This is a genomic window from Edaphosphingomonas fennica (genome assembly GCF_003034225.1).
Lineage (GTDB): Bacteria > Pseudomonadota > Alphaproteobacteria > Sphingomonadales > Sphingomonadaceae > Sphingomonas_E > Sphingomonas_E fennica.
Genome location: NZ_PHHF01000040.1, coordinates 1 through 51,304 on the forward strand (window position 1 = coordinate 1; position 51,304 = coordinate 51,304).

Annotated in this window: 49 protein-coding genes and 2 tRNA genes; 25 read left to right on the plus strand and 26 right to left on the minus strand. The window is 68.6% G+C overall.

Going from position 1 to position 51,304, the window contains the following annotated elements; translation table 11 throughout:
• Positions 1-74: 74 nt before the first annotated feature.
• Together pgl and zwf are read right to left on the minus strand one after the other, a co-directional pair.
• A complete protein-coding gene (gene pgl / locus CV103_RS08810; RefSeq protein WP_070935189.1) occupies positions 75-782 on the minus strand; it encodes a 6-phosphogluconolactonase in 708 nt (235 codons plus the stop codon).
• A complete protein-coding gene (zwf, locus tag CV103_RS08815; RefSeq protein ID WP_015458610.1) occupies positions 775-2,232 on the minus strand; it encodes a glucose-6-phosphate dehydrogenase in 1,458 nt (485 codons plus the stop codon). The genes pgl and zwf overlap by 8 nt, the downstream gene beginning before the upstream one ends.
• Positions 2,233-2,361: 129 nt before the next feature.
• Between zwf and CV103_RS08820 the strand changes: the two genes are divergently transcribed.
• Positions 2,362-3,768: an MATE family efflux transporter gene (locus tag CV103_RS08820; RefSeq protein ID WP_107394681.1), complete on the plus strand. Its 1,407-nt coding sequence runs from the start codon at positions 2,362-2,364 to the stop codon at positions 3,766-3,768.
• Here the strand turns inward: CV103_RS08820 and CV103_RS08825 are convergent.
• Positions 3,743-4,396 (minus strand): glutathione S-transferase family protein, encoded by a 654-nt coding sequence (locus CV103_RS08825; protein ID WP_107394682.1) that lies wholly within the window; start codon positions 4,394-4,396, stop codon positions 3,743-3,745. The two genes, CV103_RS08820 and CV103_RS08825, sit on opposite strands and share 26 nt — an antisense overlap.
• Positions 4,397-4,481: 85 nt before the next feature.
• Positions 4,482-5,759 (minus strand): MFS transporter, encoded by a 1,278-nt coding sequence (locus tag CV103_RS08830; protein WP_107394683.1) that lies wholly within the window; start codon positions 5,757-5,759, stop codon positions 4,482-4,484.
• Between the two features lie 116 nt (positions 5,760-5,875).
• On the opposite strand from CV103_RS08830, the gene CV103_RS08835 reads away from it, so the two are divergent.
• The gene (locus tag CV103_RS08835; protein ID WP_107394684.1) at positions 5,876-6,388 is read left to right on the plus strand and encodes a hypothetical protein; all 513 of its coding nucleotides are present in this window, start codon (positions 5,876-5,878) and stop codon (positions 6,386-6,388) included.
• Between the two features lie 12 nt (positions 6,389-6,400).
• On the opposite strand, the gene CV103_RS08840 is transcribed toward CV103_RS08835, so the two are convergent.
• Both CV103_RS08840 and CV103_RS08845 read right to left on the minus strand, forming a co-directional pair.
• The gene (locus CV103_RS08840; protein ID WP_107394707.1) at positions 6,401-6,886 is read right to left on the minus strand and encodes a DUF2721 domain-containing protein; all 486 of its coding nucleotides are present in this window, start codon (positions 6,884-6,886) and stop codon (positions 6,401-6,403) included.
• Positions 6,887-6,965: 79 nt separating this feature from the next.
• Positions 6,966-8,042: an alkene reductase gene (locus CV103_RS08845; protein ID WP_107394685.1), complete on the minus strand. Its 1,077-nt coding sequence runs from the start codon at positions 8,040-8,042 to the stop codon at positions 6,966-6,968.
• Between the two features lie 56 nt (positions 8,043-8,098).
• On the opposite strand from CV103_RS08845, the gene CV103_RS08850 reads away from it, so the two are divergent.
• The 4 genes from CV103_RS08850 (at position 8,099) to feoB (ending at position 11,914) form a co-directional block, all read left to right on the plus strand.
• A complete protein-coding gene (locus CV103_RS08850; RefSeq protein ID WP_015458617.1) occupies positions 8,099-9,034 on the plus strand; it encodes a DMT family transporter in 936 nt (311 codons plus the stop codon).
• Between the two features lie 43 nt (positions 9,035-9,077).
• Positions 9,078-9,740 carry a COQ9 family protein gene (locus CV103_RS08855; RefSeq protein ID WP_107394686.1) on the plus strand — a complete coding sequence of 221 codons (663 nt, stop codon included), beginning with the start codon at positions 9,078-9,080 and terminating at the stop codon, positions 9,738-9,740.
• 63 nt (positions 9,741-9,803) lie between these two features.
• Complete coding sequence (locus CV103_RS08860; protein ID WP_084653402.1) at positions 9,804-10,052, plus strand: FeoA family protein; 249 nt, start codon at positions 9,804-9,806, stop codon at positions 10,050-10,052.
• On the plus strand, positions 10,049-11,914 hold the full coding sequence (gene feoB / locus CV103_RS08865; protein WP_107394687.1) for a ferrous iron transporter B: 1,866 nt from the start codon (positions 10,049-10,051) through the stop codon (positions 11,912-11,914). Before CV103_RS08860 ends, feoB begins: the two co-directional genes overlap by 4 nt.
• 31 nt (positions 11,915-11,945) lie before the next feature.
• Here feoB and gltX read toward each other — a convergent pair whose 3' ends face one another.
• Positions 11,946-13,280, minus strand: coding sequence for a glutamate--tRNA ligase (gene gltX, locus CV103_RS08870; protein ID WP_107394688.1), 1,335 nt, complete (start codon positions 13,278-13,280; stop codon positions 11,946-11,948).
• A gap of 58 nt (positions 13,281-13,338) precedes the next feature.
• Positions 13,339-14,991: an NAD+ synthase gene (locus CV103_RS08875; RefSeq protein WP_107394689.1), complete on the minus strand. Its 1,653-nt coding sequence runs from the start codon at positions 14,989-14,991 to the stop codon at positions 13,339-13,341.
• A 128-nt stretch (positions 14,992-15,119) separates the two neighbouring features.
• On the opposite strand from CV103_RS08875, the gene CV103_RS08880 reads away from it, so the two are divergent.
• Positions 15,120-16,055 (plus strand): ribose-phosphate pyrophosphokinase, encoded by a 936-nt coding sequence (locus tag CV103_RS08880; protein WP_015458623.1) that lies wholly within the window; start codon positions 15,120-15,122, stop codon positions 16,053-16,055.
• Between the two features lie 117 nt (positions 16,056-16,172).
• Here CV103_RS08880 and CV103_RS08885 read toward each other — a convergent pair whose 3' ends face one another.
• Genes CV103_RS08885 through CV103_RS08895 form a run of 3 tightly spaced genes read right to left on the minus strand, consistent with a single transcriptional unit; the run spans position 16,173 to position 18,522 of the window.
• On the minus strand, positions 16,173-16,673 hold the full coding sequence (locus tag CV103_RS08885; RefSeq protein ID WP_107394690.1) for a L,D-transpeptidase family protein: 501 nt from the start codon (positions 16,671-16,673) through the stop codon (positions 16,173-16,175).
• On the minus strand, positions 16,670-17,731 hold the full coding sequence (gene ribA / locus CV103_RS08890; protein ID WP_107394691.1) for a GTP cyclohydrolase II: 1,062 nt from the start codon (positions 17,729-17,731) through the stop codon (positions 16,670-16,672). The genes CV103_RS08885 and ribA overlap by 4 nt, the downstream gene beginning before the upstream one ends.
• On the minus strand, positions 17,728-18,522 hold the full coding sequence (locus CV103_RS08895) for an exodeoxyribonuclease III (protein ID WP_015458626.1): 795 nt from the start codon (positions 18,520-18,522) through the stop codon (positions 17,728-17,730). Before CV103_RS08895 ends, ribA begins: the two co-directional genes overlap by 4 nt.
• A 331-nt stretch (positions 18,523-18,853) precedes the next feature.
• On the opposite strand from CV103_RS08895, the gene CV103_RS08900 reads away from it, so the two are divergent.
• Complete coding sequence (locus CV103_RS08900; protein WP_146163404.1) at positions 18,854-19,456, plus strand: hypothetical protein; 603 nt, start codon at positions 18,854-18,856, stop codon at positions 19,454-19,456.
• 214 nt (positions 19,457-19,670) lie between these two features.
• Here the strand turns inward: CV103_RS08900 and CV103_RS08905 are convergent, their stop codons facing one another.
• Positions 19,671-20,336 carry a LolA family protein gene (locus CV103_RS08905; protein WP_107394693.1) on the minus strand — a complete coding sequence of 222 codons (666 nt, stop codon included), beginning with the start codon at positions 20,334-20,336 and terminating at the stop codon, positions 19,671-19,673.
• 54 nt (positions 20,337-20,390) lie between these two features.
• On the minus strand, positions 20,391-22,739 hold the full coding sequence (locus CV103_RS08910; RefSeq protein ID WP_107394694.1) for an FtsK/SpoIIIE family DNA translocase: 2,349 nt from the start codon (positions 22,737-22,739) through the stop codon (positions 20,391-20,393).
• 186 nt (positions 22,740-22,925) lie between these two features.
• Here CV103_RS08910 and CV103_RS08915 point away from each other — a divergent pair, with 186 nt between their 5' ends.
• From CV103_RS08915 to CV103_RS08925, 3 genes are all read left to right on the plus strand, one after another.
• The gene (locus CV103_RS08915) at positions 22,926-24,158 is read left to right on the plus strand and encodes an FAD-dependent monooxygenase (RefSeq protein WP_015458630.1); all 1,233 of its coding nucleotides are present in this window, start codon (positions 22,926-22,928) and stop codon (positions 24,156-24,158) included.
• A gap of 126 nt (positions 24,159-24,284) precedes the next feature.
• Entirely contained in the window at positions 24,285-25,241 is a 957-nt protein-coding gene (locus CV103_RS08920; RefSeq protein WP_015458631.1) for a glycosyltransferase family 2 protein, read from the plus strand.
• 18 nt (positions 25,242-25,259) lie between these two features.
• Positions 25,260-25,988, plus strand: coding sequence for a class I SAM-dependent methyltransferase (locus CV103_RS08925; protein ID WP_107394695.1), 729 nt, complete (start codon positions 25,260-25,262; stop codon positions 25,986-25,988).
• Positions 25,989-25,990: 2 nt separating this feature from the next.
• Here the strand turns inward: CV103_RS08925 and CV103_RS08930 are convergent, their stop codons facing one another.
• A complete protein-coding gene (locus CV103_RS08930; protein WP_170112597.1) occupies positions 25,991-26,974 on the minus strand; it encodes an acyltransferase family protein in 984 nt (327 codons plus the stop codon).
• A gap of 244 nt (positions 26,975-27,218) precedes the next feature.
• Here CV103_RS08930 and CV103_RS08935 point away from each other — a divergent pair, with 244 nt between their 5' ends.
• Entirely contained in the window at positions 27,219-28,001 is a 783-nt protein-coding gene (locus tag CV103_RS08935; protein WP_070936223.1) for a glucose 1-dehydrogenase, read from the plus strand.
• 65 nt (positions 28,002-28,066) lie between these two features.
• On the opposite strand, the gene CV103_RS08940 is transcribed toward CV103_RS08935, so the two are convergent.
• Together CV103_RS08940 and CV103_RS23060 are read right to left on the minus strand one after the other, a co-directional pair.
• Positions 28,067-28,140, minus strand: a tRNA-Gly gene (locus tag CV103_RS08940).
• Positions 28,141-28,144: 4 nt separating this feature from the next.
• Positions 28,145-28,270: a hypothetical protein gene (locus tag CV103_RS23060; protein ID WP_269078705.1), complete on the minus strand. Its 126-nt coding sequence runs from the start codon at positions 28,268-28,270 to the stop codon at positions 28,145-28,147.
• On the opposite strand from CV103_RS23060, the gene CV103_RS08945 reads away from it, so the two are divergent.
• Both CV103_RS08945 and CV103_RS08950 read left to right on the plus strand, forming a co-directional pair.
• A complete protein-coding gene (locus tag CV103_RS08945) occupies positions 28,269-28,640 on the plus strand; it encodes a SpoIIAA family protein (protein ID WP_107394697.1) in 372 nt (123 codons plus the stop codon). The two genes, CV103_RS23060 and CV103_RS08945, sit on opposite strands and share 2 nt — an antisense overlap.
• Positions 28,641-28,690: 50 nt before the next feature.
• Complete coding sequence (locus CV103_RS08950; protein WP_107394708.1) at positions 28,691-29,524, plus strand: arylamine N-acetyltransferase family protein; 834 nt, start codon at positions 28,691-28,693, stop codon at positions 29,522-29,524.
• Here CV103_RS08950 and CV103_RS08955 read toward each other — a convergent pair.
• From CV103_RS08955 to CV103_RS08975, 5 genes are all read right to left on the minus strand, one after another.
• Positions 29,514-30,749, minus strand: coding sequence for a hypothetical protein (locus tag CV103_RS08955; protein ID WP_107394698.1), 1,236 nt, complete (start codon positions 30,747-30,749; stop codon positions 29,514-29,516). The genes CV103_RS08950 and CV103_RS08955 overlap by 11 nt on opposite strands.
• On the minus strand, positions 30,746-32,014 hold the full coding sequence (locus CV103_RS08960) for a sulfotransferase family protein (protein ID WP_107394709.1): 1,269 nt from the start codon (positions 32,012-32,014) through the stop codon (positions 30,746-30,748). The genes CV103_RS08955 and CV103_RS08960 overlap by 4 nt, the downstream gene beginning before the upstream one ends.
• A gap of 55 nt (positions 32,015-32,069) precedes the next feature.
• On the minus strand, positions 32,070-33,080 hold the full coding sequence (locus CV103_RS08965; RefSeq protein WP_107394699.1) for a zinc-dependent alcohol dehydrogenase: 1,011 nt from the start codon (positions 33,078-33,080) through the stop codon (positions 32,070-32,072).
• A 97-nt stretch (positions 33,081-33,177) separates the two neighbouring features.
• The gene (locus CV103_RS08970) at positions 33,178-34,035 is read right to left on the minus strand and encodes a helix-turn-helix transcriptional regulator (RefSeq protein WP_107394710.1); all 858 of its coding nucleotides are present in this window, start codon (positions 34,033-34,035) and stop codon (positions 33,178-33,180) included.
• A 218-nt stretch (positions 34,036-34,253) separates the two neighbouring features.
• Positions 34,254-34,871 carry a CREC-EF hand family protein gene (locus CV103_RS08975; protein ID WP_107394711.1) on the minus strand — a complete coding sequence of 206 codons (618 nt, stop codon included), beginning with the start codon at positions 34,869-34,871 and terminating at the stop codon, positions 34,254-34,256.
• 215 nt (positions 34,872-35,086) lie between these two features.
• On the opposite strand from CV103_RS08975, the gene CV103_RS08980 reads away from it, so the two are divergent.
• Entirely contained in the window at positions 35,087-36,307 is a 1,221-nt protein-coding gene (locus CV103_RS08980) for an argininosuccinate synthase (protein WP_015458642.1), read from the plus strand.
• On the opposite strand, the gene CV103_RS08985 is transcribed toward CV103_RS08980, so the two are convergent.
• Positions 36,261-38,006 (minus strand): hypothetical protein, encoded by a 1,746-nt coding sequence (locus CV103_RS08985; protein ID WP_107394700.1) that lies wholly within the window; start codon positions 38,004-38,006, stop codon positions 36,261-36,263. The two genes, CV103_RS08980 and CV103_RS08985, sit on opposite strands and share 47 nt — an antisense overlap.
• A 108-nt stretch (positions 38,007-38,114) precedes the next feature.
• Here CV103_RS08985 and CV103_RS08990 point away from each other — a divergent pair, with 108 nt between their 5' ends.
• Positions 38,115-39,680, plus strand: a complete 1,566-nt coding sequence (locus CV103_RS08990; RefSeq protein WP_107394701.1) for a hypothetical protein — start codon at positions 38,115-38,117, stop codon at positions 39,678-39,680.
• 16 nt (positions 39,681-39,696) lie between these two features.
• Here the strand turns inward: CV103_RS08990 and CV103_RS08995 are convergent, their stop codons facing one another.
• Positions 39,697-41,208, minus strand: coding sequence for an ATP-binding protein (locus CV103_RS08995; RefSeq protein ID WP_107394702.1), 1,512 nt, complete (start codon positions 41,206-41,208; stop codon positions 39,697-39,699).
• Between the two features lie 388 nt (positions 41,209-41,596).
• Between CV103_RS08995 and CV103_RS09000 the strand changes: the two genes are divergently transcribed.
• The gene (locus tag CV103_RS09000; RefSeq protein WP_107394703.1) at positions 41,597-41,812 is read left to right on the plus strand and encodes a hypothetical protein; all 216 of its coding nucleotides are present in this window, start codon (positions 41,597-41,599) and stop codon (positions 41,810-41,812) included.
• 139 nt (positions 41,813-41,951) lie between these two features.
• On the opposite strand, the gene CV103_RS09005 is transcribed toward CV103_RS09000, so the two are convergent.
• The gene (locus CV103_RS09005) at positions 41,952-42,242 is read right to left on the minus strand and encodes a hypothetical protein (RefSeq protein WP_015458647.1); all 291 of its coding nucleotides are present in this window, start codon (positions 42,240-42,242) and stop codon (positions 41,952-41,954) included.
• Between the two features lie 215 nt (positions 42,243-42,457).
• Between CV103_RS09005 and CV103_RS09010 the strand changes: the two genes are divergently transcribed.
• Positions 42,458-43,750 carry a homoserine dehydrogenase gene (locus CV103_RS09010; protein WP_015458648.1) on the plus strand — a complete coding sequence of 431 codons (1,293 nt, stop codon included), beginning with the start codon at positions 42,458-42,460 and terminating at the stop codon, positions 43,748-43,750.
• A gap of 55 nt (positions 43,751-43,805) precedes the next feature.
• Here CV103_RS09010 and CV103_RS09015 read toward each other — a convergent pair whose 3' ends face one another.
• Positions 43,806-44,351, minus strand: a complete 546-nt coding sequence (locus CV103_RS09015; RefSeq protein WP_107394712.1) for a pilus assembly protein PilZ — start codon at positions 44,349-44,351, stop codon at positions 43,806-43,808.
• A gap of 187 nt (positions 44,352-44,538) precedes the next feature.
• On the opposite strand from CV103_RS09015, the gene glpX reads away from it, so the two are divergent.
• The 3 genes from glpX to CV103_RS09030 all read left to right on the plus strand — a co-directional run bounded on the left by glpX (position 44,539) and on the right by CV103_RS09030 (position 47,522).
• The gene (gene glpX / locus CV103_RS09020; RefSeq protein WP_015458650.1) at positions 44,539-45,513 is read left to right on the plus strand and encodes a class II fructose-bisphosphatase; all 975 of its coding nucleotides are present in this window, start codon (positions 44,539-44,541) and stop codon (positions 45,511-45,513) included.
• Between the two features lie 77 nt (positions 45,514-45,590).
• Positions 45,591-47,366 (plus strand): single-stranded-DNA-specific exonuclease RecJ, encoded by a 1,776-nt coding sequence (gene recJ / locus CV103_RS09025; RefSeq protein WP_107394713.1) that lies wholly within the window; start codon positions 45,591-45,593, stop codon positions 47,364-47,366.
• 81 nt (positions 47,367-47,447) lie between these two features.
• A tRNA-Glu gene (locus CV103_RS09030) sits at positions 47,448-47,522 on the plus strand.
• A 593-nt stretch (positions 47,523-48,115) separates the two neighbouring features.
• Here the strand turns inward: CV103_RS09030 and CV103_RS09035 are convergent.
• Positions 48,116-48,853: an outer membrane protein gene (locus tag CV103_RS09035; protein ID WP_245896746.1), complete on the minus strand. Its 738-nt coding sequence runs from the start codon at positions 48,851-48,853 to the stop codon at positions 48,116-48,118.
• A 198-nt stretch (positions 48,854-49,051) separates the two neighbouring features.
• On the opposite strand from CV103_RS09035, the gene CV103_RS09040 reads away from it, so the two are divergent.
• The 4 genes from CV103_RS09040 to CV103_RS09050 all read left to right on the plus strand — a co-directional run bounded on the left by CV103_RS09040 (position 49,052) and on the right by CV103_RS09050 (position 51,232).
• Complete coding sequence (locus tag CV103_RS09040; protein WP_107394705.1) at positions 49,052-49,264, plus strand: hypothetical protein; 213 nt, start codon at positions 49,052-49,054, stop codon at positions 49,262-49,264.
• A complete protein-coding gene (locus CV103_RS22390; protein WP_170112598.1) occupies positions 49,261-49,425 on the plus strand; it encodes a hypothetical protein in 165 nt (54 codons plus the stop codon). Before CV103_RS09040 ends, CV103_RS22390 begins: the two co-directional genes overlap by 4 nt.
• A gap of 239 nt (positions 49,426-49,664) precedes the next feature.
• A complete protein-coding gene (locus tag CV103_RS09045; protein ID WP_107394706.1) occupies positions 49,665-50,879 on the plus strand; it encodes an NAD(P)/FAD-dependent oxidoreductase in 1,215 nt (404 codons plus the stop codon).
• Between the two features lie 68 nt (positions 50,880-50,947).
• The gene (locus CV103_RS09050; RefSeq protein ID WP_107394714.1) at positions 50,948-51,232 is read left to right on the plus strand and encodes an LOG family protein; all 285 of its coding nucleotides are present in this window, start codon (positions 50,948-50,950) and stop codon (positions 51,230-51,232) included.
• Positions 51,233-51,304 lie beyond the last annotated feature (72 nt).

Sequence of the window (51,304 nt, forward strand, 5' to 3'; positions counted from 1 at the left end):
ATACGCCCGGCGCCCCGCCGCCGACCGCTCCACCACCCGAGACGTAACTGACGATATAATCGGGTGAAGATCAGTCATGCCGCGGACCAGTGGATATCGATCGGCTGTTCGGCATCGGCCAGCACCCGGCCGATCGGCACGGTCGAAAGCGGGCCGTCCGCGATCGCCTTTTCCAGCACCTTGCGCTTGGCGTCGCCGGAAAGGGTGATGAGGATGGTGCGCGCCGAAAGGATCGCCGCGCGGGTCAGCGTGACGCGGGCGACGGGGGCCTCGGGCGGCAGCGGATCGGGCAGCACGCCCACCGCGCGGCGCGCCTTGGGGCCGTTCAGCGCCTCGTCCAGATCCGGCCCGGCGAAGATCGAGGCGGTATGCCCGTCCGCGCCCATGCCCAGCCAGACGAGATCGGGCGGCCAGTGCAGATCCTGCAGCCGCGCGTCGGCGGCCTTGCCGGCCGCGTGATGATCGGTCGCGGCCTCGCTGACGATCGGCATCACCCGCGCGCCCAGCGGCAGGAAGGTGCGCGCGATCATCGCGACATTGCTCAGCGGATCATTGACCGCCACCAGCCGATCGTCGGTGGGGATGATGGTGACGTTCTTCCACTTGATCTTCGCGTTCGCCAGCTTCGCGAAGACCGGCGCGGGCGTCTTGCCGCCCGGCAGCGCGATCAGGGCCTGGCCGCGCGCGTCCAGTGCGCTTTCGATGATGAAGCCGACGTCGCCGGCGACGGCATCGGCCATCTCATCGGCATCGTCATAATCCCACCATTCCGCTTCAATCATGCCAACTCACTCCGTCACGTTCGGTCAGCGCTATCGCCGCCGACGGGCCCCAGGTGCCCGCCGGATAGCTCTTGGGCGTCATCCCGTTCGCCGTCCAGCCATCGCGGATCGCATCGACCCATTCCCACTGCGCCTCCACCTCGTCGCGGCGGACGAACAGGGTGGGATCGCCCTCGATCAGGTCGAGCAGCAGCCGTTCATAGGCGATGCGCCGCCGGCTGCCGGCGAAGGCGGTGGTGAGCGAAAGATCGAGCGGCACCTCGCGCAGGCGGATGCCCTCGCGATCGAGGCCGGGCTCCTTCGCCATCACCAGCAGGCGGATCTCCTCCTCGGGCTGGAGGCGGATGACGAGCTTGTTGGCATGCACCCGGCCGCCGCGCTCGGCGAACATCGAATGCGGCACGGGGCGGAACTGGATGATGATCTCCGACTGGCGGTTGGGCATGCGCTTGCCGGTGCGCAGGTAGAAGGGCACCCCCTTCCAGCGCCAGTTATCGACATGCGCCTTCAGGGCGACGAAGGTCTCCGTATCCGAAGGCCGGCCCAGCTCCTCGACATAGCCGGGCACCGGCACGCCGCCGACCGCACCCTTGGCATATTGGCCGATCACCGTGTGGGTGAGCGCGGTCTCGCGATCGATCGGGCGGAGCGAGCGCAGCACCTTCACCTTCTCGTCGCGCACGGCGCGGGCATCGAAATGGGCGGGCGGCTCCATGGCGACCAGGGCGAGCAGCTGGAGCATATGGTTCTGCACCATGTCGCGCAGGCTGCCCGATCCGTCGAAATAGGCAGTCCGCCCTTCGAGGCCGACGGTTTCCGATACGGTGATCTGGACATGCTCGATCCCGGCGGCGTTCCACAGCGGCTCGAACATCAGGTTGGCGAAGCGCAGCGCCAGCAGGTTCTGGACGGTTTCCTTGCCGAGATAATGGTCGATGCGGAAGGTCCTGGCCTCGGGGAAGACCGCCGCCACCGCATCGTTGATCGCCCGGCTGGAGGCGAGATCGGTGCCGAGCGGCTTTTCCAGCCCGATGCGAACGTTGTCACCGGCCAGACCGGCAGAGGCAAGACCGGCGATCGTGGGCTCGAACAATTGCGGCGCGGTCGACAGGAAGATGGCGAGATTCTCCCGCGCGGCGCCCACCTTCTTGCCCAGCGCGGCATAGCCTTCCGGGTTGGACGCATCGAGCGGAACATAATGCAGCCGCTTCAGGAAGCCCGGAATCGCATCGCGCGCCATCCGTTCTTCCGGGACATGCTTTTCCAGCGCCTCGCCCGCGAAGGCGCGGTAGCCGGCATCGTCCAGGCCGCTGCGCGCCGTGCCGGTGATGGCGAGATCGGGCGCGATCAGCCCTTCGGCGTGGAGCGCGAACAGCGAGGGCAGCAGCATCCGCTGCGCCAGATCGCCGGTGGCGCCGAACAACAGAAGACCACGCGCTCCACTCGTCATGGGATTCCTTTTCGATCGGGTAGGCCCGGTCGAACCGGACGCCGGCATATCTGCGCGTTTCGGGCGCATCCGTCAAAGCCCGGACGGCCCGCGCGTGACAAATTTTCCCGCGCCGATAGAAGGCCCGGCATGAACCGGTCCCCCACCCCCTGGCGCGACGAGATGCGCGCGACGCTGGCGCTGGCGTGGCCGCTGGTCCTGACCAACCTCGCCCAGGCGGCGATCCATGCGACCGACGTGATCCTGCTCGGCCGGCTGGGCGCGCGGCAGCTGGCGGCCGGCGCGCTCGGCACCAACCTGATGATGGCCTGCGTCGTCATCGGCAGCGGGCTGGTGATGGCGGCATCGCCGATGATCGCCAAGGCCGTGGGCGCGCGCTTCAACGCGGTGCGCGACGTCCGGCGCACGGTGCGGCAGACGATGTGGGCGGCCGTCGCGGTGGTCGTCCCCTTATGGCTGCTGCTGTGGCAGGGCGAGCGGGTGCTCCTCCTGCTCGGCCAGGAACCGGCGCTAGCGGCGGACGGCGGACATTTCCTGCGCGCGATGATGTGGGGGCTGCTGCCCTACATGTTCTATCTGGTGCTGCGCGTGTTCGTCGCCGCGCTGGAACGGCCGGCCTGGTCGCTGGTGATCGCGGTGGGCGGCGTGATCGCCAACGCCGTCATCAATTACGGGCTGGTGCTGGGCGGGTTCGGCATGCCGCAGCTAGGCCTTGTCGGCGCCGGGCTGGGATCGACCATCGCCAACAGCCTGATGTTCGTGGGGCTGGCGACGGTGGTGAGCGTGCATCCGCGCTTCCGCCGTTTCCACCTGTTCGGCCATTTCTGGCGGGCGGACTGGCCGCGCTTCCGCGCCGTCTGGCGGCTGGGGCTGCCGATCGCGATCACGCTGGGGCTGGAGGTGACGGTGTTCAACGCCGCCATGTTCCTGATGGGGCTGCTGGGGCAGGACCCGCTGGCCGCGCACGCCATCGCCATCCAGATCGCCAGCGTCACCTTCATGGTGCCGCTGGGGCTGGCGCAGGCAGCGACGGTGCGGGTGGGGCTGGCGGTGGGGCGGCGCGACCGGATCGCGATGGGCCGCGCCGGCTGGACGGCCTGGGCGATGGGCGTGGGCTTCATGGGCCTGACCGCGATCCTGATGATCACCGCACCCCGGCTGCTGATCGGCATCTTCCTGGATGCCCACAACCCCGCCAATGCCGAGGTGGTGAGGCTCGCCATATCCTATCTGGCGCTGGCGGCGCTCTTCCAGATCGTCGACGGCGCGCAGGCGGTGGGCGCGGGCATGCTGCGCGGCCTGCACGACACGACGGTGCCGATGCTGTTCGCGCTGGTCGGCTACTGGCTGATCGGGCTGGCCTTCGGCGCGTGGCTGGCCTTCCACGCCGGCTGGGCGGGGGTCGGCATATGGACGGGCCTCGCGCTCGGCCTCGCCATTGTCGCCGTGCTGATGACGGCGCGCTGGGCCTTGCGCGAGCGGATCGGGCTGGTCGATGCCGGCCCCGCCGTCAGCCGATCGACGGGCGGACGGTGAATATCGCGAGCTGATCGGCGAAGGCGCGCTTATAGGCCGGCCGCGCTTCGCCGCGGGCGACATAAGCGGAAAGGTTGGGATGTTCCTCCAGCAGGCCCGATCCGTTCAGCCTGCGCAGCACCGTCATCATCAGCAGGTCGCCGGCGCTGAACGCATCGTCGAGCCAGTCGGCATCGCCGAGCCGGCTGGAAAGTTCGGCCAGCCGGCCACGAACGCGATCCTCGAGGAGAGGCAGGCGTTCCTCGTGCCAGCTCTTGCCGGCCTCCAGGAGCACGGCCATCGCCCGGTCGACGATCGGCGGCTCCACCGTGTTGAGCGCGGCAAACATCCAGGCGATCGCGCGCGCCCGGCCGTTCGCGTCGTCCGGCAGCAGGCCGGCATGATGCTCCGCGATGTGCAGCACGATGGCCCCGGACTCGAACAGGGCGAGGTCGCCTTCCTCATAGGTCGGAATCTGCCCGAAGGGGTGAAGCGCGCGATGCGCCGGCTCCTTCATCGCATCGAACGAAAGCAGGCGGACGTCGTAAGGCTGGCCCGTTTCTTCGAGCGCCCAGCGAACGCGCATGTCGCGCGCCAGCCCCCGGCCGCGATCGGGGGAGCGTTCGAAGGCGGTGATGGTGATGCTCATCGCGAAGGCCTCCGTATGGCCGCACGATGCGCGGCAAGGCCGCCTTCTGGCAACCGGAAGCCGATCGGCCGCCTTCCTCCCCGGATCAGTCGTCCGAAATCTGGCTGATCCGGCGGGTATCGGGCAGCGCCACGAAGGCGATCAGCGCGATCGCGATCCCGGCGGAGACATACCAGTAGAAGGCTTCCTCGACGCCCGCATTCTTGAGCCACAGGGCGACATATTCGGCGGTGCCGCCGAAGGCGGTGTTGGCGAGCGCATAAGGCAGCGCCACGCCGAGCGTGCGGATATGGGCGGGATAAAGCTCCGCCTTGGTGATCGGGCCGACGGACGTGTAGGCCGACATCAAGGTGAGCGGGATCAGCGCCAGCCAGAAGGCGGTCACGGGATCGCCCGCATCCGCCAACGCGTGGAAGATCGGCACCGTCGTGACCGCGCCAGTGACGCCGAAGAAAATCATCTGCGGCTTGCGGCCGATCCTGTCCGACAGCCAGCCCCAGAGCGGCTGCTGGAGCATGAAGACGGCGAGCGCGGCGGCCGTGATCGCGGTCGCCTGCGGCCGGGAGAAGCCGGCGCTGTTGACCAGGAATTTCTGGAGGTAGGTGGTATAGGCATAGAAAGCGAGCGTGCCGCCAATCGTCATCGCCACGATCATCAGCGTCGCGCGGCGATGCCCGGCCCAGAGGTTGCGCGCGGAGGATGCGGGCGTCGCGTCGCGATCGATCGCGGCGAACTGCCGGGTTTCGGCCAGGCCCCGGCGGAACAGGAACACGCCCAGCGCCAGCACCGCCCCCAAGGCGAAGGGGATGCGCCAGCCCCAGGCTTCCAGCGCCGCCTCGTCCAGCAGCGCCTGCAGGACGATGAGGACGCCAAGCGCCGCGAGCTGGCCGCCGATCAGCGTGACATATTGGAAGCTGGACCAGAAACCCCGCCGTTCGGCCGTCGCCATTTCGCTGAGATAGGTGGAGCTGGCGCCGAACTCGCCGCCCACGCTCAGCCCCTGCAGCATGCGCGCGAACACCAGCAGCACCGGCGCCGCCCAGCCGGCGGCGGCATAAGTGGGCGCGAGCGCGATCAGCAGCGATCCCGCGCACATCAGCCCCACCGACAGGGCCAGCCCCGCCTTGCGGCCATGGCGATCGCCATAGATGCCCATCGCCCACGCCCCCACCGGCCGCATGATGAAGCCGACCGCGAAGATCGCGGCGGTGTTCATCAGCTGGATGGTGGGATTGTCCTCCGGGAAGAAGGCCGGCGCGAAATAGATGCTGAGCGAGGCATAGGCGAACCAGTCATACCATTCGACGAAATTGCCCGCCGATCCGCCGATGATCGATCTCAGCCGCCGTGCGCCGTGCGCCATTCACCATCCCCTGCCCTTTTCAGCACGGATATGACGGGGATAGGCCGGCCGGGCAATCCGATCGGGTGCGACAGACAGGGCTTTTCAGATGCGCCGAGATCGATCATTCCGCTGACATGGCTGGGTTCCCGCTTTCCTTCCGCGCCGCGCTGACGGCAATCGCCCTTCTGGCCGTCGCCGGATGCGTCGCCCCCGAGGCCCCGCCGCCGCCGCCACCGCCGCCGGCCCCCGCGCCTCCCCCGCCCCCGTCGCCCCTGGCCTGGGAGGATGCGCCGCTGACGCCGGGCGACTGGCGCTATGATCGCGGCACGGCGCGCTTCGGCGTGGCCGGGCAGCCGGCGGAGCTGGTGCTGGCCTGCCAGGCCGATCGCACGATCCTGCTTTCGCGCGCCGCGCCGGCGGGAAGCACGGCGAACGGGATCGACGTGACGACCAGCTACGGCAAGCGCCGCTTGCCCGCGACGCCGGCCGCGCAGGGGCTGACCGCCCGGCTGGCGGCATCGGATGGCCTGCTGGACTGGATGGCCTTCAGCCGCGGGCGCTTCCGCATCGACACGGAAGGCCTGCCCGCGCTCACCATCCCCGCCTGGGCGGAAGTGGCACGGGTGGTGGAGGATTGCCGCAAATAACCGGGCGCAGGATCAGCGCCGCCAGCTGCGCCGGTTGGTGCGCTGTTCCAGCAGCCCCTCGCGCACGCGGATGGTGAGCAGCGCCACGCGCACCTCGATCAGGAACAGGAACAGGCCCGATACCAGCAGCAGCATCGCCGCGATGAAGCCGAAGGCCATCGTCCGCGCGAAGCCCAGGCTGGTGAGATCGGCGATGAACAGGCCGGCCACCACCGCGCAGATCAGCGCCGCGCTGGCCGTGCAGAGGAAGATCGCCATGTTGGCGAGCATGATCCGCCGGTCGAGCAGCCGCAGCTCATGCACCTGCGCCTCGTGATCGGGATGATCGGTGGGGGTGAATTCGCGCGCGAGCTGGCGGGCGCGATCGACGACGCGGGCGAGCCGGCCGGCCAGCACGTTGAGGATGCTGCCGATGCCCGCCAGCAGGAAGACGGGCGCCACGGCAAGCTGGATGGTGTGCGCGATTTCCGCGACGGCGACGTTGGATGGCGGCAGCATCCCCGCAGGATTGCGGGCGCCGCGACCGGCCGTCAAGCGCCGCCGCGGCGATGGCGGCGGCGCCGTATCCGATCAGCCATCAGGCGACGGCGGGGTAATCCGTATAGCCTTCGCTGCCCTGGCTGTACCAGGTGCGCGGATCATCCTTCTGCAGGGGCAGCCCGTTCGCCAGCCGGTGGGGGAGATCCGGGTTGGCGAGGAAGGTGCGGCCGAAGCTGACGGCATCGGCGATCCCATCGTCCAGCAGCGCCTGCGCGGTATCGCCGACATAATCGGAATTGAGCACCAGCGGGCCGGAAAAGGCCTTGCGGATCAACGGCGCCACCGCCGGCCGATCCGATGCGCCGAAGGTGCCCTGGGGGCCGGGCTCGCGCAGTTCGAGGAAGGCGAGGTCGAAGCCGTCGAGCGCGGCACCGGCGGCGGTGAACAGCGCGTTCTGGTCGCTGTCGTCCACGCCCTGGATCTCGCCATTGGGCGAGAGCCGGACGGCCGTGCGGCCCGCGCCCGCGACGCCGGCCAGCGCCTCCACCACTTCGGCGAGCAGGCGGATGCGGTTGGCGACGGGGCCGCCATAGGCATCGTCGCGATGGTTGGAATTGTCGCGCAGGAACTGATCGATCAGATAGCCATTGGCGGCGTGGAGCTGGACGCCATCGAAGCCGGCGGCCAGCGCGTTGCGCGCGGCGCGGGCATAATCGTCGATCAGCCGGGGAATCTTGTCGAGCCTGAGCGCGCGCGCCTCGGCATAAGGCTGCTTGCCGTCATAGGTGTGCGCCTTGCCGGGCGCGGTGGTCGCGGATGCCGATACCGGCGCGGCGCCGCCGATGAAGCTCGGATGGACGATGCGGCCCATGTGCCAGAGCTGGGCGAAGATGCGCCCGCCCGCCTTGTGGACCGCCTCCGTCACGGGCTTCCACGCTTCCACCTGCCGGTCGCTCCACAGGCCGGGAGCGAACGGCCAGCCGGTGCCTTCCTGGCTGATGCCGGTCGCTTCCGACAGGATCAGGCCGGCGCTGGCGCGCTGGGCATAATATTCCGCCATGATCGGCGTCGGCACATGATCGCGGGTGGCGCGCGCGCGGGTGAGCGGCGCCATCAGGATACGGTTCGGCGCTTCCACGGCGCCCAGGCGGATGGGATCGAACAGCGACGGCATGGCTTAGGTCCCTTTTTGAAACTGGACTGCACCGACATAGGCAGCCAGATGGCGCGATGCACGATTCGGATGCGTCAAGATTAACTTCTGCGGAAGAAAGCCGGGAACGGGGTGACGGCGGGCGCGGTCGTGGCCGGGCGCTGGCCTTCGCCGCGATGGTGGCGGCGAACGTCGCGCTGGCCTTCGGCGCCTGGTTCGTGCGGCTGGCCGATGTCGGCCCGGTGGCGGCGGGATTCTGGCGGCTGGCGATCGCGGCGCCGCTGCTGCTGATCCTCTGCCGGGCGGCGGGCCAGCCGGTGCCGGCGATGCCGCGCCGGCTGTGGGCGGTGCTGGCGTGCGGCGGCTTCTTCTTCGCCGCCGACCTCGCATCCTGGCATGTCGGCATCCTCCACACGACGCTGGCCAACGCCACCCTGTTCGGCAACATCACCAGCCTGACCTTCCCGATCTACGGCTTCATCATCGCCCGCGCGATGCCGGGACGGACGCAGATATTCGCGCTGATCCTGGCGGCGGCCGGCGCGGTGCTGCTGATGGGCCGATCCTACCAGCTTTCGCCGCAGAATCTGGTGGGCGACCTGCTCTGCATCCTCGCCGGCATCCTCTACACCTTCTATCTCGTCGCGGTGGGCGCGGCGCGCGGGCGGCTGGCGCCGCTGCCGACGATCGCGCTTTCGACCCTGTTCGGCACGCTGCCGCTGCTCATCTTCGCCATGCTGATGGGCGAGGCGATCCGGCCCGGCAACTGGACGCCGCTGCTGCTGCTGGCGATCGGCAGCCAGGTGATCGGCCAGGGGCTGATTGTCTATGCGATCGGCCATCTGCCGCCGCTGGTGATCGGCATCGGCCTGCTGATCCAGCCGGTGGTGGCGGCCGCCGTCGGCTGGATCGCCTATGGCGAGCGGCTGGGCGTGGTGGACGGCATCGGCGCGGTCGCCATCGCCGTCGCCCTGGTGCTGGTGCGCCGGCCCGATCGATCGCGCCCGGCCTGACGCCGCTGTTGGCGCGCGCGGCGCACCGGCCTATGCTCCGCCCATGACCGAGACCGCACCCGACCTCACGCTCGACGAAATCCGCCAGGCGCTGGCGCCGCGCCTCGCCCGACACGCCGCCTTCGACGGCTGGAGCGCCGCGGCGCTGGACGCCGCCGGGGCGGAGATCGGCCTGCCGCCGGGGCAGGCGGCGCTCGCCTTCCGCGGCGGCGCGGTCGCGATGATCGACGCCTGGTTCGCTTATGTCGACCGGACGATGGCGGAAAGGCTGCCGGGCGAGACGCTGGCGGCGATGAAGATCCGCGAGCGAATCTCGGCACTGGTCACCACCCGGCTCGAACTGGTCGATCCCGACCGCGAGGCGCTGCGCCGCGCGCTTTCCATCCTCGCCCGCCCCGCCCATGCCGCCCACGGCGCGAAGCTGGGCTGGCGCGCCGCCGATGTGATGTGGCGGGCGGCCGGCGATACCGCCACCGACTTCGCTTATTATACCAAGCGGGCGACGCTGGCCGCCGTCTATGGCGCGACCCTGCTCGCCTTCCTCGACGACGAGAGCGAGGATTTCGCCGACACCCGCGCCTTCCTGGCCCGGCGGATCGACAATGTGATGCGGTTCGAGAAATTGAAGGCGCAGCTGAAGCCCGATCCCGATCGCCATTTCAGCCCGGCGCGCTTCCTGGGCCGGCTGCGTTATCCTGTGCGGTGACGATCGGGCTGGCCTTTTCTCCGTCCTATTGATAATCACTCGCAGAATATTGACTTGCGGGTGATGATCTTGCGTCTCGATGAACTGCCGCTGCGGCGGAACGCCACGGTTTCCGCGATCGACTGGGACGGAATCGGCCCGGCCGAGGCGAAGCGGCTGCGGGAATTCGGTTTCGACGAAGGCGTGGTGGTGCAGAAGCTGCACACCGGCCCCATCGGCAGCGATCCCGTCGCCTGCCGGGTGGGGCGGATGACGGTGGCGCTGCGACGGCGCGTGGCCCTGGCGATAAGCGTCACCGGCCACGAAGCATGAATCCCCTCCCGCTCGTCGCGCTGGTCGGCAATCCCAATGCCGGCAAAAGCGCCCTTTTCAATGCCCTGACCGGTGCCCGCCAGAAGGTGGGCAATTATCCCGGCGTCACGGTGGAGCGGAAATCGGGCCGCTTCTCGCTGGATGACGGCCGCCCGGTCGAGCTGGTCGACCTGCCCGGCACCTACAGCCTCGATCCCGGCAGCCCGGACGAAGCGGTGACGCGCGACGTCGTGACCGGCCACCAGGCGGGCGAGCGGCCGCCGGCGGCGATCGTGATCGTCGTCGATGCCGGCAACCTGGACAATCATCTGCGCTTCGCGCTCCAGCTCGTCGCCCTCGGCCTGCCGACGGTGATGGCGCTCAACATGGTCGACATGGCCGAACGCGACGGGCTGACCATCGATGCCGAGATGCTCGCGCGCGAGCTGGGTATCCCCGTGGTCCCCACGGTCGCGGTGCGCCGGCGCGGGCTGGACGAGCTGCGCGCCGCGCTCGGCAAGGCGGTGGGATCGAACGCCGCGCCGGTCGCGCCGGAGGTGGCCGAGGCCGCCGAACATTCCAGCTACACCGCGCTCCAGCGGCGCGCGCGCGCCATCGCCGCGGCGGCGACCACGCGGCCCGAGGTGACGCGCGACGCGGCCGAGCGGATCGACCGCGTGCTGCTCCACCCGGTGGCGGGCCTCGCCATCCTGCTGGCCCTGCTGTTCGTGATGTTCCAGGCGGTGTTCGCCTGGTCCGAAGCGCCGATCGGCTGGATCGAGGACGGCTTTTCCGTGATCCAGGGCGCCGCGACCGATGCCCTGCCCGCCGGCCTGCTGCGATCGCTGGTCGTCGACGGGCTGATCGCCGGCGTCGGATCGGTTGTGGTGTTCCTGCCGCAGATCCTGATCCTGTTCCTGTTCATCCTCGTGCTGGAGGCATCGGGCTACATGGTCCGCGCCGCCTTTCTGATGGACAAATTGATGGCGGGCGTCGGCCTGTCCGGCCGGGCGTTCATCCCGCTTCTCTCCTCCTTCGCCTGCGCCATCCCCGGCATCATGGCGACGCGCACCATCGACGATCCGAAGGACCGGCTGACGACGATCCTGATCGCACCGCTGATGACCTGTTCGGCGCGGTTGCCGGTCTATGCCGTGATTATCGGCGCCTTCATCCCGGCGCGCGACATGGGTTACGGCATCGGCCTGCAGGGGCTGGTGCTGTTCGGCCTCTATATCGCCGGCATTCTGGGCGCGATGGCGGCCGCCTTCATCCTGCGCCGCACCGTGACGCGGGGGGCCGCCGGCACCTTCATGATGGAGTTGCCACGCTATCAGTGGCCGGACCCGCGCGACATCCTGATCGGGCTGGCCCAGCGCGCCTGGATATTCCTGCGCCGCGCCGGCACGCTGATCCTCGCGGCATCGCTGCTGCTGTGGCTGCTCCTCTCTTTCCCGCAGGCGCCGGAGGGGCGGAGCCAGGTGGAATATTCCGCCGCCGGCCGCATCGCATCGGTGCTCGAACCCGTTGTGCGGCCGATCGGCTTCAACCATGAAATCGCGCTGGCGATCATCCCGGCGATGGCCGCGCGCGAGGTGGCGGTGGCGGCGCTCGGCACCGTCTATTCGATCGAATCCGATGACGAGACCGTGCTGGAGCAAACGGTGACGGAGCGGCTGAGCGGACGCTGGCCGCTGCCGACGGCGCTGGCCTTCCTGATGTGGTTCGTGTTCGCGCCGCAATGCCTGTCCACCATCGCGGTGATCCGGCGCGAGACCAATAGCTGGCGCTGGCCGCTGTTCGCGCTCGGTTACCTCTTCGTGCTGGCCTATATCGCGGCGGGCGCGACCTTCTGGACGGCGACCGCGCTGGGGCTGGGATAGGCGCGAGGCCGGGAGGCCGGCCCTCCCCCGGTCACCCCGCCGCGCGCAGCCGTTCGATCGCGCGGTCCTTGCCGATCAGCGGCAGCAGCGCGGCCATGTCCGGGCCGTGATCCCGGCCGGTGAGCGCCTGGCGCAGCGGCAGGAACAGCGCCTTGCCCTTGCGGCCGGTGGCATCCTTCAGCAGCGTCGTCAGCGCCGGCCAGGGATCGCCGGCCCAGTCGAGACCGGCGGCGACGCCGGCCGCCTCGGCCAGATAGGCGCGATCCTGTTCATCGAATGCGGGGGCCGCGACCGGGCCTTCGACCACGGCCCACCAGTCCGCCGCATCGGCCACCTTGTCGATATTCGGCCGGATCGCCTGCCAGGCGGCGGCATCCATGCCGGCGGGCAGCCGATCGGCGACATCCTGATAATGGAGGCGGTGGATGATGCGGGCGTTAAGCGCGGTCAGCTCCTCCAGGTCGAAGCGCGCGGGCGCACGGCCGAAACGGTTGAAATCGAAGGCGTGGAGCAGCTCGTCCACCGTCGCCACCGGCTCGACCGGATCGCTGGTGCCGATGCGCGCCAGCAGCGCCAGCAGCGCCAGCGGCTCGATCCCCATTTCGCGGAAGGCATCGCAGCCGAGCGCGCCGAGGCGCTTGGAAAGCTTGCCCTCGCTGCCGGTCAGCAGCGCCTCGTGCGCGAAGGCCGGCGGCGTGGCGCCCAGCGCCGCGAACATCTGGAGCTGGAGCCCGGTATTGGTGACATGATCCTCGCCGCGCACGACATGGGTGACGTCCATGTCCACATCGTCGATCACGCTGGGCAGCATATAGAGCCAGCTGCCGTCGGCGCGGCGGACGACCGGATCGGACAGCAGCTTCGGATCGAAGCGCTGCGGGCCGCGGATCAGATCGTCCCAGGCGATCGGCTCGTCATGGTCCAGCCGGAAGCGCCAGTGCGGCCGATGCCCTTCCGCCTCCAGCGCGGCGCGATCGGCATCGCTCAGCGCCAGCGCCGCGCGGTCATAGACCGGCGGCAGGCCCCGCCCGGCGAGGATCTTGCGCTTGAGGTCCAGTTCCTGCTGGGTCTCATAAGCGGGATAGACCCGCCCCGCCGCGCGCAGCCGATCGAAGGCGGCCTCGTAGAGCGCGAAGCGGCGCGACTGCCGTTCCTCCCCATCGGGCACCAGCCCGAGCCAGCCGAGATCGGCGCGGATCGCCTCGACGAACGCCTCGGTCGATCGTTCGGCATCGGTATCGTCCAGCCGCAGCAGGAAACGGCCGCCCTGCTGGCGCGCGAACAGCCAGTTGTGGAGCGCGGCGCGGATATTGCCGACATGCAGCCGCCCGGTGGGCGACGGGGCGAAACGGGTGGTCACGGTCATGCTTCGATCCGATTGAGCGCCGGCGCGGAGCCGGCAGGGATGGCCAGAACGGGCGCGATCACGCCGTGCGGAAGGCGTTGGTGATCGGGTAGCGCCGGTCGCGCCCGAAATTGCGCGTGCCGAGCTTCACCCCCGGCGGGGCCTGGCGGCGCTTATATTCGGCGATGTAGAGCAGCCGCTCCACCCGCGCGACCGTATCGCGATCGAAGCCGCGCGCGACGAGATCGGCGACCGAAAGCTCCTCCTCCACCAGCCCGCGCAGGATGGGATCGAGCACGTCGTAAGGCGGCAGCGAATCCGAATCCTTCTGGTCGGCGCGCAGCTCCGCCGTCGGCGGCTTGGTGATCACGTTCGCCGGCATCACCGGCCCTTCCGGCCCCAGGCCCAGCGACGGGCGATTGGCGTTGCGCCATTCGGACAGCGCGAACACCGTTGTCTTGTAGGCATCCTTCAGCACCGAATAGCCGCCGGCCATGTCGCCATAGATGGTGGCATAGCCCACCGACATCTCGCTCTTGTTGCCGGTGGTGAGCAGCATGTGGCCGAACTTGTTGCTGAGCGCCATCAGGGTGACGCCCCGGATGCGCGACTGGATATTCTCCTCGGCCAGATCGCGCGCGCGGCCGGCGAAGGCGGGGGCCAGCATGGCATCGAAGGCCGTCACCGCCGGCTCGATCGGGATGGTATCGAGCCGCACGCCCAGCAGCCGCGCGCATTCGGCCGCGTCGGAGAGGCTTTCGTCGACCGTGAAGCGCGACGGCATCATCACGCACCATACCCGGTCCGCCCCCAGCGCATCGACCGCGACGGCGGCGGAAAGCGCGCTGTCGATGCCGCCGGACAGGCCGAGCACCACGCCGGGGAAGCGGTTGCGGTTCACATAATCGCGCAGCGCGATCATCATCGCGTGGTAAAGATCCGCCGGCGCGGGATCGAGCGCATGGCGCTCCCCCGCCTCGCAGGTCCAGCCGCCCGCGCCCCTGTCCCAGAAGGTGAGCGTTTCGGCGGCTTCCCAATCCGGCATCTGCACCGCGACCGCGCCATCGGCGTTGACGACGAAGGAGGAGCCGTCGAACACCAGCTCATCCTGCCCGCCGACGCGGTTCAGATAGGCGAGCGGCAGCCCCGTCTCCTCCACGCGGCGGCGGACGAGCGCCAGGCGCAGATCGTCCTTGTCCGGCTCATAGGGGCTGCCATTGGGGGCGAGCAGCAGCTCCGCCCCGGCCGCCTTCAACTGCTCGCACACCTTGGGGAACCAGATATCCTCGCAGATCGGCACGCCGATGCGCACGCCGCGGAAATGGATCGGCTCCGGCGGCGGGCCGGGCATGAACAGCCGCTTTTCGTCGAAGGTGCCATAATTGGGCAGCTCATGCTTGCGGATCATCGCCGCCACGGCACCGCGATCGAGCAGCGCCATCGCATTGTATAGCCCGTCGTCGAGCGCGATCACCGTGCCCACCAGCATCGCCGGCCCGCCATCGGCGGTGGCGGCGGCCATGCGGTGCAGTTCATCATGCGCGCGAGCGATCAGCGCGGGCTTCAGCACCAGATCCTCGGGCGGATAGCCGATCAGCTGGAGTTCCGGGAACAGGATGAGATCGGCCTCGGGCCAGCGATCGCGCACCGCCAGCATGGCATCGGCATTGGCGGCGAGATCGCCCATATTCTGATTGAGCTGGGCGAGCAGGATGGAAAGGCGCATGGTCATGACCCCTGCTTTAGAGCGGGACGGATCGAACGGCCAGAGCGGGCCGCCGTTCCATCGAATGCCCTACCCCCTTCCCCCGCGCGCATCTGACGACTAATAGGCCGCGAAACGCGGCAGCGAGGACGAACATGAAACTACTGGCCGGCAATTCCAACCTGCCGCTGGCGCGAGCGATCGCCGCCTATCTCGAAATCCCGCTTACCGAGGCGAGCGTGCGCCGCTTCGCCGACGAGGAGGTCTTCGTCGAAATCCACGAGAATGTCCGCGGCGAGGACGTGTTCGTGGTGCAGTCGACCGGCTATCCCGCCAATGACAACCTCATGGAGCTGCTGATCTGCATCGATGCGCTGAAGCGCGCGTCGGCCAAGCGGATCACGGCGGTGATCCCCTATTTCGGCTATGCCCGGCAGGACCGCAAACCCGGCCCGCGCACGCCGATTTCCGCCAAGCTGGTGGCGAACCTGCTGACGACGGCGGGGGCGAATCGCGTGCTTTCGGTCGATCTGCACGCCGGCCAGATCCAGGGCTTCTTCGATATCCCGACCGACAATCTGTTCGCCGCCCCGGTGATGTCCGCCGATATCCAGGCGCGCTTCGCCGGCAAGAATTTGATGGTCGTATCCCCCGACGTGGGCGGCGTGGTGCGCGCCCGCGCGCTGGCCAAGCGGCTGGAGAACGCGCCGCTGGCCATCGTCGACAAGCGCCGCGAGCGCGCCGGCGAATCGGAGGTGATGAACATCATCGGCGACGTCACCGGCCGCTTCTGCATCCTCGTCGACGATATCGTCGATTCGGCGGGCACGCTGTGCAACGCCGCGGCCGCGCTCAAGGAAGCGGGCGCGGAGGACGTGGTCGCCTATGTCACCCATGGCGTGCTTTCGGGCGGCGCGGTCGCCCGCGTGGAGGGATCGCAGCTGCGCGAACTGGTGATCACCGATTCGATCGGCGCGCCGGAAGCGGTCGCGGCGGCGGAGAAGATCCGCCACCTGACGATCGCGCCGCTGCTTGCCGAGGCGATCAAACGCATCGCCGACGAGACGTCGGTATCGTCGCTGTTCGACTGAGGCCATCGCCCGGCCGCCATCCTGACGAAAGCCGCGATTCATTGTCGCTGCGCCCGATATTCGGGCGTTGCGGCGATGGATACCGAAACCGGGCCGGCACGGCGGTTGTGCGTGCGGTCAGCGAATCTCGACGCTTTCGCCGCGCCCGATCAGGGGCAGCAGGTCGAGCAGTGCGGCCTTTTCGATAGCGACGCAGCCTTCGGTCGGTTTCGCCTCGTTCCAGCAATGCAGGAAGATCGCGCTGCCGAGGCCCGGCACGGGAGGCGCATCATTGTGGCCCAGCGTGACGATCACGTCGTAAAGCCCGTCCTCCCGCCAGAGATGCTCGGCCGAAGCGGCACGCGGATGCCGGACCGGGCGATTATAGGCGGGGTCGGCGGGATCGTCCGACCAGCCGTCGTCCGCGCGGGTCCAGCGCCATGGCAGGGCGAGGCCCGCCGGCGGCCCAGCGCGGCCGGGGCGGAACAGCACGGTGCGGATCGCCCAGAGGCCGAGTGGCGTCATGCCGTCGCCCTCGCGCTTGTCCGCCGCCGGGCAGGCGCCCGAACGGCCGATCGCGCAGGCGATCCGCCGGCCGGCGGCCTCGAGCGTCAATGCCCCGGTATCGACGCGGATCATAGCTGGTGGCCGGTGCGATCGCGCTTGGTATCCAGATAGGCGCGATTGTGGGGGTTCGCCTCCATCGCATGCGCCACCCGTTCGACCACCGCGACCCCCGCCGCCTCCAGCCCCGCGACCTTGGCGGGATTGTTGGTGAGGAGGCGCACCCTGTCCTGCCCCAGCAATTGCAGCATCCGCGCGGCCACGCCGAAATCGCGGGCATCGACATCGAAGCCGAGGCGGACGTTCGCGTCCACCGTGTCATAGCCCTGATCCTGCAGCGCATAGGCGCGCAGCTTGTTGACCAGGCCGATGCCGCGCCCTTCCTGCCTGAGATAGAGCAATATGCCCCAGCGCGAATCGGCGATCTCGTGGAGGGCGGCGTGGAGCTGCGGCCCGCAATCGCACTTCAGCGATCCCAGCACGTCGCCGGTCAGGCATTCGCTGTGGAGGCGCACCAGAGGCGGCGTCCCGTCCGGCTCGCCGATGATGAGGGCGACATGCTCGGCCGCGTCGTCGGCATTGCGGAAGGCGACGATCTCGCTGCGTTCGGACACCTCGACCGGCAGGCGCGCCCGCGCGGCGACGACCAGCCTGCCCGGCGCATCCTGCCCGGCAATGGCTTCGGCCGAAACCTCCACCTCGCCGGCCCCGTCGTCCAGCACGAAGAAGGCGGGCAGCAGGCCGGCCAGCCGCGCCAGCCGCAGGGCGGCGGCGGCGGCATCCGGCGCGGACGTGGCTATCGCGCGGAACGGCCCCTTCAGCGGCGTCGCCAGATCGAGCGCCGGATCGGCCAGCGCCACGGCCGCCGGCAGATCGAGCCAGGGCGCGCGTTCGATGCGGACGGCGGTTCCCGGCGTCGCCGCATCGCGCTGGTTGGCGAGCTTCAGCGTCGCGGCCCGGCCGCTCGACAGCAGCACATCGGCGCGGCCATCGGGATCGAAGGTGGCGAGCCGGCCGTCGTCGGCGGTCTCGATCGCCAGCACCGCGATCGCCCCTTCGGCCGATAGGATGCGCACCGGCCAGCCCCGGCGCAGCGCGTCCAGCGCGCGGGCGGCGTCGCGCAGGCCCGTCAAAAGGAGAACTCCGTCACCAGCGGCACATGGTCGGACGGCTTGAGCCAGCTCCGGCACGGTTCGAGCACGCGATGGCCGGTCGCCGCGGCGGCGACCGTGGGGCTCGCCCACATATGATCGAGGCGGCGACCGCGATCATTGGCGGTCCAGTCCTTCGAACGATAGCTCCACCACGTATAGAGCCGCGCCGGCGCCGGGTGGAAATGCCGGCCGAGATCGATCCAGCCATGGCTCTGCTGCAGGCGAGTCAGCGCCTCCACCTCGACAGGCGTGTGGCTGACGACGTCGAGAAGCTGCTTGTGGCTCCACACGTCGCATTCCAGCGGCGCGATATTGAAATCGCCGACCATCAGCGTCGGTTCGGCCAGCGTTTCGGACCAGCGCGTCATCCGCTCGATAAAATCCAGCTTCTGCCCGAATTTCGGGTTCAGCACGCGATCGGGAATATCGCCGCCGGCGGGCACATAGACATTTTCCAGCCTGACGCCGTTGGGCAGGCGCACGCCGACATGGCGGGCCTCGCCATTATCCTGCCAGTCATGGTTGAGATTCTCGTCCAGCGGCACCTTGCTCAGGATCGCGACACCATGGTGCATCCGCTGGCCGTTCAGCACCTGGTGGACATAGCCCATGCGGCGGAACGGATCGCCGGGGAAGATGTCGTTCACCACCTTGGTTTCCTGGAGGCACAATATGTCCGGCCGCTCCTCCTCGAGGAAGCGGGTGACGATATCGATGCGGGCGCGCACCGAATTGATGTTCCAGGAAGCGATCTTGAGCGTATCGGACATGGCCGCGATGTAGCGATGCCGCCGCGCCGGCGCCAGTCACCAGCCCGACCGGGCGGCTGCAATCCGTTACGGGGCGCGAAGAATCATGATAGCCTCGGCCCGCCGCCTATCATCGATATGGGGAAGATCGAATGAAGCAGGTCGTTTCCGGCGCCGCGATGGCGTCGTTCCTTATCGCCATGCTGCCGGGGGCGCCGGCCCTGGCGGCGACACCCGGCGACGTCCGCGATCTGGTGGGCGCCCGCGCCTCGGCAGGGGAGTCCGCGCTCGAATCGCGGGGCTATACGTTCCAGCACGGCAGCACCGGCGACGACCGCAAATGGACCTATTGGTGGAACGGAACCGCGACAAGAAGCAGTGCCTGTCGGTATCGACGGTGGACGGCCGCTACGACGCGATCACATCCACGCCGGCGGCGGATTGCGGGCAGAAAGGCGGTGGCGGCGATACGGCGGCGGCGGTCGCCGTGGGCGCGGCGGCGCTGATCGGCGTGATCGCGCTGGCCCACAAATCCCACAATCATGACGACGGCCAGCATTATTCGGACAGCCAGTCCGAAGCGGATTATGAACGCGGCTATCGCGACGGGCTCTACAACCAGTCCTACCATAATTATTCGCGCAGCGACGCTTATGCCAACGGCTATTCGGCGGGCGTGGAGCAGCGGAACCAGGAAACCGCCTACCGGCCCAATCATCCGCGCGGGGGCTATGGCGACTACGTCAACCTGTCGGACATTTCCTACCAGGACTGGGACCGGGCGCAGTCCGAACTGTCGCGCCGCGGCTTCCGCCAGGTGGATCGGGACAGCAATTCGGATGGCGGCCACACCGCTTATTACTGGAACGGCGGCACCAGCCAGTGCGTCGCCATCGCCACCCGCAGCGGCCGGGTGACGGACGTCACCACGGTGCGCAAGCGCGTCTGCAGCTGAAGGGCGGCCACCCTGAAAAGGAATGGCCCCTGCTCCGGGGGCGTGGAGCAGGGGCCGACCTTGCGTTCGTCACGCGAAGGCGGGACATGGATATGTGCGACGCGGGCAACAGGGGGAAATCCCGCGCGGCTTCCATGGCCGCTTGGGAATATCTACGCCCCCAAAGCTGTCGCCGGGATGAATGGACATTACAAATCGTTTACCGTCGCGCCGATCAGCCGCGCGGGCCGCGCGGGCGCGGGTCGGTCCAGCGGAAGGCGCCGTCGGCGACGGGCATGTTGAAGGCCTGGCTGTCGAGTTCGATGGTCGAACGGTTGTTCTGGGCGTCGACGATCGTCCAGCCGCGCAGCATCAGCCCCGCCGGCGCCGAGGGCGCGCGGCTGAAGGCGATGGTGATCGTGCCGAATTCCGGCCGCTTGGGATCGCGCGCCTGGACGAGGAGCAGCTTCGGATCGCCGCTGGGCACCACCTTGGCGAAGCGCGACAGATCGCGTGACGGATCGAGCAGCACCGACAGCGGCGAATCGCCGATCGGCCAGCGGGAAACCTGCTTCACCTGATAATCGATCATGGTGAGCGCCTTGCCGTCGCCCACCACCAGCAGGGGCACGCCCTTCTGATATTCGAAACGGATGCGCCCCGGCCGCTTGAGGGTGAGCGTGCCGGTCAGCGTCTTGCCGTTGCGGTCGGTCTGCGCGAACGCCGCGGTCATCGTGTTCACGGCCCTGAGATGCGCCGAAACCTGCGCCAGCGGATCGGCCGCCTCGGCGGCGGCCGGCGCCGCGACCGGGCCGGCGCCGATGACGGCCGCGGCGGCCAGCGGCGGCGCGGCGAGCGCAAGCAGGAAGGGGCGGATCATGCGTTTCTCCGGGTAGGTCATGGCGCGGGGATGCCGTCTGCGGCTTGAATAGGCTGTGAACCGGCGGCGAATCGATCAGCCGAGCCTGCGGCCGAAATCGGGGAGATCGCCCACGTCCAGCAGCACCTCGCGCCGGCCGACATGATCGGGGGACGAGATGACCCCGTCCTTCTCCATCCGCTCGATCAGCCGCGCGGCGGAGTTGTAGCCGACGCGCAATTGCCGCTGGAGCCAGCTGGTCGATGCCTTGCGGTTTTCGACCACGAGCTGCACGGCGCGGCGATAATCCTTGGTCTCGGGATCATCCGGCCCGGTGGGCGCGCCTTCCAGCTCATAGGATTCGGCCGGCTCCTCGGTGACGGCGTTGATATATTCGGGCGTGCCCTGCGCCTTCCAATGCTCCGCCACGGCGCGCACCTCGTCGTCCGAGACGAAGGGGCCATGGACGCGGGCGATCTGCTTGCCGCCGGGCATGAACAGCATGTCGCCCTTGCCGAGCAGCTGTTCGGCCCCCTGTTCGCCCAGGATGGTGCGCGAATCGATCTTGGAGGTGACCTGGAAGCTGATGCGCGTCGGCAGGTTCGCCTTGATGACGCCGGTGATGACGTCCACCGAGGGGCGCTGCGTCGCCATGATGAGGTGGATGCCGGCGGCGCGCGCCTTTTGCGCCAGCCGCTGGATCAGGAATTCCACCTCCTTGCCCGCCGTCATCATCAGGTCCGCCAGCTCATCGACGATAACGACGATCTGGGGCAGCACCTCGAATTCCAGCGTCTCTTCCTCGTAGATGGGCTGGCCGGTCTCGGCGTCGTAGCCGGTCTGCACCCGGCGGGTGATCGGCTTGCCCTTGGCGCGCGCGGTGCGCAGCAGATCGTTGAAGCTGGCCAGGCTGCGCACGCCGACCGAGGCCATCATGCGATAGCGGTCCTCCATCTGCTCCACCGCCCATTTCAGCGCGCGGACGGCCTTCTGCGGCTCGGTGACGACGGGCGAGAGGAGGTGGGGGATATCGTCATAGACACTGAGTTCCAGCATCTTGGGATCGATCATGATCATCCGGCACTGGTCCGGCGTCAGCCGGTAGAGCAGCGACAGGATCATGCAGTTGAGACCCACCGACTTGCCCGATCCGGTGGTGCCGGCCACCAGCAGGTGCGGCATGGGGGCGAGATCGTGGATCACCGGATCGCCGGCGATGTTCTTGCCCAGCACCAGCGGCAGCGCGCCGCCCTGGGTCTCGAAGGCGGCGCTGTCGATCAGCTCGCGCAGCACCACCGCCTCGCGCACCTTGTTGGGCAGTTCGATGCCGATCACGGTGCGCCCCGGAATGGTGGCGACGCGCGCCGACAGGGCGGACATGTTGCGGGCGATGTCGTCGGCAAGCTGGATGACGCGGCTGGCCTTGATGCCGGCGGCGGGCTCCAGCTCATACATGGTGACGACGGGGCCAGGGCGGACCTCGACGATGCGGCCCTTGACGTGGAAATCGTCGAGCACGGTTTCGAGGAGCCGGGCATTGCGTTCCAGCGCGGTGCGGTCGATCGCGGGGCCAGCGGCTGCCGGCGGCTCCGCCAGCAGGGTGAGCGGGGGCAGCGTGTAGGTATCACCCAGCGGCAGCTGGCGCTGTTCGCGGCGCGCCTCCTTGGGCGGCGGCCGGCGCTCCGGCTCCTTGATCGTGGGGCCGGAAGGCGCCTCGCCCTCACCCTCGTCGACAAGGGCGGTGGCGCGCGGGCGCGGCGCGGGCGTCGCCTCGCGAATCCGCGCGGGCTGGCGTTCGCGGCGCGGGGTTTCGTCCGCATCCGCATCGGCGGCATCGGCGGCCGCGCGATCGCGGCGGCGGAACAGCCATTCGCGCTCGCCGGCCTCCAGCCCCAGGCCCCAGATCCACAAGGCGATGCCACCCGCCCCGAACAGCAGGATGGCGGCGACGCGCAGTGCCGAGATCCAGCTCGCATTGCCGGCAAGGCCGATCAGGGCGTCGAGGCCGTTGGCGAGGACGAGGCCCAGCACGCCCCCCCAGCCGGCGGGCAGGCCGGAGACCGAGCCGCCGCGCAGCAGCGAGAGCGCCATGCCCAGCAGCAGCAGGCCGGCGATGCACAGCAGCAGCGATCGCTTCCACCGGCCCACGGTGGCGCCGCGCCACAGCCTGAGCGCCGCGATGATCCCGATCGGCAGCAGCAGCGCCGCCGGCGGGCCGAACAGGCTGAGCAAAAGATCCGCCACCCATGCGCCCACCGGCCCCAGGATATTGCCGATGTCCCCGCCGGCGGCGGTGTTGAGCGCGGCATCGGTCGGCTGGTAGCTCGCCAGCGCGAAGGCCAGCGCCAGCATCAGCGCGAGCAGCGCCAGCGCGCCGCCCATCGATCCGCCACGCTGCGCCGCGCGACGCGCGGTTTCCCGCCAGACTGGTTGTTCCATCGCCATGCTGCTTGCCCGCCATGCGCACGTCCGCGCGGCCGGGGCCGGCGGGCGTGCCCGAAATGTTCCGTCCGCCGACAATCGCCTGCGGCGGACTCCGGGTCAAGCGCGACGCCCGGCGCGGCCGGTTTTCCGTATCGTCCGGGCCGTCGGGTGTTTCCACCCGGCTCGAAAATGCTTTAGCAGGCGGGAATGGAAAGCAGCGACCTCAGAAGCGATGTCATCATCCTGGGCGGCGGGCTGGTCGGCCTGACGCTGGCGATCGCGCTCGATGCGCACGGCCTGAGCACGATCGTGATCGACCCCGCCGATCCGGAAGCGACGCTTACCGCCGGCTTCGACGGGCGCGCATCGGCGGTCGCCGCCGCGCCGTGGCGGATGCTGCAGGCGATCGGCGTGGGCGACAGGCTGGCCGGCAAGGGCTGCCCGATCGAGACGATCCGGGTGACGGACGGGCTGACCCCGCAGGCGCTGATATTCGAGCCGGGCGAGGATGAAGGCGCCGTCGGAATCATGTTCGAGAATCGGGCGCTCCGCGTCGCGCTCCGCGAAACGGCGCTGGCGGCGAAGAACATCACCCTGCTGATGCCCGCCCGCCCCGCCGCCGTGGAGCGCGACGGCACGTCCGCCCGCGTCACGCTGGCCGATGGGCGGAGGGTGCAGGCGCCGCTGCTGATCGGCGCCGAGGGCCGCCGGTCGCCCACCCGCGACGCCGCCGGCATCCGCATCGCCCACTGGAAATATGATCACGCCGCGATCATCGGATCGGTGATCCACGAACATCCCCATCAGGGCGTGGCGCACGAGATATTCTATCCGCAGGGCCCCTTCGCCATCCTGCCGCTGGTGGACGATGCCGAAGGCCGCCACCGCTCGGCGATCGTCTGGACGGTCGCCGGCAAGGATGCGCCCGCCATGCTCGGCCTCGGCCCGCGCGCCTTCGCGGCGGAGGCGGCCGGCAAGATGGGCGGCCTGCTGGGCGCGCTGGAGCTCGCCTCGCCGCTTTCCAGCTATCCGCTGGGCTTCCACCATGCCGCGCGGATCACCGGCACGCGGCTCGCGCTGGTGGGGGACGCCGCCCACGGCATCCACCCGATCGCCGGCCAGGGCCTGAACCTCGGCTTCCGCGATGTCGCCGCCTTCACCGAGGTGCTGGTGGAAGGCGCGCGGCTGGGAATGGACCTGGGCGATGCGCAGCTCCTCGCCCGCTACGAACGGTGGCGCTCGCTCGATACCTTCATGGTCGCCGCCGCGACCGACGGGCTCACCCGCCTGTTCGGCGTGCCCGGCCGCACCGCATCGGCGATCCGGCGCTTCGGCCTGGGCGCGGTGGAGCGGATCGCCCCGCTCAAGCGCCGTTTCATGGCGGAGGCCAGGGGCGAAACCGGCAAGCTGCCAAGGCTGCTCCAGGGCGAACGCATCTGACGGGCCGGCCCGCCGCCGGCCCACTCCCCCTCGCGATGATTTTACTCCGGCCGCCGCGCGAGGCCATCTGTTCGCCGCGCCTGCGAAAGGCTATGCGCGGGACACCCACCGGATGAAAGCCAGCGCATGACCGCACCCCGCCTTTCGGTAATCGTGCCTGTCAAGGATGAGGAGGCCGCGATCGCGCCATTCGTCACCCGCGTCGGCGGCGTGCTGGACGGGCTGCGCGAGCCGGACGGCACGCCGTTGAGCTGGGAGATCCTGTTCATCGACGATGGCAGCAAGGATGCGACGCTGGCCGCGATCCACGCCGCCCATCGCGCCGATCCGCGGGTGTGGGCGCTCTCGCTCTCCCGCAATTTCGGCAAGGAGGCCGCGCTTTCGGCGGGGCTGGACCATGCGCTGGGCGACGCGGTGATCCCGATCGATGTCGACATGCAGGACCCGCCCGAGGTGATCGGCGAGATGCTCGATCGCTGGCGCGCGGGCTGCGAGGTGGTCTACGGCATCCGCCGCGATCGCCAGACGGATTCGCTGCCCAAGCGGATGACCGCCGATCTCTATTATCGCGCGCACAACTGGCTTTCGTCGGACAAGATACCCGAGCATGCCGGCGATTTCCGCCTGCTCGACCGCAAGGTGGTCGAGGTCATCAAGCTGATGCCGGAACGCAACCGCTTCATGAAGGGCCTGTTCGCCTGGTCCGGCTTCCGCCAGGCAGGCGTGGAATATGACCGCGCCGAACGGCAGGTGGGCCGCACCAAGTTCAACTATTGGAAATTATGGACGCTGGCGCTGGACGGCATCACCTCCGCCTCCACCGTCCCGCTGCGGATATGGAGCTATCTGGGCGCGATGATCGCGTTGGTGGCACTGGTCTATGCGGCGTTCGTCGTGATCCGCACCGTGATCTACGGCGCGGATGTGGCGGGCTATCCCTCGATGATGGTGGCGATCCTGTTCCTCGGCGGCGTGCAATTGCTGTCGCTGGGCGTGCTGGGCGAGTATATCGGCCGCATTCTGGTGGAGGTGAAGCGTCGCCCCATCTATGTGATCCGCGAACGGATCGAAGGACAGGACTAGCTTGGAAGGCAGAATTGGATGAATCGCGCCATCTATGACCGGATGGCCGAGATCGATGGCGCGCATTGGTGGTTCGTCGCCCGCCGCCGCATCATCGCAGCGCTGATCGAACAGCAGGTCCGGCCCCGGCCCGGCGCCCGCATCCTGGAGGTGGGATGCGGCACGGGATCGAACATCCCGATGCTCCAGCGCTACGGCACCGTCGACGCGATCGAGCCGGACGACGCCGCGCGCGCGCTGACCACGGAGCGCACCGGCGTCGCCGTGAAGGGCGGCCTTCTGCCGCATGACGTGGTGCTGGACGACGGCGCCTACGACCTCATCGTCCTGCTCGACGTGCTGGAACATATTCCCGGCGACCGCGAGGCCCTGTCCGCGCTGGTGCCCAAGCTCGCCCCCGGCGGACGCATCCTGGTGACGGTGCCCGCCGCGCCCTGGATGTGGAGCGCGCATGACGTCGCCCACCACCACCAGCGGCGCTACACCATGGCGCATGTCCGCAAGGTCGTTGCCGATAGCGGGCTGAAGGTGCGCCACGCCACCCATTTCAACACCCTGCTCTTCCCGCTGATCGCCGCCGCGCGCGGGCTGGGCAAGCTCAGGGGGCAGGAGGACGGCGACGATGCGATGCCCTCCCCGCTGGTCAACCGCCTGCTTCAGGGCATATTCGCGGTCGAGCGGCGCTGGGTGGGCCGGCGGAGCCTGCCCTTCGGCGTATCGATCGGCCTGGTCGCCGAGCCCGCCTGACCTCAGGCCGCCTGAAGCCCGCGGCGGGCGGGCTTGATCCCCAGCAGCGCGATCGCGCTCCATTCATGCCGGATCGCGACGCGATGGAGCAGGATCGGCCCCGCCAGCCCGCAGAAGGCGCTGGCGAGGAACAGCATCGGCACATCCTCATGGCCCGCCGCGCGCAGCGCCATCCGGCCGCCGGCCAGGAAGAAGACGTGCCAGAGGTAGATCGAATAGGAATAATGGCCGATCGTCGCCAGCGCGCCGATCCGGGGCAATAATGCGAGCAGCGCGGTGCAGGCCGCCGCCCCGCAGGCGAAGGCGAGGATTCCGCCCGGCCGCAGCCGGGGGACGATCCCCAGCAGGCCGCCCTGCGCATAGGCCATGATCGCGAGCGCCGCGACCAGCGCCGCTATCCCGTTCCGCCGGGACAGGAAACCCGCCGGCAATTGCGACAGCAAGAGGCCGTAGAGGAAGAAGGGCAGCAGGTAGATGGCGCGTTCCAGCGAGAGGAAGGAAGTGGTGTGGGTCAGCGCCGAAAGCAGCGCCGCGCCGCCGACCAGCATCGCCAGCCGGACGGGCGAAGGCCGCGCCAGGCAATCGACCAGCGCGACGAACGCGAACACCCAGAGCAGCGCCTGCAGGAACCAGAGATGCTCATAGCTGTGGGTGAGCGCATAAGGCAGCGATACATCCTCGCCATGCACCAGCGACCGGCCGGACCACATCAGCAAGGTCAGCACCAGCAGCGGAATTCCCAGCCGGCGCAGCTTCTTGATCGCGAAATCCTCGATATTGCGCAGGCTGGCGCGGTGGCAGCCGTAAAGCAACCCGGACAGGATGGTGAAGACCGGCATGCGGATCAGCGCAAGGCTGTCGCTGGCATAATGCCAGCCCGATTCCGCCGGCAGCCCCAGCCCACGCGCCGGCGTATCGCCGACGACGTGGAAGCAGACCAGCAGCAGGCAGGCGAGGCCGCGCACCGTATCGAGACTGGCGGGCAATCTTTCCGCGACGGTCCCGCCGGAATCGGATGAAGGCAATATAGGATACTCCGCATTGCCCCCGATGCTCGCCTAAAGGATTAACCCAAAAGGAAGAAGGGTCAATCGACGGATCGCTCCGCCCTATCGACCAAGATGCTTCCCGCACCGGCATCGCGGTTCCGCCGCCCTTTTCCGCACAACCCGCGATTGCAGGCGGGCACGGCTACGCATATTGGCGATGCAGAGCATCGAGGGAGGATATATGCGTCGCCTGGAGAACAAGGTTGCCATCGTAACGGGTGGCGCGCGCGGCATCGGCGAGGGGATCGTGCGCCGCTTCGTCGCCGAGGGCGCGCGCGTGGTGATCGCAGACGTGCTGGACGATGCGGGCCGGGCGCTCGCCGCCGAGCTGGGCGACGTCGCCGCCTACGAGCATCTCGACGTCACCTCCCGCGCCGACTGGGATCGGGTGATCGCCGCGGCCGAGGCGCGCTTCGGCCGGATCGACAGCCTGGTCAACAATGCCGGCATCATCGTGTTCAAGGGGCTGGACGACCTGAGCGAGGCGGAGATGCGCCGCATCATCGACGTGAACCTGATGGGGGTGATGATCGGCACCCAGGCGGTGATCCCCGCGATCGAGCGCGCGGGCGGCGGATCGATCATCAACATGAGCTCGGCCGATGGCATTTCCGGCGCCAATGCACTGACCGCTTATTGCGCGTCCAAATTCGGGGTGCGCGGCTTCACCAAGGCCGCCGCGCTGGAGCTTGGGCCCCGCGGCATCCGGGTGAACTCCATCCACCCCGGCGGCATCTACACCCCGCTCGCCAACCCCACCGGCGTGCCGCGTGCGGATTATGACCGCAATTTCCGCATCTATCCCGCCCAGCGCGCGGGCGACCCGGCCGATATCGGCGCGGCCGCCGCCTATCTCGCGTCCGACGACGCGGCTTATTGCATCGGCACCGAATTGTCGGTCGATGGCGGCCTCAACGCGGGCCATTATTATATGGGCATGCCCGGCGCGCCCGTGCTCGACTGACGCGCCACCCGGCGGGCGGAGGGATGCCCCTTCGCCCGCAGCTTCCTGAGATACTGAAGGAAGTCTGGAGCGGGTAAGGGGAATCGAACCCCTCTAGCTAGCTTGGAAGGCTAGTGCATTACCACTATGCTATACCCGCTCGCCTAACGGCCAAGCGCTGCCACTGCCATCAACCGCCCCATGTCGTCAACCTGTTCGGCGGCGGAGCCGAAGCCGGCAAGGATCGTTGTTTCGTGAAGCGCGCCTGCACGCGCAACGGAGAGCGCCATGCTGGAAATCCTGCCCTCGCCCGATCATGTCGCCGCCTACCGCCTGTCGGGCATCCTCGACGATGGCGATTATGACCGGATGATCGCGGATATCGAGGCGCGGCTGGGCCGGCACGACAAGATCGCCATCCTCGCCGACCTCGCCGATTTCCACGACATGACCTTCCAGGCCGGCCTCAAGGACATGCGTTACAGCCTGTCCAAGCTGTTCCAGCTCAACCGCTTTTCGCGCGAGGCGGTGATCACCGACAAGGAATGGATCAGGACAGCCATCCGCCTGCTCGATCCCGTCATACCCTTCATGGCGATCAGGACCTTCGAACCAGGCGAAGCCGAAGCGGCGATGGCCTGGGCCTCCGCCAAGGATTGATCGCGGGCCCCGGCGCGGGCACATCGGCGCGCGAGGGAGACGTGCCGCCGATGATCGCAGCCTTGGATAACGGGGAGAGCGCCGCTTATTGCGCGCGGATCGGCCTGGCGGCATTGCCCGCCGCCGATGCCGAGGGGCTGGCGCTGATCCAGCGGGCGCACCGGCTGGCCATCCCATTCGAGAATCTGGATATCATGCTGGGCCGCGGCATCGATCTGGCGCCGGATAGCGTGTTCGCCAAGCTGGTGACGGCGCGGCGCGGGGGATATTGCTTCGAGCAGAACCAGCTTTTCCTGCGCGCGCTGCTGGCGGCGGGCTTTGCCGCGCGACCATTGCTGGCGCGGGTATGGCTGATCCCCACGGGCACGACGCCGCCCCGCACCCACAGCTTCAACCTCGTGGAACTGGGCGGCCGGCCGTGGATCGCCGATGCGGGCTTCGGCGGCGCCTTCACGCCGCCCATGCCGATCGGCGACGGTGCCGAGGCGTCGTCACCCGATGGCGCCCGCCACCGATTGTCGGCACGCGTGATCGGCGGCGAATCCGCCTGGATACTGGAACGCCACGACGGCAATGGCTGGGCCGATCAATACAGCTTCACCCTGGCGCCGGTGGTGCCCGCCGATCTAGAGATGGCGAACCATTGGACGGCGACCGCGCCGGCATCGCGCTTCACCCGGCTGCATATCGCCAGCCGGGTGACGGAGACGGGATTCCTCTCGCTCACCGACCGCAGCTTCACCGAACGGGCGGACGGGCGGATCGTCGATCAGGCCGAAGCCGGCGACGCCGCAGGCTGGTCGCGCCTGCTGGCCGACCGGTTCGGGATCGCGCTCGATCCCACGGCGGTCGCGGGGCTGGGCTTGTTCGCGCTCAGTCGCTGATCTCGCCGGTCTCGACCGCCTCCGCCGCATCGAGCGCGGCGAGGCCGTCCCGCTTCAGCGCGGCGAGCGGCAGGCGATAGAGGGTGACGGGCGGCGGATCGCCTTCCGTCTTGATCAGGCGCAGGCTCCAGCCGCCATGGGCGTGGCCGAAGGGATCGATCCAGTTGCCGCCGATACCGGGGTCCTCATCGGCCACCACCAGCAGCACCGACCCGTCGGATTCGTAGCGGGCGGTGTATTTCTGCACATAGCCCTGGCCGTCCTCATAATTATCCAGATTTTCCTGCCAGATGTTGCAGAGCTGGAAGATCCAGTAGTCGCAGGGCGTTGGCGTGAAGCGCAAGACGATCGCCTCGCCGGGCGCCTTCTGCCACGTGCCGAAGCCGTGATGGCGATCGGGCACGCCGCCATTGGAGAGATAGACGGCGCGGCTGAAGCGGATGCGGTTGGGCCGCTTGGCGAGATTGTCCTGCCACCAGCTTCGCACCAGTTCCGCATAGGCAAGGACGAGCTGGCCCGCCTTGGCGAGCCCGTCGCTCATCTCCGCCGGGCGGATCGGGCGCGGATCGGTGCCGTCGAGCCGCTGGATCCGCATCACCGGCGGCACCGTGGCGCCGCGGTCATGATAGACGGTGCGGACCAGCAGGCCGACGCAATGATCGGTGATCGGCAGCCAGGCGACGTCGCCCGCCGGCTTGTTCCGGCTGACGATCACCTCGAAATCGCCATTGGCGTCGAAACGGATCGCATCGCTTTGCAGGAAGCCGGTGGTGCGCAGCGTCGCCGGATCGAATTCGGCCAGCCCCTCCACCTCGCGCCCGGCCCAGTCGCGGGCGCCGATGTCGGCGGGCTGCTTCGCCTCCCACGCCGCCATCACGAAATAGGGGATGGTGCCGCGATTGCCGGTGATGCGGTAATCGGCCGATCCGTCGACGAACTCGGCGAGCAGGTGATCCTGATCGGGCGACTGGAAATTGATGCCCTGCCGCCAGGGCGCATCGCGCAGCCGGGGGCGATCGGGCTCGCAATTCTCCATGAAGCGTTCGAAGCCGTTGCGCATCAGCCGCGTCATGAAGCGATACCATTCGGCCCGGTCCAGCGCGTCGGCATCCTCGCCGAAGCGATCGACCATATGGCCGGTGCAGCGGATGGTTTCGCAGAAATCGTCCCACGCCTTGCCGGAAAGCAGGCGCTGGCGCGCGGTTTCGCTGGTCCTATCGGTCATGGGGCCTCCCCGGCCATCCGCTCCCGCCGGACGGGGAAGCGATCGTAATAAAAGGCGAAGCGTTCGCGCAAAGCGCCGATATCGACGCCGAAATCGCCGGCGAGGTCATAGGCGACCTGCCCATGCTTGCCGCGCCGGTTGGCGGCGAGATAGCGATCGATCGCGGCTTCGGCCTCGGGCGTGAGATCGAGATCGGCGAGCGCATAAGCGCGGCGGATCACCGCCTTCTGATCGGCCATATATTCGTGGAACAGCACGTCCATCGACCGGCCCGGCGGCAGCAGATCATGATCGCGAACGCAGGCGCGCAGCAGCATCTCGATCCGGTCGATCCAATAATCGGCCAGTTCCTTGAGGTCGATCGGCAGGGTACGGCGGATGCGATCGCCATAGGCCAGCATGGTGACGGCCGACTGGATCACCGCCAGCGGATCGCGATGGGTGACGATCACGGTCGCGTCGGGATAGGTCGCCAGCAACGGCCCGAAATTCTCCATGTGCGGCGGCGACTTCATCACCCAGCGGTTCGGCCCGCGCAACCACGTCATCGCCTGCAGCACGCGCCGGCCATAGGCATAATGCGGCGTCTGATCGTGCGCCGCATAATAATCCCGCCAGGCATAAGGCCGGCTCAGCCATTCGGGCAGGTAGGAGGAGAAGTCCGCGCCCTGCAGCTCGATATCCTCATGGACATGATCGGGCGCCATTTCGTGCATCGCCGGCATCAGCGGCACGATCGCCTCGAACTGGCCCCACATCACCCGCGTGCGGGTGAAGCGCGGGTCCTCCCCCGGCACGGCCGGCGCATCATCGGCCGGGATCGGCTCCATCGTTTCCCAGAGCGGCATGGACCTGAGGCGCGGATCGGCCGCGAGGATGTTGACGAGATGGGTGGTGCCCGATCGCGGCAGCCCGGCGATCATGATCGGCCGGTCGATCGCGACATCGACGATCTCGGGATGGCGGCGATGGATATCCTCGACGCGCAGCCGGGTGGAGGCATAGCGCACGCAATCGCCGAACAGGCCGGCGCGGCCCAGCGGGCCGAGGCCCTTGTCCGCATCGAAGGCGGCAAGCCATATGGCCAGCCGCTCGCGGAAATCGGGCGCGCCGAAATCGGCAAGCCCGGTGGCGGCCCGCGCGGCGGCGAGCACCGCCTCCACCTCCATCGCGACCGGCGGGGCCGCCGCGATCGCGGCCGCCTGCATATCGGTGAGCACGGGCAGGGCGAGATCGGCGATGCGGATCGCCGGCGCCTCCTCCATCCCGGTCTTCGCCTGCATCCCCGTCATCGCCCGGATCTCGGTCATCGCCTGAATCTCAGTCATCGAAGGTCACCAGCACCTTGGCCGAGGCATGGCGATCCTGCGCGGTAGCGAAGGCGGCCTCGAAATCGGCGAAGGGCAGGACGTGGCTGATCATCGGCGAAAGATCGACGCCGCCTTCGATCGCGGCGATCACGTCCGGGAATTCATCGGGATAGGCCATGGAGGTGACGATCGTCATCTCCTTGCCCAGCGCCATCTGAAAATTGACCGGCACCGGATCGTGGTGGACCGCCACCAGCACCATGCGGGCATGGAAAGGCGCGAGCGCGACGATCGAATCGACCACCGCCGCCGATCCCGTCACCTCGAACCAATGGGTGGCATTCACCACCGGCCAGCCGAACAGCTCGCCCGTGCCGAAGGCGACGCCGAGCGCCTCGCGCAGATCCTGCCGATCCGGGTTGACGGTGAGGGTGGCGCCGAGCCGGCGGGCGCGATCGAGCCGGTGATCGGTGGTGTCGACCACGGCGATATCGGTGATGCCGCGCTGCTTCAGGAAGATGAGGATGCCGAGCCCGATCGGCCCCGCGCCGAACAGCACGACGCGATCCCCCGGTTTCGCTTCCGATCGGTTGACGGCGTGGAGGCTGACCGAGAGCGGCTCCGCCAGCGCGGCGCGATCGAAGGAGAGATCGTCCGGGATGCGGTGGATCGCGCCGCCCAGGGTGGCGTCGCGCACCAGCAGCCGGGGGGCGAAGGCGCCTTCCGGCACGCCGGCGCCGATGGCGTTGCCATCCCCCATCGGGTTGACGATCACCCGGTCGCCCGGCCGGATGCCCTGGACGGCCGCGCCCACCGTTTCGACGGTGCCGGCCAGTTCATGCCCCAGCCCGAACGGCTCGGTCGCGGGCGCGGCGACGCCGCCGGTGCGGACATAGGTGACGTCGCTGCCGCAAATGCCCGCGGCCGCCACCCGGACCACCACGTCGCGCTCGCCCGCCACGGGCGCCTCGACCTCATCCAGCCGGACATCGCCCGGCCCGTGGACGCGCACGGCCTTCATCCAACCCTCCCTTGCTTTTGCCGGCAGCATAAGCCCGCCGGCACAAGCGCGCGCCGGCTATGTCTTCCGCATACGGGCAGGCTGTTGCGCCGCCCGGTCAACGATAGGCGTCGCGATAGGCGCTGGGGGTCATGCAGGCGATGCGGCGGAAGGCGGTGGAGAACACGCCCTGATTGGCGAAGCCCAGATCATAGGCGATCGCCTTCAGCGGCAGATCGCCCTCGGTCAGCAGCCGCCGGGCCTGCTCCATGCGCCGGCCCTCCACCCAGGCGCGGACGGTGAGCCCCGTGGTATCGCGGAACAAGGTGGTGAGGCGGCGCGGGCTGATGCCCAGCAACCTCGCCAAGGTGGCGATGGTCGGCGGCTGGCGGGGAAAGGCGTCGACATATTCCTCCAGCTGGCGGAGCTGGCCCGCGCTCAGCCGGCCGCTCTCGCGCGACTCGTGCACCTTGCCGGCGCGCAGGAAACGGGCAAGCTCCGCCAGCGTGGCCAGGCCCAGCCCTTCCACCATGATGTCGGCGGCGAAGCCAGGCGCGCGCAGTTCCTCGGCCATGCGCCGGAGCAGCCGATCGATCGCGCCGCCCGCCGTGCCGCCGATGTCGAGCGTGGCGGCAAGCCGGCTGCGGCTCCAGCCCTCGCCGATCGGCACGACGCGATCGAACAGGGCCGGATCGAACAGGCAGCTGATGCTCACCGGCCGGCCGCCGTCCCCGCGGAACTGGCAATCGGCCGCCGCCGGCGTGAAGACGATGTTGCCGAGGCCGTGATAGTCCGCGCCCGCGCCTTCATAGCGACCCAGCCGTTCCACCGGATAGGGCGGCATCATCATGCTGATGACGGGCTGGGTCTCGCGCACGGTCATCTCCACCGGCGTCGGCAGCTCATATTGGCGGAGCTGGGCGACGACCCCGCCCGCCCGCGTTTCCGCCAGCGTCGTCCAGTTGGTATGCGCCATCACCCGCCTCTCGCTTCGAAGGATGACATTGTTCGCGCCGTCAATTCCCATCTTGCGTGGACAGGACGGCAGTTGAATCAGCATAGCGCCGATAGGCAGCCGTGCAAACCGGGCGGGCGGACGCCGTTCCCTTCCCGGAAACGACGATGCCGCCGGCCCCTCGCGTGGAGGCCGACGGCATCAAGGCGGGCCGTGCGCCGGAAGGCCGGCGCCGACCGTCAGTTGCCGGCGGGCGGCGCCTTGCGATCGGCCCGCTGGGCGCGCATCTGATCGAAGGCGGCCTTGCGTTCCTCGGGCGAGATGGTGCCATCCTTGTTGGTGTCGATCCGGTCGAACCAGGCGAGCCGCGCCGCGGTCGCCTCGGCCAGCGAGACCTTCCCGTCCTTGTTGGCATCGGCCATGGCGAACATCCGGTCGCCCCAGCCGCCAGCACCCTGGCCGCCCCAGCCATGCCCGCCCATGCGGTGATGGTCGCGCATGCCCCGGCCCTTGCCGGGGCCGTGATCGCCGCCGCGCCGTTCGGCGAAGCGTTCCTTCGCATGTTCGCGGCCGGCATCCCACTCGGCACGGCTGATCTGGCCGTTCTTGTCACTATCCAGCGCCGCGAAGCGCTGGTCGGCCCGCGCCTTCGCCCGCACCTCGCGGCCGGCCTTGATCTCCTCCTGGGTGACGAAGCCGTCCTTGTTGAGATCCATGCGGGCGAAATGCTCGGCGACCTGCGCCTGCACCTCGGCCCGCGTCTGCGGAGCCTTGGGCGCGCGCGGCGCATCCTGGAAGGCCAGGGCCGGCACGGCGACCAGGGCGGCCAGCGAAGCGCCGATGACGAACTTCTTCATGGACTTGTTCCTTTCATCCTGTCGATCGAACGTGCGATTCTCGTTCTGCACCCTCCCTGATTCGCAGGGGGATGTTGCGGCCCGTGTTCGACGCTGAAAGCAAGTTTCAACGCTGACATCTTTGGCCCGCCTGCCTGTATCGCGCTTGAACCGTGGCCAAGCGCTGTGGCAGAGCGCGCCCGCACCGGGAATCCGGCCCCCTTTCGGAGATCAAGATGACGAACGATGTGAAGCGCGTGGTGCTGGCCTATTCGGGGGGGCTCGACACGAGCGTCATCCTGAAATGGCTGCAGCAGACCTACGGCTGCGAGGTCGTGACCTTCACCGCCGATCTCGGCCAGGGCGAGGAACTGGAACCCGCCCGCGCCAAGGCCCGGCTGATGGGCATCAAGGAAGAGCATATCTTCATCGACGATCTCCGCGAGGAGTTCGTGAAGGACTATGTCTATCCGATGATGCGCGCCAATGCGCTCTATGAAGGGCTCTACCTGCTCGGCACCTCGATCGCCCGGCCGCTGATCGCCAAGCGCCAGATCGAGATCGCGAAGCAGGTCGGCGCGGACGCGGTGTCCCACGGCGCCACCGGCAAGGGCAACGACCAGGTGCGCTTCGAGCTGGGCTATTACGCGCTTTCGCCCGACATCAAGGTGATCGCGCCGTGGCGCGAGTGGGACCTGACCAGCCGCACCGCGCTGATCGAATTCGCCGAGAAGCACCAGATCCCGGTGCCCAAGGACAAGCGCGGCGAAAGCCCCTTCTCCACCGACGCCAACCTCCTCCACACCTCGTCCGAGGGCAAGGTGCTGGAAGATCCGTGGGAGGAGGTGCCGGACTATGTCTATTCGCGCACCGTCAATCCCGAGGACGCGCCCGACCAGCCGGAGATCATCACGATCGATTTCGAGCGCGGCGACGCGGTGGCGATCAACGGCGAGGGGCTGAGCCCGGCCACCCTGCTGGCGAAGCTCAACGATCTCGGCCGCACCCACGGCATCGGCCGTCTCGACCTGGTCGAAAACCGCTTCGTCGGCATGAAGTCGCGCGGCATGTATGAGACGCCGGGCGGCACCATCCTGCACCTCGCCCATCGCGGGATCGAGCAGATCACGCTGGATCGCGGCGCGGCGCACCTGAAGGACGAGCTGGCGCCGCGCTATGCGGAGCTGATCTACAACGGCTTCTGGTTCTCGCCCGAGCGCGAGATGCTGCAGGCCGCGATCGACCACAGCCAGGAGAAGGTGACGGGCACCGTCCGCCTCAAGCTCTACAAAGGCGGCGTGCATGTGATCGGGCGGAAGTCCCCCTACACGCTCTACAGCGAGAAGGTGGTGACGTTCGAGGACGACGCCGGCGCCTACGACCAGCGCGACGCCGCCGGCTTCATCAAGCTCAACGCGCTGCGCCTGCGCCTGCTGGGCCGCCGCGACGGCCGCTGAGCGCGGCCCGCTTCTTCTTCGTCGAGAAACGATCGCCGTCCCCGTCACGCGGGGGCGGCGATTTCATTTTGTGGCGGACGGGCGGCTTGTCATCTGGCTCGCAGGGCGCGCGATCCTCGGGGAAGATCTGTGGCGGGCCGGCGACGTCGAGCCGGGCGAGCCCGATGATGTCGATCGGATAGCTTTCGCAATCGCCCACCCGCACGCGGGTGCGATCCAGGGCGTCGAGCAGATGATCGCCCTTGTCGTAGGCGTTGGCGCCCAGCCGCAGCAGCCAGATGGTCGGCACCGCGCGGGCATCCGGCGCATCGGCGATCGCCGCCAGCCGATCCGCCGGCAGCGAGAAGACGCCCCGGCTGCCGGTGGGATTCCAGGCGCCCGGCCCGCCATCCAGCGTCGGTATCGGCGTCGGGATCGGCCGGGTGGCGATCCTGAGGCCGAGATCGCGGACCGCATAATCGAACGGCAGCGCGCCTTCGTTGGGATAGGCCCATACCATGTCGCCGGGGCGGTAGCGCTGCTCCAGCCAGCGGACGGCGGCATACCAGTCCTGCATCGGCGGGCTGGCGCGACGGCGGACGTCGATCACCGCCATCCGGCCCGCCAGCAGGATCAGGCAAACCCCGGCGGCGACCATGGCGATGCGGCGCAGCCAGCCGGGAAGCCCGAATACGCCGCCCATGCCGATGGCGATCAGGATCAGGCTGGGCACCGCCGCCGCCGTCATCGTCCGCACGATGAACACCGGCGCCACCAGCAGCGACAGGGCGATGGAAGCCGCGACCGGCAGCAGCGCCGCGACCAGCAGCGCCGCCGCCAGCCGCCAGCCGCCCCTGCGCAAAGCCAGCAGGACGATCGCGCCGAGCAGGAGCAGGCAGCCGCCGACGATCCCCTTCGTGCCCTGCGCGACATAGATTTCCGCCAGGCGCGGCACGAGATTGACCGTGGAGAAATGCAGCCAGGTGGATTTCACCCAGGTCGGCGCCTGATCGATCAGGATGAGGAGGCCCGGCAGATAGAGCAGCCCGGCCAGCGCCTGCCCGCCGATCAGCAACGCCCAGTCCCGCCGCGAAAGCCCCGGCCGGGCGATCAGCAGCAGCGAGGCGAGCCCGAGCGCGGCGGCATAAAGCGGGCCGAGATTGTGGAGCCAGAGCACCAGCAGCAGGCAGGCGCAATAAGCGGCGAAGGGCCGGCGCGGGATGCGCCCCGCCGCCCCCACCCCGCGCGCGGCGCGGATCAGCGCGAGGAGCGCGGCGGCATAGACGAGGATCAGCACCGGATAGGGGCGCACCTCGCGCGCCATTTCGACCAGCGCCGGCGAAAGCGCCGCCACCAGCCCCGCCGCCAGCATGACCGGCATCGCCGGCAGGCGGACGAGCCGCGCCGCTTCCCGCGCCGCCAGCACCGTCACCGGCACGGTCAGCAGCCCGCAGGCGATGCCGAGCGCGCGGAGCGCGGCGAGCGAATCGCCGAAGCCCAAGGTCCAGAGCCGGAGCAGCGAATAATAAAAGGGCGGATGGGTTTCGTAGAGCGGAACGATATTCCAGAGGAAATCGAAGCCCTTGGCGGCGGCATAGGCGCTATAGGCCTCATCCAGCCACAGCGGTTCGGCCAGCGTGCCGCGGATGCGGAACCAGCCTGCGATCGCGAGGATGAGGATCGCGGCCAGCGCGATCGCGAAACGGCGGATCAGAATCACCGGCGGGCCTGTACTGCCTCGCGCCGGCGATTTGAAGCGGCACAAGGCGCCGAGCGCGATGAAATCCCCGCTTGCGGCCGCCCGCGCGGCGGAGAATAAGCCGCGCGCATGAATCCGCCCCCGACCGACGCTGCCCCCTGGTGGGCCGACTGGCGCTATGCCGCGGCCCTGGTGATCCTCTGCGCGATCCCGCTCGTCTATCCGCCGCTGCCGCCGCTGACCGACCTGCTCGGCCATCTGGCGCGCTACCATGTGCAGCTGACGATCGACAGCTCGCCCTATCTGTCGCGCTATTTCGGCTTCGAATGGGCGCTGCTCGGCAATCTCGGCGTCGACCTGCTGGTGATCCCGCTATCCAAGGTCTTCGGCCTCCAGCTCGCGGTGAAGCTGATCGCGCTGTCGGTGCCGCCGATCACCGCCGCCGGCCTGCTGTGGATCGCGCGCGAGGCGCATGGCCGCATCCCGCCCACCGCTGCCTTCGCCCTGCCGCTCGCCTTCGGCTATCCCTTCCAGTTCGGTTTCCTGAACTACACGCTGGCGATGGCGTTCGCCTTCCTCGCCTTCGGCCTGTGGCTCCGGCTGGCGCGGGCGGAGCGCTGGGCGTTGCGCGGCGCGCTGTTCGTGCCGCTGGGCGCGGCGATCTGGCTGGTGCACAGCTTCGGCTGGGGCGTGCTGGGGCTGCTGGCCTTCGCCGCCGAGCTGGTGCGCGATCGCGGCCATGGCGGCACCCGCCTGCACGCGATCTGGAGGGCGGGCCTTTCCACCTGGCCGCTCTGGCCGCCGGCCGCGCTGATGCTGGCCTGGCGCAGCGGCAATGTCGCCGGGCAGACGGCCGACTGGTTCAACTGGGAGATGAAGGGCTATTGGCTGTGGTGGGCGCTGCGCGAACGGTGGGAGCTGTTCGATACCGCCAGCATCGCGCTGATCGGCCTGCTGCTGCTGGCCGGCCTGTTCCGGGTGAAGCTGCGCTTCGAAAAGATGCTGGGGCTGGCCTTCCTGATCCTGGCGATCGCCTTCGTCATGCTGCCGCGCATCCTGTTGGGATCGGCCTATGCCGACATGCGGCTGGTGCCTTATGCGCTGGCCATCGGCGTGATCGCCCTGGCGCCGAAGCCGGGGGCCGGGCGCGGTTTCGTGCGCGGCATCGCGGTGGCCGCCGCCTTGTTCTGCGTGGCGCGCATCGGCGCCTCCACCGTCAGCTTCTACCAATTCTCCCGCGCCTATGACGACCAACTGGGTGCGATTGACCATATCCGCCCCGGTTCGGCAGTGATGGTGATGGTGAACCTCAAATGCCGCACGCAATGGATCACGTCGCGCATGGACCATCTCGGCAGCCAGGCGATCCTGCGCCGCGATGCGTTTGCCAACGGGCAATGGACGATGGCGGGCGCGCAATTGCTGACGGTGAAATATGCCGCCGCCGGCCGCTTCGCGCGCGATCCCTCCCAACTGCTCCGCCCGCCGGAATGTCACGGCCGGGGCGAGCCGACCTGGGAGGATACGCTCGCCAACTTCCCCCGCGCCGCCTTCGACTATTTCTGGCTGATCGACATGCCGCGCGAACGCTGGCCGCATGAGCCGGATCTGATCCCGATCTGGCATGGGCGCGAGCGGGGCGTGCTCTACCGCGTGGTGAAGCCGGCCGCTCCGGCGGAGACGCAGGAGAAATAGACCCGCGCCGGCGCGCCTAGAAGAGCGTGGCGCCTTCCGTCGGGCGCGGCGGGCGCGGCGGCGCTTCCGCCTCGGCCGCCGTGGCCGCCGTCGTCCAGCCCAGCCGAGGGATGGCGATCGATCGCTTGCCGCCGAGATCGGTGCGCACCACGATCAGGTCGCGTGCCTCCATATAGGCGATCAGGCGGCGGACCCGGCCCGGCGATCGGGTGCCATAGACCTCGGCCAGTTCCGCCTCGCCCGGCGCCTCGCGGCCCTCGCGCGCCGCCCGCGCGATCAGCAGGAAGGCGCCCAGCATATCTTCCGGCAGCTCGGCGGCGAGCGCCAGCGCCTCGGCCCAACCTTCCTCCCGCTCGTCGAAGATGCCGGCGCGCGCCATCGCCATGCGCCGGCGGAAGGCGACGAGATCGACGCCGGAATCCGTGAGCCGCCGCATCCGGCAGCGGAGCTGGAAATCCTGGAACAGCACCGCCACCGGCCGGAAGGCGGCCTCGGGATCGGCGGCGACATCGGCCAGCACCGCCGCGACGATATCGGCACGCTCGTCCTCCGCCATCGCCGGCCCGGCGGGCGCATCCACGGCCGGGGCAAGCTGCGGCCGGGCGATGGCGCGGATCAGGTCCTCCGAGGAGACCGCCGGCCGCGCGGGCGGCGGCGGAGGCGGCGGAGGCGCCTCGTCCCGCGCGAGGATGAGATTTTCGACATCCTCGGCCGGCGCGGTGGGCAGCGGCACCAATTTGGGGCTGCCGCTGCGCGCGGACGTCTTGACCGGGCCGATGTTCACCGCGACCGGCCGGCGCGAGACCGCCGGGCCGAGCGCCAGGAACTGGCCGCGCGCCAGATCGCGGATGGTTTCCGCCTGCCGCCGCTCCATGCCCAGCAGATCGGCGGCGCGCGCCATGTCGATATCGAGGAAGGTGCGCCCCATCAGGAAGTTGGAGGCTTCGGCCGCGACATTCTTGGCAAGCTTGGCCAAGCGCTGGGTGGCGATCACGCCGGCAAGGCCGCGCTTGCGGCCGCGGCACATCAGGTTGGTCATCGCGCCCAGCGACGCGCGGCGCGCCTCGTCCGAAACCTCGCCGGCCACGGCGGGCGCGAAGAGCTGCGCCTCGTCCACCACCACCAGCGCGGGATACCAGTGATCGCGCGGCGCATCGAACAGGGCGGAAAGGAAGGTGGCGGCGCAGCGCATCTGGGCTTCCAGCTCCAGCCCCTCCAAGCTCAGCACCACCGACACGCGATGCTCGCGCACGCGCGCGGCGATCCGGGCGATCTCGCCCTCGCTATAATCGCCCGCCTCGATCGGCAGATGGCCATAAGGGCCGGAAAGCGTGACGAAATCGCCCTCGGGATCGATCACCACCTGCTGGACGACGCTGGCGCTCTCCTCCAGCATCCGGCGCAGCAGGTGCGACTTGCCGGACCCGGAATTGCCCTGCACGAGCAACCGGGTGGCGAGAAGCTCCTCGACATCCATCGCCACCGGCCGGCCGGCGGCATCATTTCCCATCTCGATCCTGATCGTCACATATCAGCCTTTGGACGATCCGAGCGGGCGCAAGCAAGGGCCGCGATGCCCCGGCACCCATCTTCCGGTCGCATCAGCCGCCGGCCGCGGCCGGCACCGGCCCGCCAAGCTCCCGATCGAGATGATGGATGGCGAGATCGAGCGTCGGCGGCGGCCGGCGAGCGGGAATAGACATCCAGCCGCTCCAGCGCGTCCGCCATCATCGCTCGTGCAACCCGAAGCGCCCGCCGCGCTTCCTCCTCATCCGCTACGCCACGCATGGATACTTGCTCCCTGCCCCGTCATTGCCAGCATCCGGCGTCAGGCGGGAGGGGATAATCCCGTCCCCGTGCGGGACAAAAAAGGGCCGCCCGAAGGCGGCCCGCTTTGACGGTTTCGATTTTGACGGTTGGGGGGAGAGCCCCGTTCAGCGCTGCCGATCGCCGCCTTCGCGATCCTGCTTGCCGCCGCGATCGCCCTGCTGTTGCTGGCCGCGCTGCTGCTGTTGCTGCTGGCGTTCGGCCTGGCGCTGCTGTTCGCGTTGCTGGTTGCGCTGGCCCTGGCCGTCCTGCTTCTGGTTCGCCATGTCCGTTCCTTCCTCGTCCCGGAAAGGGACGGACAGTGAACGAAGGCCAAGCGCGGCGGCTCCGTCGGCCAATGCGAAAAGCACGGAAAATGCGATGTTCTGCAACTGAAACGGCCCCGCCGGTGAGGGCGGGGCCGCTTGAGCGATCAGCCGATCCGCCGAAGCGATCGGCGGGCGATCAGTTGGAAGCGAGCTCGGCAGCGTCCTTGCGGCGGAACTCGACATTGGTGTTGTTCACCTTGCCGCGCACGCGATCGCCGCGCACGTTGAGGTCGAAATTCACCATCTTGCCGACCACATAGCCCTTGAGGCGGGTCGTTTCGCCGACCTGGCTGGTCTTGACGACATATTCGTCGCCATCGCGCTGGAAGCGGCTTTCGGTCCATTCGCTCTGGGCGAAGGCCGGCTGCGCGGCAAGGGCGGGGGCGGCGACGGCGGCCAGCGCCGCGACGGTCTTGATGAAACGCATCGAACGATCTCCTGTGAGGGGTATCGATCCGGCTTTCCCGTCCTACCCCGATTTCCCGTTCGAATTTATGTTGCAGTGCACATGCTGCAAGTGCGAAGAAAGCGCCTACGGTTGCACGAAATGCAATCGCTTTCCATCCTGCTGGAAAAACTGGTTCCCACCCCTCGCGCATCTGCTCTAGGAGGCGGCGTGGTTAGAGGCTGGAGAATCTGTTCATGACGCAACCGCTGCGAATCGCGCTCGCGGGGCTCGGCACGGTCGGTGGCGGGGTGGTCAAGCTGCTGGAGGCCAATCGCGCGCTGATCGAGCGCCGCGCCGGCCGCCCGATCGCGATCACCGCCATTTCCGCGCGCGATCGCACGCGGGATCGCGGCGTGGACCTTTCCGGCTTCGCCTGGGTGGACGATGCCGCGACGCTGGCGACGCGCGACGATGTCGACGTGGTGGTCGAGCTGATCGGCGGCGCGGATGGCCCGGCGCTGACGCTGGCGCGCGCCACGCTGGCGGCGGGCAAGGCCTTCGTCACCGCCAACAAGGCGATGATCGCGCATCATGGCGTTGAGCTGGCCGAAGCGGCGGAGAAGGCCGATGCCGCGCTGAAATATGAAGCGGCGGTGGCCGGCGGCATCCCGGTGATCAAGGGCCTGCGCGAGGGCGCGGCCGCCAACGAGATCGGCCATGTCTACGGCATCCTCAACGGCACCTGCAATTATATCCTGACCAAGATGGAGCAGGAGGGCCTCGACTTCGCCGACGTCCTCGCCGAGGCGCAGGCGCTGGGCTATGCCGAGGCCGATCCCAGCTTCGACATCGACGGGGTCGATGCCGCGCACAAGCTTTCGATCCTCGCCAGCCTGGCCTTCGGCACGACGCTCGATTTCGATTCCGTCGCCATATCAGGCATCCGCCACGTGATCGCCGCCGACATCGCCGAGGCGCAGGCGCTGGGCTTCCGCGTCCGCCTGGTCGGGCTGGCCGAAGCCGGCGGGGGCGGCCTGTTCCAGCGCGTCCATGCCTGCCTGGTGCCGATCAGCCACCCGCTCGCCCATGTCGTCGGATCGCTGAACGCGGTGGTGGCCGAGGGCAATTTCGTCGGCCGCCTGTTCTTCGAAGGCCGCGGCGCCGGCGAGGGGCCGACCGCATCGGCGGTGGTGGCCGATCTCATCGATATCGCGCGCGGCGAATATGGCCCCGCCTTCGCCATGCCGGTCGCGAGCCTCGCCCACCTGCCGCCCGCGATTCCCGGCGAGCGCAACGGCCGTGCCTATCTGCGCTTCACCGTGGCCGACCGGCCCGGCGTGCTGGCGGAGATCACCGCCGCGATGCGCGATGCCGGCGTCTCGATCGAAAGCCTGATCCAGCGCGGGGCGGCGGCCGATGGCGGCGTGCTTCTGGTGATGGTGACGCACGACTGCCCGGAAAGCGCCGTCGCCGACGCGCTCGACCGGCTGAAGGGGTCGGCCAGCATCCTGAGCCAGCCGATGCTGATGCACATCCTCGATATCTGAGGATTCCGGCTCGACATCCGAGGATTCGGGAAGGGGCCTGCCCCTTCCCCCGCCGTCAGCCGAACAGCACCCAGGCGACCGCGACGATCCCGGCCCAGAGCAGGCCGTTGATAAGGAGGATGGAGCGCAGCCGCGTGCCGAAGGGCAGCGGACGTTCGGTCTCGCCGGCCGTCGCCGGCGGCGTCACGGCCTCCGCGACGGCGGCGGCGATCTGGATGGCCGCGCCGCGCGACACTGCGGAGGTCATGTCCTCCGATCCGCCGAATTCGCCCCAAACGACCGGGCTTTCCGCCAGCGCCGCGCGCACCTGTTCGCGCAGCAGCGGCTGGACGAAGGCACAGCCGGCATAGGGATAGCCCGCCCACATCACGTCCGCCTCGCGCACGCCGATGCCCGGCAGGTCGATCTCCACCGTCATGCCCGGCGACAATTCCATCGCCGATTCGGCGCGGAAGCCGTCGACCGACAGATCGTGCACGGTGATGTCGGCGAAATCCTCGGTCCCGTGGCGCACGCCACCGTCCAGCAGCAACCGCGTGCGGGTCGAGCGGCGCTCTTCGTCCTCGTCAAAGGTCTGACGTAGCTTGGCCGCGAGGCTCATCATGGTCTCCGCATCGGCTTATCGCCGACAGAGCTAGTTCAGATTGGTTAACCGAAGGTAAAAGACCATATAACCGATCAAAGCACACGGCCCGCCGTGGTTCCATGAATCTTGCATGCGATCGATTCTCGACTTTGTCGCACGCCTTGCCTATCGGGCCGGTGATTAACGGAAAGGCGTGGGAACGATGGTGAAGGCAAGCAAGGCGCTCGATCGCGTGCTGGTTCTGGAAATGGTGCGCGTCACCGAGGCGGCCGCGATCGCCGCCTCGCGGCTGATCGGCCGGGGGGATGAGAAAGCCGCCGACGCCGCCGCGGTCGAAGCCATGCGCAAGGCCTTCAACGGCCTGGAGTTCGACGGCACCGTCGTGATCGGCGAGGGTGAGCGCGACGAGGCGCCGATGCTCTATATCGGCGAGAAGGTGGGCGCCGCCGTCGGCACCGGCCCGAAGATCGACATCGCGCTCGATCCGCTGGAAGGCACCACCATCACCGCCAAGGCCGGTCCCAACGCGCTCGCCGTGCTGGCCATCGCCGAGGAAGGCGGCCTGCTGAACGCGCCCGACGTCTATATGGACAAGATCGCGATCGGCCCCGGCTATCCGGCCGGCCTCGTCGGCCTCGATCGCACGCCGACCGAGAACATCACCGCGCTGGCCGCCGCCAAGGGCGTGCAGCCCAACGAGATCATCGCCTGCGTCCTCGATCGCCCGCGCCACGAAAAGCTGATCGCGGAGCTACGCCAGATCGGCTGCGGCATCGTGCTGATCCCCGACGGCGACGTGGCCGGCGTGATCGCCGTCACCGATCCCGACACCACCATCGACATCTATCTGGGATCGGGCGGCGCGCCGGAAGGCGTGCTGGCGGCGGCCGCGTTGCGCTGCGTGGGCGGCCAGTTCCAGGGCCGGCTGCTCTTCCGCAACGAGGAGGAGCGCGCCCGCGCCCACAAATGGGGCGTCACCGATCTCGATCGCATCTATCATCTCGAGGATCTGGTGAAGGGCGACGCCATCTTCGCCGCGACCGGCGTGACCGACGGATCGCTGCTGGAAGGCGTGAAGCGCCGCAAGAACGGCGTGATGACCACCGAAAGCGTGGTGATGCGCGCCAGCTCCGGCACCGTGCGCTGGGTGAAGGGCGAACATCACAAGGGCGGCTGAGCGCGCCGCCTCCCGCCATTTCCCGATTCCGCCGCCAGCCGATTCCGGCGGGCGCGAAAATGCTCTAGGGCATGGGCATGACTGCCGTGCTCAACATCTCCCGATCGATCCTCGGCCAGCCCTGGCGCTGGCGGGGATCGGGCACCGACGGCCGCGACGCGGATTTCCGCCCGGACGACCTCGTCGCCGGCCTGCTGATGGCGCGCGGCGTCCCGCGCGAGGCGGTGGAGGCGCACCGCGCGCCCACCATCCGCGGCTTCATGCCGGACCCGTCGATCTTCCGCGACATGGACCAGGCTGCCGAGCGGCTGGCGGACGCCGTCACGCGCGGCGAGCCGGTGACCATCTTCGGCGACTATGACGTCGACGGGGCGACATCGGCGGCGCTGCTGATCCGGCTGCTGCGGGGGCTGGGGCTCGATCCGCAGGCCTATATCCCCGACCGGCTGATGGAGGGCTATGGCCCGTCGGGCGAGGCGCTGGTGCGGATCGCGGCCGGCGGCGCGCGGCTGATCGTCACTGTCGATTGCGGCGCCCAGGCGTTCGAGGCGCTGGAAATGGCGCGCGCCACCGGCGTCGACGTGATCGTCGTCGATCATCACAAATGCGCCGCCGCCCTGCCCCCGGCGCTGGCGCTGGTGAACCCCAACCGGCTGGACGAGGCGGCGGACGCCGCCGCCCACGGCCACCTCGCCGCCGTCGGCGTCGCCTTCCTGCTGGGCGCCGCGCTGCTGCGCACGCTGCGCGCGCGCAACTGGTTCGCCACCCGCGCCGAACCCCGGCTGATCGATCTGCTCGATCTCGTGGCGCTGGGCACGGTGGCCGATGTCGCGGCGCTGCGCGGGCTCAACCGCGCCTTCGTCGCCCAGGGCCTGAAGGTGATGGCGCAGCGGCACAATATCGGCCTGGCCGCCCTCACCCAGGCCGCCCGGCTGGATCGCGCGCCGACCTGCACCGATCTCGGCTTCGCGCTGGGGCCGCGCATTAATGCCGGCGGCCGCGTCGGCAAGTCCGACCTCGGCGTCCGCCTGCTGACCACCGAGGACCCGGAGGAGGCCCGCACGATCGCCGCCGAGCTGGACCGCTTGAACGGCGAGCGGCGCGCCATCGAGATGCTCGTCACCGAGGCGGCGGAAGTCGCCGCCGCCACGCAGGGCAACCGCGCGGTGGCGCTGGTTTCGGGCGCCGGCTGGCATCCCGGCGTGATCGGCATCGTCGCCGGCCGGTTGAAGGAGAAGCTCGGCCGCCCCGCCATCGTCGTGGCGATGGACGATGCCGGCATCGGCAAGGGTTCCGGCCGGTCGATCTCGGGCGTCGATCTCGGCGCGGCGGTGCTGGCGGCCAAGGATATGGGCCTGCTCGTTGCCGGCGGCGGCCACGCCATGGCCGCCGGGCTGACGGTGGAGCAGGCGAGGCTCGACGCGCTCGCCGACTTCCTCGACGACAGGCTCGCGGCGGATGTGGCCCGCGCGCAGGACGGCCGCGCCTTGCTGCTCGATGCGGTGCTGACGCCGGGCGGGATCAACCCGGCCCTGGTCGATGCGCTCGATGCCGGCGGCCCTTATGGCGCGGGCTGGCCGTCGCCGCGCGTGGCGGCCGGCCCGGTCCGCATCGTCAGGGCCGATATCGTCGGCCAGGGCCATGTCCGCGCCATCGTCCAGGGCGACGACGGCCGCTCGATCAAGACGATCGCCTTCCGCCAGGCGGACAGCGCGCTCGGCCAGGCCCTGCTCGGCGCGGGCGCGGATCGCCGCCTGTGGCTGGCCGGCCGGCCCAAGGTGGACGACTGGAACAGCCGCCCGGCGGCCGAGCTCCACCTCGAGGATGCGGCCTGGGCGGACGAGCATCGCTGAGCGGATGAGGGCGGGAAATAATATTGCACGGGATGCTTGACCCCGCCCGATCGCTGCTTTAACGGCGCGACACCGATTGACGGCCCCTTCGTCTAGCGGTCAGGACGCGGCCCTTTCACGGCTGAAACACGGGTTCGATTCCCGTAGGGGTCACCAGTCAAGCGAATTAATGTGCTGATTTTATGTGATAAATCGCTTTTCTGAATCAATCAGGACCACGTTCATTCCCACATTTTTCGTGGGAACTGGTGGTATTTTTCGGAACATGGCGGGACGGAATCGATCTTTCATTGATCAGTCTCACGCCAAGCGGCTATCACATGCATGTTACATGCAGACACTTACCTGTTCGCATGGCGGCCCGTTCTTGTGAATATCCGTCTATGCCTTTAGCGCGTGGCTCTTCTGGCCGTCGCCTCGCTGGCCCGCATCGCTTTTCAACCGGTAACCCCCAAGCGGTCGATTGCAGGTGAATGAGGGGCGTCTCGTCGGTTTCGGGTATCAGCACGAAAAGCGGGACAGTTGACGCGTCGACACGCACTGGAGCGAAGCACACGGGTTCCGAATGAGGGCGTATCAGTCTTTGCGAAGATCGGCGCCTATTCCATCGCGCTGTTCGTTTCAAACGTGATTGCTCCCGATCCGGCGACCAAGTTGCTCGCATCACCGTTCAGTCCCCCGCTCTTGATATGCGTTGGAGCGCGGCGGCCCGCCATCCACTGGAAGATCTCACCGCGCTCCAGGGATGGTCAAAAGCGATAGGCGGCACCGACAAGAAGCTGATGGCGGTCGAATTTGTTCGAGCCTTCACCAAGGTCGGCATATCGGTATTCGAGGCGCGCGGAAACATGATCGGTGATCATCCTCTCCGCGCCGCCGCCGACCATCCAGCCGTCCCGATTGTCGGACGATGATATCCGTGTCGAGTTCGTCGAGATCGTCGTGCGAATGCGGGCATTGCTATAGCCACTCCGAACATAGATCAGAGTCTTCGGGGTCACGAGATAGCCGGCGCGCGCGGTCAGATCGAACGCATATCGGGGATCGACCCGGAGCGCACCTGCACTGCCCACCACTCCAAAATCATCGGAAGCAGCGAGGTTGAATTCGGCCTGCGCACCCAGGACGATGCGCGGCGCCACTTCATAATCATAGGCCAGGAACGCCCCGCCGACGAACGCATCCTTGGACTGGTCGACACCGGGAAGCTCCTTGCCGCCTGCCGGAAGGCGCACATCGGTCCTGTTCCACCCCGCCTGAACGCCGACAGAGGGTCCGTTGAAATCCTGCGCGGATGCATGGCCCGACCAGCCAGCCAAGGCAGCGGCAATGATAAGACGGGTTTTCATTACAATCTCCAAAGTCATCGGATCACGGCAACAGCTGCGCGTGCCGGGCGGAGTGTCGGGCCTGCGGTCGCTTGCCGCGATTGTGCGATTGACAGGGCCGCACCAGCGTTTCGCCATGCCGGGCATGATCTTCGGCATGACGGCCGGCTGACGAACCGCATGCGCGTCGCCCCGACATGCGCTTCAGTCGTGGAAGGCTCCGCGCGAAGCCCCATGGTCACGCAACCCTGAGGCCCGCCGACTGCATATGTTCGCACAGGTGATCCGGAACCTTGGTAGAATAGCCGGGCCGGGCCCGACGCGCCACTTTGCCCCCAGCTCACTGAGGGACATCCGATGAAACCCAAGCGTCAGTCCACGACCTGGTGCCAAGTGTCCGCTCTCCTGTGCCCGACGGTCGCCGCCATCGCCGCAGGCTGGCGCATCTTTACCTCGTTCGGCGATTTGCTGCTGTCCCTGATGCTGGGTTGCATCGCCTTCATCGCCCTGACACCGCTGACGGCCACTATGAGCGCCAGGGACGCCGCGCGCAGGCGCCACGACACGTGAACGCCCGGCGCATCGCGCTGGACAGCGTGATCATGATCGCGACGATCGCCATGCGACTCTCGCCCCTCGAACGCGACCTTCTGGCCGCCGGCCTGTTCGCGCTGCACCAGCGATTCTGGCCCCGCGACCTGCTGGACAATGAGGATCGGCCGGGCTCCTGACCGCTATCCGGGGCCGGGAAGCGGAGCGCGGCTCTGATCCGGCGGCTCTCTCGCCTCGCCCCCATGCATCGCTATTCCAAGGCATAGAGATGCATAGCGATTGGCATATCGCGGCTAGCCTCCCGCACGGTAGCGGCGGCGCGCGCCGTTCGCGATCCTCGATCCCGCCTCCAGGCCCGGCAGAAGCGGCCACGCGGGGCACGGCACTCTCAAACGTCGCCCACCGAGGAGAAAATCGCATGTCACAGCATATCGTTATCATAGGAGCCGGATTTGCCGGCCTCCTGGCCGCGCTTTCGGCAGCGCGCCTGCGCGATGAAAAGGGCGTGTCGCCCGAAGACCTGAAGATCACCGTCATCGCGCCCGAGCCGACCCTGATCGTCCGGCCGCGTCTCTACGAGCCGAATCCCGGGACAATGGTGGCGCCGCTGGACGAGCTATTCGCGGCGACGGACATCGGCTTCCATGAAGGCTGGGTCGACACGCTCGATGTGGAGCGCGGTACGGTAACGGTGACCGGGGCGGACGGGATTGCCGCCAAGCTGTTCTATGATCGGTTGATCGTCGCCGCAGGAAGCCAAGGCTTCCAACCACCGATTCCGGGACTTTCGGAATTCGGACACAGCGTCACGGATCGCGCTGGCGCGGTGAAGCTCGACGAGCATCTGCACGGGCTGGCGGGAAAGCCCCTTTCGGCGGCGCGCAACACGGTCGTGGTCGGCGGCGGCGGCTTTACCGGCATAGAGGTGGCGACCGAAATGCCGGCCCGGCTGCGGGAGATACTCGGGCCGAATGAGGCGGTCCGCGTCGTCATCGTCGAGAGGGGGTCGGTCGTCGCCCCGGACATGGGGGCAGAACCTCGCCCCTATATCGAGACGCGGCTGCGCGACCTGGGCATCGAGACGATGCTTGGCTCGGGGATCGCCCGGCTCGATGACGGCAGCGTCACGCTCGAAAATGGCGAACGGATCGAAACCGGGACCGTGATCTGGTCGGCAGGCATGCGCGCCTCGCCGCTGACCGCCCAGTTACCGGCCGATCGCGACACTCTCGGGCGAATCCTCGTCGAGCCAGACCTGCGCGTGCCCGGCAGTCCGCGCATTTTCGCCACGGGCGATACCGCGAAGGCGGCGACCGACGACAAAGGCAATTTCTCGCTCATGTCGTGCCAGCACGCGCGGCGCCTCGGCTCGTTCGCTGGCCATAATGCGGCGGCCGACCTGCTCGGCGAACCCACGCTGCCCTATGATCAGCCCGCCTATGTCGTGTGTCTCGATCTCGGCCCCGACACGGCCATCTTCACGCGCGGCTGGTCTCCCCGCACCGTCGAACTGACCGGCGCCGACGCGAAGAAGGTCAAGATGGATGTCAACGCGGTGTGGATCTACCCGCCGGCGGCGGATCGGCAAGCCGCATTCCAGAATGCCTTCGAGGCGCGGACGGTCGACTTCTGAGACGCGCATGGCCGGTCGGGCGGAACGTCCGGCCGGTGTGCTGTCGCACCTTCAGGTTGGAGCCTTTCATGCGGATTTGTGTCTTTTCCGGATCGAGCCATGGCTCGGCACCGGCCTATCGCGCCGCGGCGACAGCGCTGGGCGCGCTGCTGGCACGCAACGCCGTCGAGTTGGTCTATGGGGGAGCCGCAGTCGGATTAATGGGTATCGTCGCAGATGCCGCGCTTGCCGGTGGCGGGCGGGTGACGGGCGTCATCCCGCAAGCGCTGGTGGACAGGGAAGTCGCGCATACCGGCCTGACCGACCTACGCATCGTGGGATCCATGCACGACCGCAAGGCCCTGATGGTGTAGCGCGACGATTACGGAGTCCGGTCGGCGTCAATTTTGATGGCCGATAGGTGGCCGCGCCGGTTGGTGAATTCT

What these genes read in the sequence shown, in the direction of transcription:
- CV103_RS08925 (WP_107394695.1), top strand. Translation starts at nt 25,260, where the DNA reads ATGAATCGCGCCATCTATGACCGGATGGCCGAGATCGATGGCGCGCAT.
- CV103_RS08860 (WP_084653402.1), top strand. Translation starts at nt 9,804, where the DNA reads ATGATCTTGCGTCTCGATGAACTGCCGCTGCGGCGGAACGCCACGGTT.
- CV103_RS08990 (WP_107394701.1), top strand. Translation starts at nt 38,115, where the DNA reads ATGAATCCGCCCCCGACCGACGCTGCCCCCTGGTGGGCCGACTGGCGC.
- CV103_RS09045 (WP_107394706.1), top strand. Translation starts at nt 49,665, where the DNA reads ATGTCACAGCATATCGTTATCATAGGAGCCGGATTTGCCGGCCTCCTG.
- CV103_RS08920 (WP_015458631.1), top strand. Translation starts at nt 24,285, where the DNA reads ATGACCGCACCCCGCCTTTCGGTAATCGTGCCTGTCAAGGATGAGGAG.
- CV103_RS08965 (WP_107394699.1), bottom strand. Translation starts at nt 33,080, where the DNA reads ATGAAGGCCGTGCGCGTCCACGGGCCGGGCGATGTCCGGCTGGATGAG.
- zwf (WP_015458610.1), bottom strand. Translation starts at nt 2,232, where the DNA reads ATGACGAGTGGAGCGCGTGGTCTTCTGTTGTTCGGCGCCACCGGCGAT.
- CV103_RS09040 (WP_107394705.1), top strand. Translation starts at nt 49,052, where the DNA reads ATGAAACCCAAGCGTCAGTCCACGACCTGGTGCCAAGTGTCCGCTCTC.
- CV103_RS08970 (WP_107394710.1), bottom strand. Translation starts at nt 34,035, where the DNA reads ATGGCGCATACCAACTGGACGACGCTGGCGGAAACGCGGGCGGGCGGG.
- CV103_RS08950 (WP_107394708.1), top strand. Translation starts at nt 28,691, where the DNA reads ATGATCGCAGCCTTGGATAACGGGGAGAGCGCCGCTTATTGCGCGCGG.
- CV103_RS23060 (WP_269078705.1), bottom strand. Translation starts at nt 28,270, where the DNA reads ATGGCGCTCTCCGTTGCGCGTGCAGGCGCGCTTCACGAAACAACGATC.
- CV103_RS08915 (WP_015458630.1), top strand. Translation starts at nt 22,926, where the DNA reads ATGGAAAGCAGCGACCTCAGAAGCGATGTCATCATCCTGGGCGGCGGG.
- CV103_RS08905 (WP_107394693.1), bottom strand. Translation starts at nt 20,336, where the DNA reads ATGACCTACCCGGAGAAACGCATGATCCGCCCCTTCCTGCTTGCGCTC.
- feoB (WP_107394687.1), top strand. Translation starts at nt 10,049, where the DNA reads ATGAATCCCCTCCCGCTCGTCGCGCTGGTCGGCAATCCCAATGCCGGC.
- CV103_RS08895 (WP_015458626.1), bottom strand. Translation starts at nt 18,522, where the DNA reads ATGTCCGATACGCTCAAGATCGCTTCCTGGAACATCAATTCGGTGCGC.
- CV103_RS08880 (WP_015458623.1), top strand. Translation starts at nt 15,120, where the DNA reads ATGAAACTACTGGCCGGCAATTCCAACCTGCCGCTGGCGCGAGCGATC.
- CV103_RS08955 (WP_107394698.1), bottom strand. Translation starts at nt 30,749, where the DNA reads ATGACCGATAGGACCAGCGAAACCGCGCGCCAGCGCCTGCTTTCCGGC.
- CV103_RS08850 (WP_015458617.1), top strand. Translation starts at nt 8,099, where the DNA reads ATGCACGATTCGGATGCGTCAAGATTAACTTCTGCGGAAGAAAGCCGG.
- CV103_RS08855 (WP_107394686.1), top strand. Translation starts at nt 9,078, where the DNA reads ATGACCGAGACCGCACCCGACCTCACGCTCGACGAAATCCGCCAGGCG.
- pgl (WP_070935189.1), bottom strand. Translation starts at nt 782, where the DNA reads ATGATTGAAGCGGAATGGTGGGATTATGACGATGCCGATGAGATGGCC.
- CV103_RS09005 (WP_015458647.1), bottom strand. Translation starts at nt 42,242, where the DNA reads ATGCGTTTCATCAAGACCGTCGCGGCGCTGGCCGCCGTCGCCGCCCCC.
- CV103_RS08945 (WP_107394697.1), top strand. Translation starts at nt 28,269, where the DNA reads ATGCTGGAAATCCTGCCCTCGCCCGATCATGTCGCCGCCTACCGCCTG.
- CV103_RS08820 (WP_107394681.1), top strand. Translation starts at nt 2,362, where the DNA reads ATGAACCGGTCCCCCACCCCCTGGCGCGACGAGATGCGCGCGACGCTG.
- CV103_RS09050 (WP_107394714.1), top strand. Translation starts at nt 50,948, where the DNA reads ATGCGGATTTGTGTCTTTTCCGGATCGAGCCATGGCTCGGCACCGGCC.
- CV103_RS08830 (WP_107394683.1), bottom strand. Translation starts at nt 5,759, where the DNA reads ATGGCGCACGGCGCACGGCGGCTGAGATCGATCATCGGCGGATCGGCG.
- CV103_RS09010 (WP_015458648.1), top strand. Translation starts at nt 42,458, where the DNA reads ATGACGCAACCGCTGCGAATCGCGCTCGCGGGGCTCGGCACGGTCGGT.
- CV103_RS08960 (WP_107394709.1), bottom strand. Translation starts at nt 32,014, where the DNA reads ATGGAGGAGGCGCCGGCGATCCGCATCGCCGATCTCGCCCTGCCCGTG.
- CV103_RS08875 (WP_107394689.1), bottom strand. Translation starts at nt 14,991, where the DNA reads ATGACCATGCGCCTTTCCATCCTGCTCGCCCAGCTCAATCAGAATATG.
- CV103_RS08935 (WP_070936223.1), top strand. Translation starts at nt 27,219, where the DNA reads ATGCGTCGCCTGGAGAACAAGGTTGCCATCGTAACGGGTGGCGCGCGC.
- recJ (WP_107394713.1), top strand. Translation starts at nt 45,591, where the DNA reads ATGACTGCCGTGCTCAACATCTCCCGATCGATCCTCGGCCAGCCCTGG.
- CV103_RS08840 (WP_107394707.1), bottom strand. Translation starts at nt 6,886, where the DNA reads ATGCTGCCGCCATCCAACGTCGCCGTCGCGGAAATCGCGCACACCATC.
- CV103_RS09035 (WP_245896746.1), bottom strand. Translation starts at nt 48,853, where the DNA reads ATGCCGAAGATCATGCCCGGCATGGCGAAACGCTGGTGCGGCCCTGTC.
- gltX (WP_107394688.1), bottom strand. Translation starts at nt 13,280, where the DNA reads ATGACCGTGACCACCCGTTTCGCCCCGTCGCCCACCGGGCGGCTGCAT.
- CV103_RS08845 (WP_107394685.1), bottom strand. Translation starts at nt 8,042, where the DNA reads ATGCCGTCGCTGTTCGATCCCATCCGCCTGGGCGCCGTGGAAGCGCCG.
- CV103_RS08885 (WP_107394690.1), bottom strand. Translation starts at nt 16,673, where the DNA reads ATGATCCGCGTCGATACCGGGGCATTGACGCTCGAGGCCGCCGGCCGG.
- CV103_RS09015 (WP_107394712.1), bottom strand. Translation starts at nt 44,351, where the DNA reads ATGAGCCTCGCGGCCAAGCTACGTCAGACCTTTGACGAGGACGAAGAG.
- CV103_RS08835 (WP_107394684.1), top strand. Translation starts at nt 5,876, where the DNA reads ATGGCTGGGTTCCCGCTTTCCTTCCGCGCCGCGCTGACGGCAATCGCC.
- glpX (WP_015458650.1), top strand. Translation starts at nt 44,539, where the DNA reads ATGGTGAAGGCAAGCAAGGCGCTCGATCGCGTGCTGGTTCTGGAAATG.
- CV103_RS08825 (WP_107394682.1), bottom strand. Translation starts at nt 4,396, where the DNA reads ATGAGCATCACCATCACCGCCTTCGAACGCTCCCCCGATCGCGGCCGG.
- CV103_RS08980 (WP_015458642.1), top strand. Translation starts at nt 35,087, where the DNA reads ATGACGAACGATGTGAAGCGCGTGGTGCTGGCCTATTCGGGGGGGCTC.
- CV103_RS08910 (WP_107394694.1), bottom strand. Translation starts at nt 22,739, where the DNA reads ATGGCGATGGAACAACCAGTCTGGCGGGAAACCGCGCGTCGCGCGGCG.
- CV103_RS08975 (WP_107394711.1), bottom strand. Translation starts at nt 34,871, where the DNA reads ATGAAGAAGTTCGTCATCGGCGCTTCGCTGGCCGCCCTGGTCGCCGTG.